The organism is Oribacterium sp. HCP3S3_B9 (genome assembly GCF_052064255.1).
Taxonomy (GTDB): Bacteria; Bacillota; Clostridia; order Lachnospirales; family Lachnospiraceae; genus Oribacterium.
In genome coordinates, this window is the sequence record NZ_JBQHVY010000017.1 from 1 (window position 1) to 57,671 (window position 57,671).

Consider the following 57,671-nt stretch of genomic DNA (forward strand, 5'->3'; position numbering starts at 1 on the left):
AATCGTGTATATTTAATCGGCGATTGACAGCGAAAATCAGCATCTGATTTCGATTTTCATGGACACGATTTCCGAAAAAGTCCTTCCATGTATAGTTTCTCTCCTGAATCCGGTTTCGGAGTGTAATTCTCATAGACACGATTTCTGAAAAAGTCCTTCCGTATATAGTTTCTCATTGTGTCCGTATAATGGTGTAAATTGAAAACTTAATAAAGAAAGCTCTATTCGATATGTAAATAGATATAGGAAGTAGAATCGAATAGTCAGGCAAACGAAAAGAGGCTCCGATCGGGCCTCTTTTCGCTGCGCTTTTAAATTTTCATTGAAGAAATCTCGATTTCACCAGATAGAGCATCACATCTCAATCAGGTTAAATTTCACGTCTTCGTTTTCGAGGATGCGCTGTTCGCGTGTGTGGCAGGTGAACAGCAGGATCTGGCCGTGGTGGATCTCCGTGATGTAGCGGAGTGCGGACGCGAGCCGCTGCTCGTCGTACATCGCGAAGGAGTCGTCGAAGATCAGTGGCAGCCGTGCTTCCGCTGCGCCGTCGCTTCCGTCCGCCGTCGAAGTCTGCGTGCCCGCGGCACCCGTCGAAGCCTCTGCGTCAGCACCGGCCTGTCCGGCACCACCTGTCGAAGTCGCTGCGCCGGTGTCGCTCTGGATCAGGCGCGCGGCGGCGAGGCGCAGGGCCAGGTAGATCTGATCCATCGTGCCGGAGGAGACGTCCTCGATCGGCACGATCTTCCCTGGTGTGTTCATGAAGATGTCGAGGTTCTGGTCGATCCACATCGAGTCGTACACCCCGCCCGTGATGCCCGTGATCAGCTCACCGGCCTCCTTGTTGAGGTAGTGTCCAAAGCTCGACTGAATCGAGCTCTGTAGCTCTTTCATCGTCTCCGCCGCGAGATTGATCGCATCGATCTCCGTCGAGATCGCGTCGTTCTCGTCCAGCGTCCGCTTCAGCATCTCCGCGCGGTTCTTCACATTTGCGAGGTGCTGCAGCTTCCCCTCGAGCTCCGTCTGCTTCTCGTTCTGCTTCTGCAGCTCGACATCGTAGCGCCGTTCGTCGTTGCTGAGATTCTGGAGCTCCGCGCTCACCTCCGCAAGCGTCGTCCGCTGCGTCTCGAGCTCCTCCTCGGCCCGCAGCAGCTCATCCATGTGTGTCCGGAAGCTTTCCATCGCGGCATCGCTGACGTCCGCCGTACCGATCTGCTTCGTCAGCATCGCGCTGAGCTCGGCCGCCGTCTCCCGAAGGAAGCCCGTCCTCGCAGCATTGGCGTACAGCCGCCAGACGAAGAGCAGCATGCACAGTACGAGCAGGCCAATGCTCGTGGCCACAAGGATCGTCGCGCTCAGGCCACTTCCCGACACCGCCGCGACGAGACCCGGGACCTTCTCCGGCGCGAGATGGAAGCGCTGTGCGAAGGCAGGGGATTCGATTGCTGTGATCAGTACAGCCGCGATGCCGCAGAGGATCGTCAGAAGGCCGAAGAGAAGCGGGAGAGCGATGCGAATCACCCGTTCCCGTGGCTCCGCGCCGATCTGATAGAGGCTGTACAGCATGTCGGCGTGCTCCTTTGCGTCCAGGATATCGTCGCCGCTGTCGAAGCCGGCCTGCGTGAGCACCGCCTCCTGGGCCGCCGTCTTCTGCAGCAGCTCCTCCCGGCGTGTCTGCCGGTCGACCTGCTCCGTTCGGACCTCCGAACGCAGAGCCTGGTACTTCCGAAGCTGATTCTCGTACTCCGGCTGCGCGATCTCGCGCTCGATGTTCCGGATCTCGCCGATCAGCTGCGCGTAGGACTTCGCCGCCTCCGGCACCCGTTTCGCCTCCAGCGCGCTGCGCTGCTGCCGGAGAAGCTTCAGCGCCCCGGCGGAGTCGAGCGACATATCGCCGGTCGTGCTGAGATTTGTGATGTAGGACTTCAGCTCATGCACCATGCTGCGGCTCGTCGCGCTTCGGAGCTGCCCGATCGACACCGTGTTCTCGAACGCCGTCTCGGAAATCCCGCCCAGCATCGCCTGCAGGAAGCCCCGCGGATCCGGCACCCGGACGCCCGCCGTCTCGTCCCAGATCTCCAGCGGACAGGCGTCCGCGCCGGCCGCCGGTGCTGCCGCTCCGCTCGCGCGCCCGACGCTCGCCAGCGTCGCCGCCCCGGTCATTCCGGTGCCTGTGGCCCCGGTCATCCCGGCTGTCCCGGCGCCAGCCATCGCAGCCGCGCCGTAGCCGGCGCCTGCTCCGCCTGTCAGCCCTGCGCCGCCCGCTGTCGTCGTGGCTGCGCCATCTGCGCTGAGGTCGTCTGCATTGAAATCACGGACGATACGGTAGATGCTCCCCTCATGCGCGAGGCGCAGCGTCCCGCCGAAGCGCTCCGGCGCATCCCACGGCCGGTACTTCTTGTGCAGCTTCGCGGCGCTCCCGATGCCGGGCCGCCGCTCGAGCCCGTAGAGCATCGCCTGCAGAAACGCATGCAGCGTCGACTTGCCGGCCTCGTTGTGGCCGTACAGGATGTTCATGCCCTCGGCGAAGCGGAGATTCAGGTTGTGGAACTTGCCGAAGCCTTCGATATGGAGGTCGATCAATCGCATCACAGACCTCCTTTCTGCGACTGCAGCAGCGCATGGATACCATAGTACAGCGCCTTCTTCTCGATTTCACTCATGTCATCCGGATTCTCCCGCAGGAGCTTTCGGATGTAAAAGCCGATCATGTCGGACGGGTGCTCCCGGTACAGCGCGACGAAATCGTACTGCGGCTCGGACATATCCTCGACCGTCACGATGCGGTAGCGCTCGCGGAGCGGTGCGAGATCGAAGCTCACCTCCGGATCATGCTTCCCCGTGATGCGCAGCCGGTAGATGTTCTGCGTGCCCCGCTTCTCGATCTCCGCTGAGATCAGGCGCTGAAGCTCCTCGTTCGACGTGCGTTCCGTCACTGAAATCTGCAGCGGCACATAGCTCGCCGCGGCGAGCGGTACGAACTCCAGCTTCTGGATCCGGTGCGTGATCGGGTGGATGTCCCCGACGTAGATGCCATGCGGCCCCGTTTCACCCTGCTCGAGTGGCTCCGGCGTGCCCGCATAGATCACGCGGCGCTCCACGAGCTCGGTCGGCTTGTGGATATGCCCGAGGGCAACATAGTCGAAGGGCAGTGCAGCCCATGTCGCTGTCTCCACCGGCATGTGGTCCCGGTCACCACCGTGCGCCAGCAGGATATGGATGTGTCCATCCTCCGCCGGGTGGATCCCGTCGATCACCGTCTCCCGCAGCTCGCGCGTATGATAGGAAAAGCCGTACACCTCGGTATTGATATCATCGAAGTACACTGACTGCGGCGTATCCTCGAGGATCCAGTGCACATTCGGACTCCAGTTGAAGCTCAGCAGTGCCGAGTTCGCCTCGACCCGATCATGCTCCCCCGAGATGATCACCACATGCGTCGACGGGATCGTCCCGAACAGATAGTTCAGCTCCTGCAGATCCTTATTCATCGGCTGACGGTGAAACAGATCCCCCGCGATGAACAGACAGTCCACATTCGACTCCCGACACCTCTCGATGATACGACGAAACGTCGCCCTGATATCATTGGCACGATCCCGGCCCCACGGCTGATCCGCATCCGGCACCATCCCCCAGTGCACATCCGCAACATGAATAAAACGCATGACAGCTCCCCTGTAAAATGTTTATAGTCTTCTATATTTTAACGTAATTACGCAGAAATATAAAGGTAAAGAAAACGTCGGAGACATTGAAAACAGGGAAGCCTTACGCTATAATCAGTTAAATCATCGCGGTTTTCCGCGGTTTTCTGAGAACATCCGAGATAGAAACAGAGGTTAGAGATGAAAGTTACTACATTAAGAGAGATTTTCAAGAATAAAGAAGCCTACTATGATCAGGAAGTGACGGTCGGCGGCTGGGTCCGCTCGAACCGTGATTCGAAGCAGTTCGGTTTCCTGACGATTTCCGACGGTACCTTCTTCACCCCGCTTCAGGTCGTTTACCATGACACCATGGCGAACTTCCAGGAGGTGGCGAAGTACGGTGTCGGCGCGGCGGTCATCGTAAAGGGTAAGCTCGTGGCGACGCCGGATGCGAAGCAGGCGTTCGAGGTGCAGGCCGACGAGGTCATGCTCGAGGGTGCGTCCTCTCCGGACTATCCGCTGCAGAAGAAGCGTCATACGCTCGAGTACCTTCGTACGATCGATCATCTGCGTCCGAGAACCAACACCTTCCAGGCCGTATTTAAGATCCGTTCCCTGGTGGCCTTTGCAATCCATCAGTTCTTCCAGGAGCGTGGCTTCGTATACGTACACACCCCGATCATCACCGCTTCCGACGCGGAGGGTGCGGGCGAGATGTTCCAGGTAACCACGCTTCCGCTCGACCAGGTTCCGATGACCGAGGACGGCAAGGTGGATTTCAGCCAGGATTTCTTTAACAAGAAGACGAGCCTCACGGTGTCCGGTCAGCTCTACGGCGAGACCTTCGCGCAGGCGTTCCGCAACATCTACACCTTCGGACCGACCTTCCGTGCTGAGAACTCGAACACACAGCGTCATGCGGCGGAGTTCTGGATGATCGAGCCGGAGCTTGCGTATGCAGACCTCGATGATGTCATCCAGTGTGAGGAGGATATGCTGAAGTACATGATTCAGTATGTGCTGGACAATGCTCCTGAAGAGATGGCCTTCCTCAACCAGTTCGTCGACAAGGGACTGCTCGATCGTCTCCACCACGTTCTGAACTCCGAGTTTGCACGTGTGACCTATACGGATGCGGTGAATGAGCTCATGAAGCATAACGATGAGTTCGAGTACAAGGTAAGCTGGGGCGTGGATCTTCAGACCGAGCACGAGCGTTACCTCACCGAGCAGTTGTACAAGCGTCCGGTATTCGTTACAGACTACCCGAAGGACATCAAGGCCTTCTATATGAAGCAGAATCCGGATGGAAAGACCGTCGCTGCGGTCGACTGTCTCGTTCCGGGGATCGGTGAGATCATGGGCGGCTCACAGCGTGAGGAGGACTACGACAAGCTTCTGAAGCGTATGAACGAGATGGGCATGGAGATGGATCAGTATGATTTCTATCTCGATCTTCGTAAGTATGGTACGACGCGTCATGGTGGTTTCGGTCTCGGCTTCGAGCGTGCCGTGATGTACATCACCGGTATGTCGAACATCCGCGATGTGGTTCCGTATCCGAGAACCGTTGGTAACTGCGATATCTAAACAGATGATGAGCGCAATGCGCCGGGGCGATGCCCCGGCGTTTTTTAGATTTCCCGACGTGACTGTCCAGACGTAGCTCGGCTTCCGACTACTGTCCGCCGAGTTACACTACATCTGGACAGTCACAGATAGATAGTATCGAGTGCTATGCCTGCGGTATGCAAAGTACCGGATATTTTTGCCGAAACAACTGCTCTAAAAGAAGAAAATTTATGTCTGGTGAACCAGTATGCCATATTTAATTGTAGTAAATTGTGTAATTATTACGAAACACCTATGTAAAATTCGTTATTCTACTGTCAAAATAACCATTTTCTTAGTTAACATGCGGGACGTAGAGTGCTATACTATGTACAGCTAGATATTTTTCTACTACTTATATTACTAATGAGGTGATGACGTGATTAAAAAAGAAATGATCGCCATGCTGCTCGCTGGCGGCCAGGGCTCTCGCCTTGGCGTACTCACAAAGAATGTCGCAAAACCTGCTGTATCCTTCGGTGGAAAGTATTCGATCATTGACTTCCCACTGTCGAACTGCATCAATTCAGGTGTAGATACAGTCGGCGTTTTGACGCAGTACAAGCCTTTACGTCTGAATGCCCACATCGGAATCGGTATTCCGTGGGATCTGGATCGTAACAGAGGAGGCGTAACGATTCTGCAGCCGTATGAGTCGCAGAACGGTGCGGACTGGTTCTCAGGCACAGCAAACGCGATCTACCAGAACATCGAGTATATCGATAATTATAGCCCGGATTATGTACTCATCCTTTCCGGTGACCACATCTATAAGATGGATTATGAGGTTATGCTCGAGTACCATAAGGCGATGAATGCCGACTGTACGATTGCGTCGATGCCTGTTCCGATGGAGGAGGCGAGCCGTTTCGGTATCACTGTAACCGATGAGAATAACCGTATCATCGACTTCCAGGAGAAGCCGAAGGTACCGAAGTCAAATCTTGCATCCATGGGTATCTATATCTTCTCATGGCCGGTGCTTCGTGAAGCGCTGATCACGAACAAGGATGTTCCAGGTGAGGATTTCGGTAAGCACATCATCCCTTATCTTTTCAATAAGGGCAGCCGCATCTTCGCATATGAGTTTAACGGCTACTGGAAGGATGTCGGAACACTCGAGTCCTACTGGCAGGCCAACATGGAGCTCGTATCGATCATTCCGGAGTTCAACCTCTACGAGGAGTACTGGAAGATCTATACCGACACGAAGAACCCGTCACCACAGTTTATTTCCCAGAACTCTCACGTAGAGCGCTGCATCATCGCAGAGGGCTGTGAGATCCATGGTGAGGTTCATAATTCTGTCATCGGAGAGGGTGTCACCATCGAGTCCGGTGCAGTGGTGAACGATTCTGTCGTCATGTCCGGTGCAACCATCGGCGCAGGTACCAGAATCGATAAGGGCGTCATCGCACAGAACGTAAAGATCGGTCAGAACTGTGAGATCGGTGTCGGTGAGTTCGAGCCGAGTGTATATGATCAGAGAGTTTACAACGCAGAGCTGGCCACCATCGGCGAGAATTCTGTGATTCCGGACAATGTAAAGGTCGGAAGAAACACCGCAATCTATGGCGTAACGACAGTAGAGGATTATCCTGACGGATTACTCGCAAGCGGCGGAGCAATCATCAAGGAGGACGGAACATTATGAGAGCGATAGGTATTATTTTAGCAGGTGGTAATAACAAGCGTATGCGGGAGCTTTCGAATAAGAGAGCGATCGCTGCGATGCCGGTAGCCGGATCCTTCCGTGCCATCGACTTCGCTCTTTCCAACATGTCGAACTCTCATGTTCAGAGAGTGGCTGTACTGACACAGTACAACTCCAGATCTCTGAACCAGCACCTTTCCTCCTCGAAGTGGTGGGATTTCGGTCGTAAGCAGGGTGGGCTGTATGTTTATACACCGACCATCACCGCAGAGCACAGCGACTGGTTCCGTGGCACCGCCGACGCACTGTATCAGAACCTCGATTTTCTGAAGCAGTCTCATGAGCCATATGTCATCATCGCTTCCGGCGACGGCATCTACAAGCTCGACTACGCAAAGGTGCTCGAGCATCACATCAACAAGAAGGCAGATATCACCGTAGTGGTGAAGACCATGGAGCCGAACACGGATGCTACCCGCTTCGGCTGCGTAAAGATGAACGAGGACGGCCGGATCGTCGACTTCGAGGAGAAACCGATCGCGACCGACGCGAACACCATCTCCTGCGGTATCTACGTCATCCGTCGTCGTCAGCTGATCGAGCTCCTCGAGAAGGCACACGATGAGGATCGTACCGATTTCGTCAGTGATATCCTGGTACGCTATAAGAACGTAAAGCGCATCTATGGTTATAAGATCGACACCTACTGGGCAAACATCGCGTCCGTCGAGTCGTACTATAAGACCAACATGGATTTCCTGAACCGTGATATCCGCGAGTTCTTCTTCAAGGAGCTGCCGGGTATCTACACGAAGCTCGAGGATAATCCTCCTGCGAAGTACAACCCGGACTGTAACGTGCGTCACTCGATTCTCGCAAGTGGCTGCATCATCAACGGTACCGTCGAGAATTCCGTTCTGTTCCGTAAGGTTTATGTCGGAAACAACTGCGTGATCAAGAACTCGATCATCCTGAATGATGTATACATTGGCGATAATACCGTTATCGAGAACTGTATCGTCGAGAGCCGCGACACGATTCGTGCCAACACGACCTACATCGGTACGCCGGACGACATCAAGATCGTCGTAGAAAAAAATACACGGTATCAGATGTAACAGGAGGATCGAAGCATGCAGATAACAGATGTACGGATCCGCAAGGTGGATAAGGAAGGCAAGATGAAGGCGATCGTCTCCATCACCTTCGATAATGAGTTCGTCATCCACGATATCAAGGTGATCGAGGGTGAGAAGGGTCTCTTCATCGCGATGCCGTCCAGAAAGACGGCGGATGGTGAGTACAGAGACATCGCACATCCGATCAAATCTTCGACCAGAGAAGCGATCCATGAGATCATCCTGGATAAGTATCAGGCGGAGATGATTTCCGAGACGGAAGGATATTGATTTCAATAGTATATGGCGCAGGGCGAGAGCCCTGCGCCATTTTTCGATAAGGGACTTCGGCAGGCGTCTCTTTTTGTTTGTTTGCCCACCCCATTCGATTGCCTTTATCTATTTACTTATCGGCCCCGCCCCATGCAGGCAAACGAGAAGAGGTGCCCGGTATGGACATCCCTTAAAAATTATCCGCCTTACAAAATCACCCCGGCTGAACTGTTACCGTCTCTTTAAATATATCCATTCATGGAATCGCTTATATGATGTGAAATATATTAATTTGTGTTATGATGGCATGTACGGTGGGACCGGACGGAGAGTAGGATATCCTTCGGTGCTGCTTTTGTTGTGCTTATAATCGTTAACAACCGTTACCATTCAGACAAGCGTCTGGAGAGTCGCTCTGAACGGTGACTGCTATATGGAGGAGTTTTATGTATCTGATTGCGGGTCTGGGAAATCCGGAGAAGAAATACATCGGTACACGTCATAATACGGGTTTCGCGGCGGTGGAGGCGCTCTGCGAGAAGCTGGGCGGGCTGAAGCTGAACGAGACGAAGTTTCAGGGGGTCTATACGAAGGCACGGGTGATGACGCCGGCGGGGCCGGAGCAGCTCATCATCGTGAAGCCGCTGACCTACATGAACCTGTCGGGTAACTGCATCGCGCCGCTCGCGAACTTCTATAAGATTCCGGCGGAGCAGGTCATCGTGGTGTCGGATGACATCAACCTCGCTGTCGGTCGCATGCGGATCCGGAAGGGTGGCTCGGCGGGTGGTCACAATGGCCTCAAGTCCATCATCCAGTGCCTCGGCACGGATCAGTTCCCGCGGGTGCGGGTCGGTGTCGGTCAGAAGCCAGAGTACATGGACCTCGCGGATCATGTGCTCGCGAAGTTCGATCGGAACGACGCAGCGGTGATGGCGACTACCTACGACGCGGTGGCGGATGCCATCCTCGACATCGTGAACCAGGGCGTGGAGCACGCGATGAATCACTATAATCCGATGAACTGCGCGCAGGCATAAGCCGGCGCGCCGATGATACCGACGACGCAGTGCTGCCCTGTGCGCGCTGCGTTTTCCGACGGGCAGGCTGTTCCGGATGCCTGCACTCCATGTGCTCAGTAGAGGAAGTATGATGATCAACCCATTTCTGAAAACCGAAAGCTATCAGGCGCTGCAGCAGGCCCTCACCGCGGGTGTGGGTCCGCTTGCAGTGACCGGAACCGTGGATCCGGTGAAGGCACAGCTCCTGGTGTCGCTCCAGAACACCCGGAAAACGAGCGCACGGGCGACCCGGGCCGCATCGACACCGGAAGTCCTCGACGCCGGAAAGACAGCCCAGGCGACGAAGGGCAGCAACGACCGGCGTCCGTGGAAGCTGCTGGTCGTGAAGGATGAGGCGACGGGCAAGCGCTTCATGCGCGACATCCATGCTTTTGCGGAGCAGGCCTGGTACTACCCGGCGAAGGATTTTCTCTTCTATCAGGCGGATACCCAGGGGACGCTCATCACCCGGCAGCGGGTCGAGGTGCTGAAGCACATCATGGAGGACGACGGCGGCGTCGTGGTCGCCAGCATTGACGCACTCATGGACCGGGTGCTCGGACGGGAGAACTTCTCGGAGTCCGTGCTGACGGTCGAGCCGGGGATGACGATGGAGATGGAGGCACTCTCCACGAAGCTGTCGCGCCTCGGCTATGAGCGCGTGGTTGAGGTCGACGCGATGGGTGAGTACTCGATCCGCGGCGGGATCGTCGACGTCTACCCGTTCACCTCGGAGAATCCGGTCCGCATCGAGTTCTGGGACACGGAGGTCGACGGCATTCGGACCTTCGACGCGGAGACGCAGCGCTCGATCGACACCCTGGACAGTGTGGAGATCTACCCGGCGTCCGATCGTGCGGACAGCGCGGCCGGTGAGAAGCAGGAGGTGAGTATCCTCGATTATTTCGATGAGCGTACCCTGCTCTTCCTTGATGAGCCGGATCGTCTCCGGGAGCGGGGCACGGCGGTCGAAACCGAGTTCCGCGAGAGCTTCGAGGCGCGGGTGGAGGAGATGCAGCACCACGCGAAGCTGGCGGCGACCCTCGAGGCGCAGGGTCTCGCAGAGAAGGACGAGCGCGATCCGGACAAGCTGATCTACGGCATCGACCAGATCATGGAGCGGCTCGACACGCCACGGACGATCGCCTTCAGTGCCCTCGGCACGAACCTGAGCGCGCTGAAGACAAAGCAGTGCTTCCACTTCGAGACGGCCGAGGTGACGCCGTACAGTAAGTCCGGCTTCGAGATGCTGCTGAAGGATCTTCAGCGCTGGCAGAGTGAGCAGTACCAGATCGTGCTGCTGAGCCCGTCCCGGACCCGTGCGTCGCGTCTCGCACAGAACCTCCGTGACTACGATCTGCGGGCCTACTGCCCGGATGTGCCGGAGGCCAATGCAGGCGGCGCGTCAGCAGATGGCGCAGCCGGCACCGGCAAGCTGGCGGGAGCGAATGCGTCGAGCGCAGGTACAAAGCAGAGCACGACAGCATTGGCCTCGGGTAAGGCGGCCAACATGAGAAGCGGTCAGGGCAGCAGCCTGTCGGCGCAGATCCTCGATGTAGCCGGACGGGAGATCCGTGCGGCACATGAGGCGGAGACGCGCGGAGCCATCATGGTCATGTTCGGTGTGCTGAACACGGGCTACCAGTTCCCGGCGGAGCGCTTCGTGCTGCTCACCGAGGGCGACATGTTCGGCAACACGAACGCAGTTCAGAAGAAGCGGAAGCAGAAGAAGCTCAACGGTCAGCACATCGTGAAGCTGAGCGAGCTGAGTGTCGGCGATTACGTGGTGCATGAGGACCACGGCATCGGCATCTACCGCGGCATCGAGCGCATCGAGAGCCAGGGCGTGACGAAGGACTACATCAAGGTCGAGTACGGCGACGGCGGTAATCTCTACCTGCCGGCGACCCGGCTCGAGGGTATCCAGAAGTACGCGGGAGCGGAGGCGACGAAGCCGAAGCTGAATAAGCTCGGTGGCACGGAGTGGACGAAAACCCGCTCACGTGTGCAGCATGCTGTAAAGGAGATCGCACGTGACCTCGTAAAGCTCTATGCGGCGCGGCAGTCGGAGTCCGGCTACCAGTTCGGGCCGGATACCGTCTGGCAGAAGGAGTTCGAGGAGATGTTCCCGTACGAGGAGACGGTCGACCAGGACCTCGCCATCGAAGCGGTGAAGCACGACATGGAGAGCCATAAGATCATGGACCGCCTGATCTGCGGTGACGTCGGCTACGGTAAGACCGAGGTCGCACTGCGCGCCGCCTTCAAGGCCGTGCAGGACAGTAAGCAGGTGGCCTACCTCGTGCCGACCACCATCCTCGCGCAGCAGATCTACAACACCTTCGTCGAGCGTATGAAGGGCTTCCCGGTGAACATCGCGCTGCTGTGCCGCTTCCGGACACCGCAGCAGATCCGAAAGTCCCTCGACGACCTGAAGGCCGGTCGTGTCGATGTCGTCATTGGCACCCACCGTCTGCTCAGTAAGGACGTCGAGTTCCGGAACCTCGGTCTCCTGATCGTCGACGAGGAGCAGCGCTTCGGCGTGACGCATAAGGAGCGCATCAAGAATTTGAAGAAAAACGTCGACGTGCTGACGCTGACGGCGACGCCGATCCCGCGGACGCTGCACATGTCGCTGGTCGGCATCCGTGACATGTCGGTGCTTGAGGAGCCGCCGATCGACCGTGTGCCGATCCAGACCTATGTCATGGAGTACAACGACGAGCTCGTGCGCGAGGCGATCAACCGCGAGCTTGCGCGAAACGGCCAGGTGTACTATGTCTACAACCGGGTCAATAACATCGCAGACGTCGCGGGGCATGTGCAGAAGCTCTGCCCGGAGGCGCGCATCGCGTATGCGCATGGCCAGATGTCGGAGACGCAGCTCGAGGATATCATGTTGCGCTTCATCAACGGCGAGGTCAATGTGCTGGTGTCGACGACGATCATCGAAACCGGCCTCGACATCCCGAATGCGAACACGATGATCATCCAGGACGCGGACCGGATGGGTCTGAGTCAGCTGTATCAGATTCGCGGACGTGTCGGACGCTCGAACCGGACGGCGTACGCGTTCCTCATGTACCGCCGCGGTAAGATGCTGACGGAGGAGTCTGAGAAGCGCCTGAAGGCGATCCGCGAGTTCACCCAGCTCGGCTCGGGCATCCGGATCGCGATGCGTGACCTCGAGATCCGCGGTGCGGGCAATGTCCTGGGCGCAGAGCAGCATGGCCACATGGAGGCCGTCGGCTACGATCTGTACTGTAAGCTGCTGAACACCGCCGTGAAGGAGGAGAAGGGCGAGCTGCAGGAGCAGCCGAGCTTCGATACCCAGATCGACTGCGATATCGACGCATTCATCCCGGATACCTATATCCCGAACGAGTCGCAGAAGCTCGACGTCTACAAGCGGATCTCCTCCATCGAGACAGAGGAGGACTACAGTGAGATGCAGGATGAGCTCATCGACCGCTTCGGCGAGATCCCGAAGCCATGTGCGAACCTGCTCCGCATCGCGCTCCTCCGTGCGGAGGCGCACCGAAGCTACGCCACCGAGGTGGACATCCGAAAGGGCAGCTGGAAGATCCAGCTCGATCCGAAGGCCCGGATCCGCGTCGAGGAGATCCCGGTCCTTGTCCGCGAGCAGCAGGGCCGCCTCCGCTTCCTGAGCGGCCGGCAGGCGACGCTCGTCTTCCGACAGAGCACCCGCGAAAAAGCCTGGACCCTGCTCGAAACCATGGACGACGCCGAAAAGATCCTCCGGCGCCTGCAGCTGTAAAGTTTATGGGGTCAGACCCCCTTTTAAGCTGAAGTTTATGGGGTCAGACCCCCTTGCGAAATTTTTAAGGTGGTCGAAAAATCCACGCGGGGGTCTGACCCCTCCTCCGCTTGCCCGCTTGCTTTACGAGGTGGTCGAAAAATCCACGCGGGAGTCTGACCCCTCGGTGGCCGTTTCTTTATTGACATGCAGAGGCGCAGAGATTATACTTTTTATGTCAATTTTTAAATATGGAGATTATGGGCTTTTTTAGAAATCTGCCTTTAATCACGTGGAGGAAAACAAAATGAATAGAGTTGAATTAGTAGCAGCCGTTGCAAAGAGCGCAGACCTTTCCAAGAAGGATGCAGATGCAGCTGTAAAGGCCGTATTTGATACCATCGCTGATGCACTCGCTGAGAACGATAAGGTTCAGCTGATCGGCTTCGGTACCTTCGATGTCGCTGAGAGAGCAGCGCGCGAGGGCAGAAACCCGAGAACTGGTGCTACCATGAACATCGAGGCTTCCAAGGCTCCGAGATTCAAGGCTGGTAAGGCCCTCAAGGATAAGATCAACGGTTAATCACGAATCGGATAAAATCCGGAGGCGGCCTTACATGGCCGTCTCTTTTTTCTTGATCGGAGCCATGCGGGGATATCTCCTCGTGAAACCGACCATTACCTTAAGAATTTCGTAAGGGGGTCTGACCCCATAAACTACTACTTTAGATTCTGTTTAGAAAAATTTAATGGGGTCAGACCCCATAAACTTAGGGATATCATGAGACTAGACAAATACCTGAAAGTATCGAGACTCATCAAGCGTCGTACGGTGGCCAACGAAGCCTGCGACGCAGGCCGAGTACTCGTGAACGACCGTCCGCAGCGCGCATCCTACGATGTGAAGGTGGGGGACGTCATCGAGATCCGCTTCGGTGAGAAATCCGTCCGGGCAGAGGTTCTGGCGGTACAGGAAACTGTACATAAGGAAGAGGCAGGAGACCTTTTTAAGTATCTATGAAACGAAGACAGCGTCCGCGTAAAAATCTATCCAGCAACCGTCTGGCGATCATCGGCATCACGATCGTGGTGCTGTTCCTTGCGATCGCCATCAACATCCGGGGCAAGACGCTTCGGCAGCAGGAGCGGGATTACCAGGCCCAGGAAGAAAGCCTGGATGCTGCTATCGCCGATGAAGAGCAGCACGGTAAGGAGCTGGAAGAGAAAAAGGTCTACGTAAAAACGAAGGAATTCACGATGGAAAAGGCCCGCGAGATCTTCGGACTGAAGCTGCCGGACGAAATCATCATCAAACCGGATGAAAAGTAAGAGAGAACTTAGTAAAATGAGGTGGAGAGACGCAGGTTTCTCCACCTTTGTTTTTGAGAGGAGCTTCGCATGGATGCGCTTATGCTGGAAATCAAACGATATATCGAGGCGAATCAGCTGATCCGTCCGGGCGACGGCGTCGTGGTCGGCCTTTCAGGTGGCCCTGATTCGGTCTTCCTGCTGTATGCGCTGCACACGTTGCAGGCCCGGATGGGCTTTACGCTGCGGGCGGTGCATGTCCATCACGGCATCCGTGGCGCGGAGGCGGACCGCGACGAGGCGTTTTCGGAGAAGCTCTGCGCGAAGCTCGACATCCCGTTCCAGGCCGTGCATGTCGCGGCTCCGGCGTACGCGGCGCAGCATGGGCTCAGCCTGGAGGAGGCCGCGCGCATCCTCCGTTACGAGGCCCTCGAGGCCGCACGGCAGCAGCTGGGGCAGACTCTGGCGGCCGACCGGATGTTAAACTCCCCTGTAGCTTCGTCCGCCGGAACGTCAAACGCCCCGGCAGCTGCAATCGACCGAACGTCGGACTCCCCGGTGCCGGATTCCGCCAGAACATCAGACTCCCCGGCATTTACCGCCGGCTCCCCGTCGCGTCTTCCGGATGCTCGGTCGATGAAAGGCCTCCCAGCCCCGTCTGCTCCTGCCGCCTGGATCGCGGTGGCGCATCATCTCGATGATCAGGCGGAGACCGTCCTCCATAATCTCGTGCGCGGCGCAGGGCTTCGCGGCCTCGCGGGCATGGAGAATCGGCGAAATCACGTGATCCGGCCATTGCTTTCCATAAAAAGAGAAGATATACTGAAGTGGCTTAAACAGTATGATATACCGTACGTGACGGATTCGACGAACGCGGATCCGCACTACACCCGGAATCGTATCCGCAGCACGGTGCTGCCGGAGCTTCGCGAGATCAACCCGGAGGCGAGCGCCCACATCGCACACAGCGCAGCGCTCCTTCGTGAAGCGGATGCGTTCTTTCATGCGCTCGCTCTTCAGTACGTGGACGCGCACGCGACGCTGACGGTCGCCCCGGATTCGGCCAATGCAATCGACCGAGATGCACATACCCGCCCACAGACGGCTGTGTTCCAGGATGCACCGGTAACGTTACCGGAGCCAGGTGCCTCGACCCGAGGTACGACCTCGAGGCCGCCTGCATTGGCAGAAAAAAGCGCGGAGGGCGCAGCAGAAGCCCCGGACGAGGCGACGATTTTACGGTCGATTGCATTGCCCGTGACCGCGCTGAGGGAGTACCCGGAGCTCGTGCGGCAGTACGTCTACAGCGAGCTGCTCCGCCGGATCGGAACGCCCCAGAAGGACTGGAGCGCCGTGCATTACCGGGACATCGACCGCCTGATTTTCGGGCCGGGCGGCGCGCATCTCGACCTTCCGTACCGGATGAGCGCAGAGTATCGTAAAAAAACCTTGATTCTACAGGAGAATCGAGAGGTTATCAGTGTGAAAAGGAGAAAAAATCATGGCTGAGCATGTCAGAGTCCTGATCCCGGAGGATCAGATCGAAGCACGTATCACAGAAATTGCGGATCAGATTTCAGAGGCGTATAAGGGCGAGTCCCTCCACCTCATCTGTATCCTGAAGGGCGGCGCGATGTTCATGTGCGAGCTCGCGAAGCGCATCCATGACGTGGATGTATCCTTCGACTTCATGTCCGTCTCCAGCTATGGCGGCGGCACGACCTCCAGCGGTATCGTGAAGATCGTGAAGGATCTCGATGAGCCGCTCGAGGGCAAGCATGTCATGATCGTCGAGGACATCATCGACACCGGACACACGCTGAACCATCTGAGCAAGATGCTCCTCGACCGGAAGCCACTGTCCATCGAGATCTGCACGCTGCTGAACAAGCCGTCCCGTCGCGAGAAGGAAGTACCGGTGAAGTACTCCTGCTTCGAGATTCCGGACGAATTCGTGGTCGGCTATGGTCTCGACTATGACCAGCGCTACCGCAATCTCCCGTTCATCGGGGTGGTCGAGTTCGATCAGTAAATTCAGTTTCGGAGAGCCTGGCGTCTGCCAGGCTGTTTTCGCTGTGCCGACGACCTGGCGAAGGGAATGTTCGCCGGGGATCGATCAGACACAGGAGAGAGATAGAGCGCCTGGCCGGATGCGCGGCCGGGTACAGAGAATATGTCAGTAGGGAAGTAAGAAAGTAAATGAACCAGAGTACGATTAACCAGGCGGCACTGTACACCTCGGGGACGGCCAGCTACCGCATCCCGGAGGAGCCGAATCCTGGAGATACCGTTACGCTCCGATTTCGGACAGCACGGCAGGACGTGGATGCCGTCTATATCTTTTTCCACGAAGCCAACAGCAGCACGAAGATGCAGCTCGTCGAGCGTGATGCACGCTTCGACTATTATGAGCATAAGGTCATGGTCGGTCAGGCCACCCAGAGCTACAGCTTTTTCATCCAGAAGGGCCCGGAGCGACTGCATTTCAACCGTCTCGGCGTCTGCGACGACATGAACCGTGAGCTCTCGTACCGTCTGATGCCGGGCTTCCATATCCCGGACTGGGCGAAGGGCGCCATCATGTACCAGATCTTCATCGATCGCTTCTGTGATGGCGACCCGACGAATAACGTCGTCGACAACGAGTACATCTACCTCGGCAGAGCAGCGCGTGGTGTAGCGGACTGGAACGCCCCGGTCGAGGCGTTTGACGTGCACCGGTTTTACGGTGGTGATCTCGCCGGCGTGCGCTCGAAGCTCGACTATATCCAGCGCCTCGGCGTCAGCGTCATCTACTTCAATCCGCTTTTCGTGTCCCCGTCGAACCACAAGTACGACGCGCAGGACTACGACCACATCGATCCGCATATCGGCAAGATCGTGAAGGACGGCGGCACCCTCGTCGAGGACTGGGAGGATGACAATGCCCGCGCGACCCGCTACTCGATCCGCACCACGAGCCGTGAAAACCTGGACGCCAGCGACCGGCTCTTCGTCGAGTTCGTCGAGGCCTGCCATGCCCGCGGCATGCGCGTCATCATCGACGGTGTGTTCAACCACTGCGGCTCCTTCCACAAGTGGATGAACCGTTCCGGCTTCTATAACTATAAGGATCGGGCCAATGCTTATGCCGCGGGTGCGTACCAGCGCAAGGACAGCCCGTACCACGATTATTTTGCGTTCAGTGACAACCGTGACGAGGCCTGGCCGAACAACAACAGCTACGAGAAGTGGTGGGGCAATGATACCCTCCCGAAGCTGAACTACGAGGGCTCCCGTGATCTCGCGGAAGCAATCCTCGAGATCGGACGCAAGTGGGTGAGCGCACCGTATAACGTCGATGGCTGGCGTCTCGATGTCGCCGCCGATCTCGGACACTCCGCGACCTACAACCATATGTTCTGGAAGAGGTTCCGCATGGTGGTGAAGGAAGCGAATCCGAACGCCATCATCCTCGCCGAGCACTACGGCGACCCGTTCAGCTGGCTCCAGGGTGATGAGTGGGACACCATCATGAACTACGATGCCTTCATGGAGCCGGTGACCTGGTTCCTGACCGGCATGGAGAAGCACTCCGACGCGAAAAACGAGGCGATGCGCGGTGACGGTGAGATGTTCTTCAACGCGATCCTCTACCATATGTCCCGCATGCCGGAGAACTCGATTCTCTGCTCGATGAACCAGCTCTCGAATCATGACCACAGCCGCTTCATGACGCGCACGAATCAGACGGTCGGCCGCATCGGTACGAGCGGCTCAGCCGCTGCAGATGCCGGCGTTTCGCAGGCACTCTACCGTCTGGGGGCGATGATGCAGATGACCTGGCCGGGCGCACCGACCCTCTATTACGGCGACGAAGCTGGCATGACCGGCTGGACCGAGCCGGACTGCCGCCGTCCGTATCCGTGGGGCCACGAGGACCTTGAGCTGATCGAGTTCCATAATTACCTCGGCGGTATGCATAAGCGTAATGCGGTGCTGAAGAGAGGCGCCCTCATGAAGCTGATGGCTGGCCATAACTATGTGGTCTATGCGAGACAGTATGAGGATGAGGTCGCCATCATGGCTGTGAACTGCGGCGAAGAGGAGATCACCCTGAACATCCCGGCCTGGGTGACCGGAATCGAGGATGACGTCGAGATCCGCCGTCTCCTCCGCACCGACGACATGGGCTACAACGTCGGTATCACGAAGCGTCACAGCGAGGACGGCATCCTCGTATCCCAGATGTGGGCACACACCGGAAAAATCTACTACGCGAAGAAGACGCCGAAGGCTGATCCGGATATGTAAAACAGACGGAAACCTCAGGGGGAAAGGCACCAGAAGCCAGGCATACTGTGCTTCTGGTGCTGAACCTACGGGCCCCGGTCTGAACTGCTACGCCCATAGCGGCACCCAAAAAACTTTTTTTGAAAAAGTGTTGACAAAGCTTTCGGAGTAGAGTATTATAACACTCGCGTCACCGATAAGGCGACACACGAAGTCACTTGCGGGTGTAGTTCAATGGTAGAATGTCAGCCTTCCAAGCTGAACATGTGAGTTCGATTCTCATCACCCGCTCGATGCCCAGATAGCTCAGTTGGTAGAGCAGAGGACTGAAAATCCTCGTGTCACTGGTTCGATTCCGGTTCTGGGCACTCAAGATGATTAAGACGGCGATAACATTCACACCGACACTGATGATCTTTTGTATAATGCACCCACCTTCACAGAAATGAAAGTCGGTTGGGACATTAAAAATGCGCGAGTAGTAGAGTGGTACTACGTCGCCTTGCCAAGGCGAAGATCGCGGGTTCGATCCCCGTCTCGCGCTCTATGGAGCGATTGAGAAACATCATCCAGACAAACCGATTTATCCGGTCAAACGGATAAACGCATATTGCGCGAGTAGTAGAGTGGTACTACGTCGCCTTGCCAAGGCGAAGATCGCGGGTTCGATCCCCGTCTCGCGCTCGACTGAAAGCCCTCCTGAGAAATCAGGAGGGCTTTTTTGGTGATCAGATCGATAATGTAAAGAGGCTGTCTCTGTTACGACAGCCTCTTTAACTATACGTTTTCCGGAAAGACATAGCAGTCATAGCGGATGGCCTTTCCATCGAGCGAGTAGGATGGCTTCAGGCCGGCGAGGTACGGGCCCTTCGCGGGGCGCTTCACGACGATTTTAAATGGGTGCGCGGCGATGGCGGCCTGCATCAGCGCCTCTTCGTTCTCCGCTGGTGCCTCGAGGTAGTGGATGAGCTGGAACTTCTTTTTCACGAGGCCGCTTTTCTGCCGTTCCGGGAACATCGGATCGAGGTAGATGACATCCGGGCGCTTCAGCGCTTCATCTGCGCTGTTCGTCGTGGCAGCTGCGTCGTTCGTTGTGACTTCTGCACCGCTTGTCGAGGCATCAGCGCCGTTCCCCGTGGCAGCCGACGCTGTTAGAGCCGGACAGGCGTGTCCAGCATCGTCCTCTGGTGCATACGAACCCGTGCCTGCTTCTCCAAGCCTTCGGAGATGGTCAATGCTGTCGCCCTCGACGAGCTGCATGCGCATGACGATTTCGTGAAGCGTCGCTTCCTCGAGTGCGCGTCGCATCGTGTCCTGCAGGAGTGCGGCGATGACCGGATCCTGCTCGTAAAGCGTGACCTCACAGCCGGCCGCTGCAAGCAGCAGCGAATCCTCACCCATGCCTGCGGTCGCATCGATCACACGCAGATTCTCACGACCCTTCACCTTCGTCGCCTTCACGAGGAGCTCATGCGTCAGATTATGGTACTGGAGGCGCTTCTGCAGCTTCGTGAAGTCGCCACGCATCGCCTGATCGCCATCTGTGAGCGAAAGGCCGGCTGCGTTCACAGAGAGCCAGACCGGTGCATCCGGCGTCGTATGCAGCAGTGCTGTCTTCAGATGCGCGGCCAGTGCCTCTGCATAGGCGCAGTCGCCATCTGCTTTCAGCACGATCGGTATTCGGTCATTCATAGTATCCTCCTGTCAAGCCCGGTTTTCGGGAAGTCTCTAGAAAGAATTATATCATCCATTTAAAAAAATTATCCACGGAAATATCAAGAAACCGTATGAATTCTTACGATCTGATGTATAATGATTGCTGAATAATTACTTTTGGGTAATTAACAGGTGCGTGAAGTATTGAAAAAATGTGTAAAAACTGATATCTGCGTCTGAACGTGATTTCGCAGATGTCAGAATCATGTAAGGAAAGCAGTGTAGTATGGGACGAACGTATGTGGATGGGAATACAGTTCGTGCCGATGTTTCGGAGAGACGTCCGCTGGTACGTGAGACTCTGGTCGTAGAGGAACGCGGAAGACGGAATCAGATTCATCTCTATCGGGACCGGTACGACGGACAGCTTCGGCTGGAGTACCAGGAAGATAAAAGCATCATCGCCCCGCTTTTCCGGCTGATTCCGGAGCGTGTGCTCGATGGTGCCTGTCGTCTGTTACTGACCTGTTCGATTATTTTCATTTTCCTGACCTGCTACCAATGTGTACACCTCGATACGTTGGTTTCCACGCGTCTCTCGACGATCGAGCAGAAGCGTACTCAGCTCGAGCAGCTGCGGGTGCAGAACGCAGATCTTCAGGCGAAGATCAACGACGCGGTGAACCCGGATCAGATTTACAGGGATGCGGTCCAGAAGTACGGCATGGTCCTTCCGGATCAGACAAACACGATCATCTTCGAGAAAACCGGAAAATCAGAGTATATCCGGCAGTATGATCCGATTCCGAGCGGACAGTGTGCCGCCGATGACAGCATGATCGTATCACTGAAAAGCAGTCTGGCACAGTTCTTCATGCTGGACTGAGCACCATTTATGTTCGCATGACTGCGTGACAGGCCGAAGCATCGGCCTCTGCGACAGTTTACGATAGCTCCGGCGCTGAGTCGGAGAGGGGAGAGTTTTCATATATGGCTGTGGCATCTTCGGACGTCACAGCCATTACTTTTACTGTACCGACCAGAAGTCTGAACGCCTTAAAAAGTACAGGGGATTCCACGCTGAAAACAGATGACGGGACGACTTGTTGCATCATGCACGATTCGGACGAAAAAAGGGGAGCTTACACCTGGCGGTGCGAAGCTCCCTTTCGGTATCGGTATTTGGTTTTATGATGCGGCGAGTTCCTTCCGTACCTTCCGGATCACCACGAGGTAGACACCGGCGTTGATGCGCCAGTCGTGATGCTCCGGCCAGAGCACCTTCTCTTTCTTATAGATATAGAAGAGACAGAGGGTGGCGGAGATGCCCTGGGAGAGATCTGTGGCGAGTGCGGCACCCGCGACACCGAGCTTCAGGACGATGATAAAGAAAAGATCCAGCACGACATTGAGGCAGGCACTGAACACCAGAAAGCAGAGCGGCACTTTACTGTTTCCGACGGCCTGCAGGAAGGCGGAGAAGAGATTGTAGTAGACGCTTGCGACGATGCCCATGCAGATGATGCTGATGTAGGTGTGGGCATCCTCGAAGATGTTAGCCGGTGTATTCATGAGTCGGAGCAGTGTCTGCATCGTGGATACGGAAAGCGTGGTCATCACGATGATGACGATCGCGGCGAGAAGGATGCCGTTCGCAACACTGCGCTTCACGCGTGCGTAGTCCTTTGCACCATAGACCTGAGAGGTCGGGACGGTAAAGCCGGTGCAGAGGCCCTGCGAGAAGCCGAGCACGAGAAACATGATGGTGCCGGTGGCACCGACCGCAGCGAGCGCATCAGCACCGACGAAGCGCCCGACGATGATGGTGTCTGCCATGTTGTAGAGCTGCTGGAAGACATTGCCGATAAACAGCGGAATCATAAATTTTAAGATGATCGGAAACGGGTTTCCCTTCGTCATATCAAGTGTCATACGAATCTCCTGAAATGTGTTTTTTCGGTAATCGTTTTAATTCTTTTAAAGCGATTTTTCGGTAATCTTTTTTAAACGTCTTTACGTTTGCTAATCGCGAATTATAATGTTAGTTTTAAAGATATACAAGATGGTATCGGCTTTTTAAACTGACGAGTTTTCATCTGGAAATGGACGTTTCTAAGTGATTTTGTCTTAACGGGAAGTTCGAGACGGTATAGCTTTGATTTTACAGGAGTATAAATTTCATCAGGGAGTGATTTTATGACATTAAAGGATCTTGACATCGGCCAGAGTGCCATCGTGACGACGGTCGGAGGCGAGGGCGCGCTTCGACAGCATTTCCTGGATATGGGCGTGATTCCGGGGGCAGAGGTGCAGCTCGTGAAGTTTGCACCGATGGGCGACCCGATGGAGCTGCGGATCCATGACTATCAGCTGACCCTTCGTCTCGCGGATGCGGCGCAGATTCAGGCGCGGCCGATCACGGCGGAGGAGCATAAAGAGCATCAGCTCTGGAAGAAGGAGCAGCACCCGGCGACGAAGGCAGAGCTCGATGCGGCAGAAGCAGCGAAGGACGGAAAGTTCTTCGATGATGACGAGCACCCGGGCTTCGGTGAGGGCGGTCGTTTCCATGATAAGGCGAGCGAACATCCGCTTCCGGAGGATACGAAGCTCAGCTTCGCACTGGCGGGCAACCAGAACTGCGGAAAGACGACGCTCTTTAACCAGCTGACGGGCTCGAACCAGCACGTCGGTAATTTCCCAGGCGTCACGGTGGACCGGAAGTCCGGCTCCATCAAGGGCCATCCGGAAACGGAGGTCACGGATCTGCCGGGCATCTACTCGATGTCGCCGTACACGAGCGAGGAGATCGTCTCCCGTCAGTTTATCCTGAACGACCGACCGAAAGGCATCATCAATATCGTGGATGCCACCAACATTGAACGAAACCTCTACCTCACGATGCAGCTGATCGAGCTGGACATCCCGATGGTGGTCGCCCTCAACATGATGGACGAGCTGCAGGGCAACGGCGGCTCCGTCGACATCAACCGCATGGAGCGTCACCTCGGCGTACCGGTCGTGCCGATTTCGGCGGCGAAAAATGAAGGCGTCGATGAGCTGGTGGCTCATGCGCTGCACGTCGCGCGCTACCAGGAGAAGCCGCAGCGGCTCGACTTCTGTGCGGAGAACGACCACGGCGGCGCGGTTCATCGCTGCGTCCATGGCATCATGCACCTGATCGAGGATCACGCGGTCGCAGCCGGCATCCCGGTACGATTTGCAGCGACGAAGCTGATCGAGGGGGATGCGCGGGTCGAGGAAGCGCTGGCACTTAGTCAGAACGAGAAGGAGATGGTGGAGCACATCATCGTCCAGATGGAGGAGGAGCGTGGGCTCGATCGTGCCGCCGCCATCGCGGATATGCGTTTCGACTTCATCGAGCGCATGAGCCGTCGCTGCGTGACGAAGCCGCATGAGAGCCGGGAGGCGGTCCGTTCGGCGAAGATCGACCAGATCCTGACTGGCCGGCATACGGCGATCCCGGCGTTTATCGTCATCATGGGCCTCGTGTTCTACCTGACCTTCAACGTCATCGGTGCCTTCCTGCAGGATGCGCTCGCGTCGCTGGTGGACCTCCTGACACAGCTCGTCGACCAGCTGCTGACGGCGGCCAATGTCAGCCACGCGCTGCATTCGCTCATCATCGACGGTATCTTCACCGGCGTGGGTTCGGTGCTCAGTTTCCTGCCGATCGTCGTGACGCTGTTCTTCTTCCTGTCCCTCCTCGAGGATACAGGGTATATGGCGCGTATCGCCTTCGTCATGGATAAGCTGCTCCGCCGCATCGGTCTCTCTGGTCGTTCGATCGTGCCGATGCTGGTGGGCTTCGGCTGTACCGTGCCCGCGGTTATGTCGTCGCGCACCATGCCGTCGGAGCGGGATCGTAAGATGACCATCATGCTGACCCCGTTTATGAGCTGCTCGGCGAAGCTGCCGATCTACGGCTTCTTCACGGCGGCCTTTTTCCCGGGGAAGGGCGGGCCGATCATGATCGCGCTCTACCTCACCGGCATCCTCGTCGGCATCCTCTTTGCGAAGATCAGCCAGCGCTTCACCTTCAAGGGTTCGGCGGTGCCGTTCGTCATGGAGCTTCCGAACTACCGCCTGCCGAGTGCGAAGAACGTACTGCAGCTGCTCTGGGAGAAGGCGAAGGACTTCCTTACGAAGGCCTTCACGATCATCACCCTCGGCACCATCATCGTATGGTTCCTGCAGAACTTTGACTTCGGACTTCATATGGTGAGTGACTCCTCGGCCAGCATCCTCGCGGCGATCGCGAGTGCGATCGCGCCGATCTTCCGACCGCTTGGCTTCGGTGACTGGCGCATCACGGTATCGCTGATTTCCGGTTTCCTCGCGAAGGAGAGCGTCGTATCGACTCTGAACATCCTCTTCGGCGGCATGGATGCGCTCCGTGCGGTTCTGACCCCGCTCGCAGCCGCTGCCCTCCTCGTGTTCTGCCTGCTCTACACCCCGTGCATCGCCGCCATCACCTCCGTGAAGCGTGAGCTCGGCACCCGCTGGGCCGTCGGCATGGTGCTCCTTCAGTGCGCCATCGCGTATGTTTGCGCCGGCATCGTCGTACTGATCGGACAGATCATCCTGTAAGTGAAGCCGAGATGCCGAGGGGTCTGACCCCATTAAATTTTTATAAACAGAATCTAAAGTTGAAGTTTATGGGGTCAGACCCCATAAACTCCCGGCGGTTAAAAAAGTCTATATTTCACGATAATTTAATGTCTGCATCTGTCAGTTGATGTATAATAAAGTAGCAATCGTTTTCAAGTAATGGACCGGAGGGCATCATAGCGCCATGAAACATCGCTTGGAGGATCTGGGCGCGCTGGCGCTGATCGCACTGTTTTATATCGTGCTGGAGATGCTGCTCGGTATCGGCTGCCCGTTCAAATTTCTGACGGGTATCTCGGATGCGGGCTGTGGCATGAGCCGTGCCTTCGCGGCGGTGCTGCGGGGCGACTTCCCGCGCGCCTTCTATTTCCATCCGCTGTGGCCACTCCCGCCGCTGGCGCTCGCCCTGTGGATGCTGCGGGAGCGCATCCCGAGGGTGCTTTACCAGGGACTCCTCGGACTGATGATCGCGGCCTTCCTCCTCGTGTGGATCGCGCGCTTCTTCATCCCGGGCCAGGACATCGTGGTGTTTGCGCCATGGAACGGCCTCGTCGGACGCCTGCTGCGACTTTTATTTACGACATAGAAAGACATTCTTACGGAGGTGATAGTATGTTTTGCACGAATTGTGGACAGAAACTCGAGGATGGCATGAAGTTCTGCCCGAACTGTGGTCAGCCGGTGGCACCGGAAACTGCAGACGCGGCCAATGCTTCTGACCTCGGCGCAGATGATGCAGCCGTGGAGACTGTGGAGAGCACCACAGCTGCGAGTGCAGCCCTGGAAGATACGTCGGCAGCAGCCGATGCAGAAGCTTCAGCGGAGAGCGCGCCGGCAGATACACCGCTTGGCAACACGACGGAGCAGTACAAGCACCGCCTCGAGGAGGGGCGCGCCGCGTCCGGTACCGAGGGGAACACCTCGGGTGCTGCGCATAGTACACACGCCGCAGCCACTGACACACAGTCAAACGGCAGCACTGCACAGTCGCATAGCGGTAGCTCGGATCAGACTCAGCCGAACAGCGGAACCGCGCAGCAGCAGACGCCACCTCCGGTGAACCATGGTCCGGCCATGAACGGTATCCCGTCCGAGCCGGACGGCGATGGCACGATCCGAACGGTCGGTTTCATCCTGCTGATCCTCACGGTGCTGTTTGCCGTGCCGCAGATCTGGACTACCATCGCTTCCTTTTTCCGCATCCTCCAGAATCTGGTCAGCTTTAGCTTCCACGGCTTCGTAAACCTCATGTACAGCTTCCTGAACTTCATCCTGAACGTCGTGAAGCTCGCCGGCTACGGCTTCATCGGTGGCGGCCTGTACCTCGTCTGGAAGAAGTGGTCCGATCGTGACGCCGAGCCGCTCCTCATGACCGTCATCGCCGGTGGCGTCATGCTCGTGCTTGAGGCCCTGCTCCGTGGCATCCTTTCCGCTCTTTTCCAGCGCTACTATGCGATCGGCAGCGCCAGCTGGGGCATCGGCTTCGCCATCCTCGCCATCGTGCTGCTCGTCGTGCTGATCACCCAGAAGCAGCTGAATCCATTCGCCGGTCTCGCTGGAAACTTTGCGGACGGACTTCGCCGCGACCTGGACCGCGTGACTGATCTCGCGCAGGGAAAGAACAGCGGCGCCACCGATGGCAGCGGTTATGACACGAATACCTTCGGCGGCGGTAACCCTCAGGCAGCGGGAGCCAATGCAGCGGACGCGAAGGCATATGGCGCTGCGGACGGCAGCATTGGCGCACAGACCGGTACCGCAGGCCACAGCACGGCGGGTGGAGCGACCAGTGCCGACGCCGACGGAAACTTCAACCGCTACTACCAGTCGCAGAGCCAGACGGGCAGCGTGTACACCGGCCCGCTGAAGACGGATCGAAGCCTCGTGCTCTATATCCTGCTCGGCTTCCTGACCTGCGGCATCTACCAGCTGTATGTGTTCTACACCATCATGCGTGATGTCAATGTCGCCTGCGATGGTGACGGCAGACATACCCCGGGACTCCTCGAGTTCATCCTCTTCGGCATCCTGACCTGTGGCATCTACGACCTCTACTGGTTCTACAGTGTCGGCAACCGCCTCGCGGACAACGCACCGCGCTACGGCCTCCACTTCCAGGAAAACGGCACGACGCTCCTCCTCTGGATGCTCATCGGCTCGCTGCTCTGCTTCATCGGAAGCTATGTCGGCATCTACTTCCTGCTGAATAACGTGAACGCCATCTGCAGTGCGTACAACCAGCAGCGGTAATCAACGCTCGATTTCATCACCCTCCGCCATGTGCGGAGGGATTTTTATGTCATACGCCATTCTGATTTCTTAATTATACGCGTTCACAGAGTTTTCATGGATGCCATGGTATAATAGAAAACAGGTTTTTTATGGAAGGGAGTACATCGTGTTTAGAATAAAGAAATCTGTGCTGCAGCTCGCGCTGCTCGTTGTCGGCGTCGCGATGCTGAGCTTCGGCGCGCTGCGTGGTGAGGCGGATACCGTTCTCGCGAAGGCGATTCGATTATGTCTGGAGTGTGTCGGCATTGGATAAGAAAAGTACAAAATCAAAAATGATCAGCCGTTTCCGCGGCGGTATTCAGGCGGAGGCGACGCTGCTCACAAACCTCCACCTGCCGAATTTCCGGACGGGCCGCATCTACCAGGGGCAGGGCAAGATCGCCTGCGTTCCGGGGCTCAACTGCTATTCCTGCCCGGCGGCGTCCGGTGCCTGCCCGATCGGTGCCTTTCAGGCTGTGGTCGGCTCGTCGAGCTTCCGCTTCTCCTACTACATCACCGGCTTCCTGATCCTCCTCGGCGTGCTGCTCGGCCGCTTCATCTGCGGCTTCCTGTGCCCGTTCGGCTGGTTTCAGGAGCTGCTGCACAAGCTTCCTGGGAAGAAGCTCTCCACGAAGAAGCTGAAGCCGCTCACGTACCTGAAGTACCTCGTCCTGTTCCTCATGGTGGTGCTGCTTCCGGCCTTCGCGGTCGACGAGCTCGGCATGGGCGATCCGTTTTTCTGCAAGTACCTCTGCCCGCAGGGTGTACTCGAGGGCGCGATCCCGCTCTCGCTGGCAAACGCCGGCATCCGCTCGGCGCTCGGTCCGCTTTTCCGCTGGAAGCTGCTCATCCTGATCGTGGTCGTCGTCTTGAGCATCCTCATCTACCGCCCGTTCTGCAAGTGGCTCTGCCCGCTCGGTGCCTTCTACGCACTCATGAACCGCGTGTCGCTGCTCACGATCGAGGCCAATGCTGAGACCTGCATTTCCTGCGGGAAGTGTGCGAAAGCCTGCGCCATGGACGTCGACATCCTGAAGTCCCCGAACCACGCGGAGTGCATCCGCTGCGGCAAGTGCATCAGCGCCTGCCCGACCGACGCGCTCCACTTCCGCTACGGCTTCGGAGAACAGAAGCAGGCAGATACATAATTACACAAACGAGAATGTTTCGGAAAATCAGCATTGTCCCAACCCCACAATGCTGAATTCTGGAAAGAAACAGAGTCTGCGAACACTGATAATGTAGAATTTCCGGAAAGGATTTGTTTGCGAAAAGCCCGACCATCAAATATAGAAAGAAATGGAAAGAAAAATGAGAAAAACAAGAATGACGAAAATCGAAACCTTTGCCCTCACTTTTGCACTGAGCCTGAGTCTCGCAGCGTGTGGCGGCGCTGCAAATACGAACAGCGCAGCAGCTACTGCGGCGGCAGGTGCAGAAAGTGTCGACGGAAGCATGGGCGCAGAAAGCAGCGATACCGGTAACGAAACGGCAGGCACCGCGGGTGACAGTGCGGACGCCTTCCCGAGCTTCGAGGGCCAGGATCTCGATGGTAACCCGGTCGACAGCGCGACGCTTTTCTCGAACAACGCCGTTACCGTCGTCAACTTCTGGTTCACCACATGTAAGCCTTGCGTCGGCGAGCTGCCGGATCTCGAGGCGCTTCATCAGGAGCTCGCGAAAAAGGGCGGCACCGTGATCGGCATCAATGCCTTCACCCTCGACGGCAGCACGAAGGACACGAACGAAGCGAAGTCCGTGCTCGAGCAGCAGGGCGTGACCTATCCGAACATCTGGTTCGCCTCGAACAGCGACGCCGGCCTCTTTACCGCCGGACTCTACGCCTTCCCGACCACCTACGTCGTCGACCGGAACGGCCGCATCGTCGGCGACCCGATCGTCGGTGGGATCTCATCCGACGCGCAGATGAAGAAGCTGAACGCCCTCATCGACCAGGCCCTGTCTTAAGAATTTCGTAAGGGGGTCTGACCCCATTAAATTTTTCTAAACAGAATCTAAACAGAAGTTTATGGGGTCAGACCCCATAAACTGAAGGGACGCAACATGATTCACATTTTCACCGCACTTTATCCGGAGGCGAAGCCGCTGATTCAGGCGCTCAGCCTGAAAAAACGCGCCACCCAGACGCACTACCAGCAGTTCCTCTCCGAGGAGGGGGACCTCAGTCTGACCATCACCGGTGTGGGGCCGCTGCAGGCGGCCGCTGTGACTGCCTCGGTCCTCACGGATTACGACGCCGGTGCACAGGACCAGCTCCTCTCGCTCGGCACCGCGGCTCGACTGACCACGTGCCCGGCATCCATGTATCATGTAAATAAAATCACGGAAGCAGCTACCATGCGGGATTTCTATCCGGATATGCTTCTGAACACAGGCCTTCCGGAGGCCTCGCTGATCACCGGCGCGAAGCTGTATACGAAGCAGGAATCTGGATATGCGGCAGATCTCTACGACATGGAGGCCGCCGCGATCTACCAGGCGGCGTCGATGTTTCTCGGACCGCATCAGATGAACTTCCTGCGCATCGTGACCGACGATGGGCTGACGCAGGAAGAGATGGAAACCGGAATGACCATGCGTACGGTAACAAATGCAGCATCTGGAACCGAGTCGAAGCCGGCAGTAGGTACGGAAGCGTCCGCCCCTCGCTCCCTCGCTGCGCATGTGACCGACTGCGTCGAGCAGCAGGTGGATACCATCGTCACAGTGGTGGATAATCTCCGCGCGCTGATGGCGGCGGAGGCCGCCGGGCACCAGGTGCTCACGGAAAACGAGCAGCAGCTGGTGGATAAACTCATCGCCGATGCGCACTTTTCGAAGGTGATGGCGGATGAATGTGTACAGCTCATCCGTTATGCGGCGCTCAGCGAGCTCGACTGGCAGCAGCCGATCGCGGCACTCTACGCGGAGGGTCTCGTGCCGACCCGCGATAAGCGCGCCGGGAAGATTATCCTGGAGCGGCACCTCAGGGCGCGCATCCTCGATGATCGCTGTAAAAGAGATCAATCCGCAGGCATGAAAGCGTGAAGGGCAAGTGATTTCAGGATGCATGGATATGCAGCTGCCGAAATCAAATCGGGCGTGCAGAGCTTAGTGCCAGCGGCGCAGTGTCGATGCGCACCACCCAAGTGGTGGTCGCCTGCATTGGCCAGATAAAGAGAAGGGAAACAGTATGCAAGGGGATTTTCTGAACCCGTCATTTTCACATATCTACATCGAGCGGGCGGTCGACCAGGATCCGCGCTGGCGGGCGCGGGCGGAGCAGATCCTGCGGCACTTTCCGCGGGCGACCTGCATCCCGATCGAGCACTACAAGGATGTCTTCAACCGGCGGCACCAGAGCTACCCGACGCAGCATCGCACGCAGGCGCTGATCCTCGCGGTGAAGCATGGCCGCTCCGTCTATCCGGGCGCGCCGGTGTGCCAGAGCATGGGTGAAGAGCACTTCTACTACGCGAGCTCGATGATGAACTGCCTGTTCGACTGCGAGTACTGCTACCTGAAGGGCATGTACCCGTCCGGGAATCTCGTGATTTTCCTGAATCTGGAGGATATCTTCGCGGAGGTCGAGGCCCTGCTTCGCCAGCATCCGGTCTACCTCTGCATCTCCTACGACACGGACCTCCTCGCGATCGAGCCGCTCTGTGGCTACGTGAAGGCCTGGACCGACTTCACCGCCGCGCACCCCGATCTCAGCATTGAGATCCGCACGAAGTCCGGCAGCGAGCACCTGTGGGAGGGTCTCAATCCCTGCCCGCGGAACATTTTCGCCTTCACGCTGTCGCCGGACTACGTCGTCTCGCACTATGAGCACCGGACCGGCACCCTCACCCAGCGGCTCGCGAGTATCCGCCGCGGCATGGCGCTCGGCTTCACGATCCGTCTCTGCTTCGACCCGATGATCGCCTGCCCGGACTGGCGCACGGTCTACGGTGGGATGCTGGACGAGGTGCTCCGCACGATTCCGATGGCGGCGGTGCGCGACGTCAGCCTCGGCAGCTTCCGCCTGAGCGACAGCTACCTGAAGCAGATGCGCCGGAACATGCCGGATAGCGCCGTCGTCCAGTACCCTTACGTCAATGAAAACGGCGTCTATCATTATGACGCAGCGCTGACGGAGGAGATGGAGCGCTTCATGCTGGAGCGCCTCACGACCGTCCTGCCGCGCGAGCGGATCTTCCGCTGGGAGAGCTGATTTCCCTCGGTGATTCGGCCAATGCAGTCGGCCTCCGCGCCGGGACCCGCTCCGGGCGTCACGGCTCCGTTGCGCTCCGCACGACATCCCGGTGTCGCGACATCGATGCATCCTCGAAAACATGTCACGGAAAGAAAGAGATATTACTATGGAAGAAAGTCAGAAAAAAGTGGCGCTGGTGACCGGCGCTTCCTCCGGCATTGGCCGCGCGATCAGTGCGCGCCTCCTCGCGCTCGGCTACGAGGTTTATGGCATTGGCCGGCAGTTCCCGGCGGAGCTTCCGAAGGCTTTGGTCAATGCAACCGATCGGTCTGCAGGCACCCGTCCGCAGGCCCCGCTCGCGCCGGAAGCAGAGGCAGCGGCCAGGACGCCGACGAATCCGTCTGCTTCTGAAATCGCTGCAGCCGCCGGGCCGCCCGTCACCTTTCACCCGATCGTCTGCGATCTCCTGGATACGAAGAAGCTGCTGAGCGTGGTGGCGTCACTTCAGAAGGAGTGGAAGCAGGAGAAGAGAACCCTCACACTCCTCGTCAATAACGCCGGCACCGCGTACTATGGGCTTCACGAGGAGCTGCGTCCGGAGGGCATCTCCGAGATGGTGCGCGTGAACCTCGAGGTGCCGATGCTCCTCACGCAGCAGCTGCTTCGGACACTGAAGCAGAACCACGGCACGGTCATCAACATTTCCTCGGTGACCGCGATCGGCTCGAACCCGCACGGCGTCGCCTACGGCGCAACGAAGGCAGGGCTTCTCAGCTTCAGCCGGAGCCTCTTCGACGAAGCGCGGAAGTATGGTGTGTGTGTGACAGCGATCCTCCCGGACATGACCGACACCGAGCTTTACCGCCATGCCGACTTCACGGCGGATCCCGCGATGGACGCGCACCTCGAAGCAGAAGATGTCGCTGACGCTGTCGAGTATGCATTGACTACCCGCGCCGGCACCTGCATCCCGGAGATCATCCTGCGGCCGCAGCTTCACCGAATCAAGAAGAAGTGAAGCGAGTGCCGGCATGGCTGCTCGGGAAGAAAATGTCCCCGGGCGGTCATCTGCTGACCGGCGGAAACATTGGCCGAGGCGAGTTCTAAAAAAACCATGAACTCCCGGCGACTAATTGACAGCACATAGGGCGAGTGGTATTCTTTTATAGAATTGGCACTCGTATAAGTAGACTGCTAACAGGCTGCGACCTGCAGTGGGAGAGTGTCGTTCAAAAAGCCTTGTGTTCACACAAACTCTTTTCAGGAGCATAAAATATGAAAGTTTTACCACTTTACAACGTGCTGGTGTTACCGCACTCCAATATATTTTTCCAGACCCAGGCCTTCCGTGCGATGGCCGGGAATAACATCTACCAGGGTGATGAAGTGACCATCCTCGTCCTCCGGGATCAGCAGACGCGCGAGGAGATGACGGCGGAGAGCTTTTATCCGATCGGCGTCGAGGGCGTCGTCGAGGAGATCAGTACGGACGGTTACGTCGTCGTGCAGACCGCGGCGCGTGTCGACGTGCATCAGGTGCTGGTCAACGAGAATCACGAAATCTTCGTTGAGACGACGAAGCGCGCGGACATCATGGATATGGATCCGGCCGAGGCGCACATGAAGCTCGCGAAAATCAAGGAAGGGCTCCGCGAGATGGTGTCCCGTTTCCGTTTCGGCGACATGATGCGCACCTACATCGATCAGTACAGCTCGATCGAGGAGGCGGCGTCGGTGCTCAGCTCATGGTTCACCCTCACGAACGAGGAGCGCTACAGCCTGCTGCAGGAGGACTCGACGAAGAAGCGTTTCGAACGCCTCGAGCGCATCATCTATGAGTATTCCGAGGTCGCGAAGGTGACCTCCGACGCGCAGTCGGCGCAGCAGGAGGACTACCAGAAGGCATATAAGGAGCAGGCACTCCGTAAGCAGATCGACTATCTCCAGAACGAGCTCGACGAGATGCATCCGGAGCAGGTATCCGATGCCCGGAAGTATGAGCGGAAGATCGAGGAATCCGGCATGAACGAGGAGGCGAAGCGCGAAGCGACGAAGGTCCTCAACCGTGTGAAGAACGACGGCGCGAATTCTGCCGAGTCCGGCATGCTCTACGATTACCTCGATTTCGTGACCGGTCTTTCCTGGAAGAAGGAAGCTCCGGAGACCATCAACCTCGGCGAGGCCCAGCAGATCCTCGATGAGGATCATTTCGGCATGAAGAAGGTGAAGGAGCGTATCATCCAGCAGATCGCGGTGATGAACCTCCGGAAGTCCCAGGCCGGCTCCATCCTCGTCTTCGTCGGTGCCCCGGGTACCGGCAAGACCTCGATCGGAAAGTCCATCGCGAAGGCGCTGCACCGGAAGTACGTGCGCGTTTCCCTCGGCGGCGTACGGGATGAAGCGGATATCCGCGGCCACCGCCGTACCTATATCGGAGCGATGCCGGGCCGTATCATGGATGGCATCGCGAAGGCCGGCGTGTCGAACCCGGTCATGGTGCTTGACGAGATCGACAAGCTCTCGAGCTCCTTCAACGGTGATCCGGCGAGCGCCCTCCTCGAGGTCCTCGATCCGGAGCAGAACAACAGCTTCACCGATCACTACATGAACGTACCGTATGATCTCAGTGACGTGTTCTTCGTCTGCACGGCAAACACCCTCGACACGATCCCGTCTCCGCTGCTGAACCGTATGGAGGTCATCGAGTTCCAGGGCTACACTCCGAGCGAGAAGCTCGAGATCGCGAAGCGTCATCTCTTCCCGAAGGCCTTGAAGAACGTCGGCCTCGCGGAGGGCGATGTGGCGCTCACGGATGACGTCCTCGACACGATCATCTCGGACTATACACGCGAAGGCGGCGTCCGTGGCCTGAAGAAGCGCCTCGACACCCTCTGCCGTATCGCCGCGGTGAAGTACATCCAGGAAGAGGAGACCGCCGCTTCTGTTCCGGCCAATGCTGAGACGACCGCAGCTGCTGAGAAGCATCCGGTGATCCAGGTGACCCGCGAGAACCTGCGCGACTTCCTCGACATGCACGCCCTTCCGCATAACAAGGTGAAGGCCTCTGCACAGCCGGGCGTCGTCACCGGCCTCGCCTGGACCCAGGTCGGCGGCGAGATCCTCTACATCGAAAGCCTCTTCACGAAGGGCAGCGGCAAGACGATCATCACCGGCCAGCTCGGCGACGTCATGAAGGAATCCAGCGCCATCGCGCAGGCTCTCGTGCAGTCCCGTTTCCCGGAGCAGGCGGAGCTCTTCGAGAAAAACGACCTGCATATCCACGTGCCGGACGGCTCGACCCCGAAGGACGGCCCATCGGCCGGCATCACCATGACGACCGCTATCGCCTCCCTCGTAACCGGCATCCCGGTACCGCCGAACATCGCTATGACCGGTGAAGTTTCCCTCGAAGGCGTCGTCAGCGCCATCGGCGGCCTCCCGGAGAAGCTCATGGCCGCAGAGCGCGCCGGCGTCCAGAAGGTTTTCATCCCGAAGGAGAACATTGACGACCTCCGCGACGTCGCCGCCGAAGTCCGCGACAGGCTCGAGATCATCCCGGTGGAAAGCATCGAAGAAGTGCTGACCGCACTCGGCATCCTGAAACACAAGTGACTCCACCAGAAGAGGATATTATGAAGCGAAACTATCCACCTCATCGTATTATAAAGAGATTGTCAATGCAGTCGATCACTACGTCTGTGCTGGCCCGTATACTGCTCAGCGCACTGCTTGCTCTCAGCTTCACGATGAGCGTCTGTGCGCAGACGAACACGAAGACGAAGGTGGCCTGCATCGGGGATTCGCTGACGCGCGGCTATCTCCTCGAGGACGCGCAGTCCTACCCAGCGCAGCTCCAGCAGCTCCTGGGCGCGCAGTATGAGGTGCGGAACTTCGGTCATACCTCGAGCTACGTTATCGACGACGGCCCGGTCGAGTACCGGAACACCGAGGATTACAGCGCGGCCATCCAGTACGACGCCGACATCCTGATCTTTATGTTCGGGGCCAATGATGTTGGCGCGTACAACTTCACGCCGCTCTACTTCCAGAATCAGTACAGGGAGCTGATCGACAGCTTCCGGCAGACGAAGAAGCACCCGAAGATCTATCTCATCATCGCACCGGATTCCCGTGATCTTCATTTCGGGCTGATCCAGCAGACGATTCAGCCGGTGATGACCCTCGGGCAGCAGCTCCCGGCGACCGTGATCAACCCGTACTACCTCTTCCTCGGTCACCCGGAGGACTACCTCAGCGACGGCCTGCACCTCACCGGCACTGCGTATGGAAAGCTCGCACAGCTCGTGTATCAGGCGATGCAAGGGAGCGTAGCCTATGTGGAGGCACCGGTCGAGCCGATCTCCCCGGAAGTGCAGGCAGAGAACAACCGCCTCTTCCAGCAGGCCACCGAGTATCAGGCAGCTGAGCGTGCCGCAAAGGCAGCCGCCCTCGCGGAGCTCCGTCAGAAGTACCCGAATTATGAAACGACAGGACTTTGGATCGCACATGGCATTCACATTTGAAATCAAAACCGAACGAAATCGTACCTTTGCGTCCGTGACGGGCTATGACGGCCCGGTGCGGACGCTTTTTGTGCCGGCAGAAACTGCGGATCATATCCCGGTCGAGGAAATCGCCGGCCGTGCCTTCGCCTCCCGCGCAGACCTCGAGGAGCTGATCCTCCCGGAGAGCATCCGCTGTATCCGCTCCTTTGCCTTCCATAACTGTGCCCACCTCCATTACGTGAAGCTGAGCGACAGCGTCGTCGACTACTATGACGGCGCGCTCCGTCAGTGCCCGGAGCTCCAGGACATCGAACTCACGCTCCACACCCCGGGCCACTTCCGCCTCCTGAAGGAGCTCGTCGGCGACAGCGACGCGATGCTCCCGCTGACGATCCATTTCCCTATGGGCGCGACTGCGGCGCTGACCTTCCCGTCCTATGCGGACAACTACCAGGAGGACACGATGGCGCGCGCGATCCACGAGCACATCGAGGGGGCCGGCTACGCGACACGTCAGCTCGTCACCCGGACCGGTATCGACTTCCAGGGCTACGACCGCCAGTTTCCGCGCTTCACCTACGACGAGCCCGCGAGTGCGGTCAATGCTGCCTTCGGTCGTCTGATGCATCCCTATCGTCTGGAGCCCTCGTTCCGTGCACAGTACGAGGACTACCTCCGCGTGCAGAGCCCGACGATCCTGCCGCGCATGCTGCGCGGCGAGCGCGAGGAGCGCTTCGGCCAGGAAGGTGAGCTTCGATGGATCCCGCAGGATCCGGCACGGACTGCAGAGCGCCTCAGCTTCCTGGTTACGCACGAACTCATCCTGGAGGAAGCCATCCAGCCGGCCCTCGACGTCTGCACCGAAGTGCAGGACATCACCAGCGCTGCCCTCCTCATGGACTATAACCGGAAGCACTTCGCCGCTGCCTCGAGCAGCGGCCCGGAAATCTTCGAACTGTAATCAGTATAGAAAGGAGCCGTCGTGGCGAAACTGGAACGCATGCGGGCCCATCAGGACCTGATCGATTTCGGAAACCGAATACTGAACGAAGCGCGGACCGAGCTCTACATCCACCTCCGCTTCATGGCGCGAGCGCTCGACAGCCTCGGCTACACGATGGACCTCGCGACGCAGTCCATGGGCACCGACGCGCGAACGATCCACTATAATCCGAACTTCGTCTTCGCGCTCTTCCTCGAGAGCCCGCAGAAGCTGGACCGCCTCTACCTCCACATCCTTCTGCACTGCATCTTCCGGCACATGTTCAGCTCGGACCAGTACGAGGATCAGGCGCTCTGGGACCTCGCCGCGGACATCCAGGTCGAGTCTGTCCTCGACTCGATGGACTACGACATCATCAACCGCCCGGCCTATCCCTTCCGCGAGGAGTGGTACGAGCGCCTGCGGGCGGAGTGCCGCGTGCTGAGCGCCGAGCGTATCTACCACTATTTTCACCTGAACAAGCCGGACCTCGACACGCTGCAGCAGCTGACCCTCGAGTTCCACAAATGTGACCATCAGTTCTGGAAGCGGATGGAGGATCCGGCGGGCGGTAGCCAGCCGGAGATCCCGGAGGATCTTTTGGACGACGCCTCGACCCCGCCGGATGCCAATGCAGGCGACCCGGACGTAGATGGCTCCGACGCCACAGATCCTGAAAATCCAGATCATCCGGCGGCCGCGTCGAACGCTTCGGATGCCGGAACTCCCGACAGCCCGCCGGCCGCCGAGCCAGACCCCGCCACACCACCGAAGAACGGGACAGGAGCATTGGCCCAGGTGGACGAAACGGTGCTCGATGAGCAGTGGAAGGACACGGCGGAGCGCCTGCAGACGGAGCTCACGACCTTCGGTGCCGAGGCGTCGGACGAGACCGGCAGCCTCGCCTGGGTGCTCGCCGCGCAGTACCGCCAGGAGACCGACTTCCGCGACTTTCTCGAGAAGCTGACCGTGCTCCGCGAGGTCACGCACGTCGACCCGGACAGCTTCGACTACGGCTATTACAATTACGGCATGGAGGTTTACGGCAACATGCCGCTCATCGAGGAGAACGAATTCCGCGAGGAGCGCCGCATCTCGGACCTCGTCATCGCCATCGACACCTCGGCCTCGACCGAGCAGGGACAGGTCCAGCGCTTCCTCGACGAAACCGCCGCGATCCTCCGCCGGCGGACGAACTTCTTCCAGCGGATCCGCGTGCACCTCGTCCTCTGCGACGACCGCGTGCAGGAGGACATCGTGTTGACGAAACCGGAGGAGATCGAAGACTACGCTGCCCATTTCGAGATGAAGGGTGGCTACGGCACCGACTTCCGCCCCGTCTTCCAGTACGTGGAGAAGCTGCGGACCCAGGGCGCACTGCCGGAGCTCCGCGGACTCATGTACTTCACTGACGGCCACGGCCCGTACCCGACGAAGCCGACCGACTACCAGACCGCCTTCGTCTACGACACCTGGGCCGACATCGACGACCAGTCCGCCCCCGACTGGGCCCTGAAGCTCTACCTGAAAGACACAGCCCAAATATAGACACATAGACAGGAGGCCAGGAGGACTGTGCTTCTGTTGCCGGTCCTCCGGCCCCCACCTAAGCCGCACTCAAACCCACGAAAGGCATAGAAATGAACATCATCGAAGCAAAACAGGAAATCATCCACACGATCCGCGCCTATCTCATGAAGGACGAGACCGGCGCTTACCGGATCCCGGTCGAGAAGCAGCGCCCGATGCTCCTCATGGGCCCGCCGGGCATCGGCAAGACCGCCATCATGGAGCAGATCGCGTCGGAGCTCGGCATCAACCTCGTGTCGTATACCATCACACACCACACGCGCCAGTCCGCCATCGGCCTCCCGTTCATCTCGAAGCGCGATTTCGGCGGCGAAGAGTATTCTGTCACCGAGTACACCATGTCCGAGATCATCGCCGCGGTCTATGAGCAGATCGAGCGCTCTGGCATCCACGAGGGCATCCTCTTCCTCGACGAGATCAACTGCGTGTCCGAGACCCTCGCCCCGATGATGCTGCAGTTCCTGCAGTACAAGACCTTCGGCACCCATAAGGTCCCGGATGGCTTCGTGATCGTCACCGCCGGCAATCCGCCGGAGTACAACCGCTCGGTGCGCGACTTTGATATCGTGACCCTCGACCGTGTGAAGCGTCTCGACATCACCGCGGATGTCGAGGCCTGGAAGCGCTACGCCTACCAGATGGGCGTCCACGGCGCGATCCTCGCCTACCTCGACATCAAGAAGGAGAACTTCTACATCGTGAAGGCTGACCTCGCGGGCGCACAGTTCGTCACCGCCCGTGGCTGGGAGGACCTGAGCCGTATCATGACGGTCTACGAGGAGATGGGCCTCCCGATCACGCGCGAGCTCGTCCTCCAGTACCTCGAGGACCCGGAGGTGGCGCGCGACTTCGCGACCTACTACGCCCTCTATCAGAAGTACCGCACGAGCTATCATGTGCAGGAGATCCTCGCCGGCCAGCGCCCGACCGACCTCCACGCGCTCGTCAGCGCCCCGTTCGACGAGAAGCTCTCCCTCATCGGCCTCCTCACCGACGCCCTCGGCCAGGACTTCCGCGCCTATGGTGAGCAGGTGGATATCCAGCGCGCCGTCTTCACCGAGATGAAGAAGCTCCGCGACGCCCTTTCGTCGGCCAATGCCATCGACCGGAACGCACATACCGCGCCGGCCGCGCCGACGGCCCCGGCAGGGAACGCTGCCGACCGACAGCCAGAAGCCTCTGGTTCGAGCGACGCCCTCACATCAGGCAACCTCCAGGCGCAGCTCGCGGCGGATCACGACGCGATGGTCGCCGAGCTCCAGCGCCGGCAGAAGGCGCACCTGCTCAGCCACCGCGCAGAGCGCATCGAACGGAAGGTCATTCTCGCACTCGAGGAGCTCATGCATGAGCTCAGCCTCGCCCGCGGCGACGGAACGGCCACCACGGACGAAGCGCTGTACGCCCTCGCGAAGCAGTGGTTCACGAAGCGGGAGAGCGCACGCAAGGCCGCGATCGAGAAGACCGGCGCCGAGCTCACGAACGCCTTCGGCTTCCTCCACGACGCCTTCTCCGACGGCCAGGAAATCGTCCTCTTCCTCTCGAACCTGAACGCCAGCAGCGCCTGCCTCCGCTTCATCCGGGAGTGCGGAAACGACGCGTACTATCAGTACAACCAGTTCCTGCTCCTTCACGACCAGCGCAGCACCCTCCGCGCAGAAGCCGCCCGCATGCTCGAGCTGTAAAGCGGAAATCTTCGATTGTATACACTGGGAGATATAACAAAAGAATGAAGATATAACAAGATATAACAAGGTATGACGTGGCCCATGAAGCAGGGAGGGATTCTAAGAATAAGAAAAGCCGTCAGCAATCGCTGACGGCTTTCTGGTATCTGGATTTTATTCTGTTTTTGTCGGTCTGGCATGGTGGCAACATGTGTGGATGCGTTACGCGTGACAGAATCGTCTGACCGCTTCATGAGATCCGCGGCAACATGTGCGATCGAAATACGGTATCATGAAAACATGATCGTGATGTCGCACTTTTCCTGGATGCCCATGCGCTCGATATAGATGTCCGTCTTCGGGATCCACTTATCGATGTAATCGTCGAGCTCGGCAGTTCCCTCGCGGTCAATGACGTTCTCGATCTGCTGCGGGTACTTGATGTCCATGAAGATGCGAAGATCATATGGATCGCCGAAGTACGGGTTCATGCAGTAGGTGCCCTCGATGATATTCAGACGCTTCACCGGAACCTCCCGGGCGAACTCGGCGTCGAAGTCCATCGTGTGGTAGTTGAACGGACGATAGTACACGACCTCCTTCCGGAGCACAGGCTCCAGCACCTCGGCCTTAAAACGCTCGTAGTCAACATTGCCCCCGACCTCCCGGAGACGCTCCGGTGTGCGCTGGTGCGCCTGGAGATAGTAGTCGTCGAGATGGAACAGATTCCCACCGAACTTCTCGTGCAGATACTTCGAGATGGTGGTCTTTCCGGCACCCGTACGGCCCTCGATCGCGATCAGCAGCGTATCATCTTCGGTACGTATCAGCTCTTCTATTGCGAGGACCACCGGCATGAAACGCGCGCGATCCCGCTGTTGCTGCTCATATGAACTTGCCATAATTTTCCTTCTGGAACTCCCACCCGTGCCGGACAACACCCTCGCGGGCCCTGCGCTTTCCAATCCCTGCGCAGGCGAATGTCTACATGAGTGAGCTCCCCGTCGCCACAAGTGCACCGACCGTGGTCTCGATACAGACCGCGCCTGTGCGTTTTACGCAGATTTTACTCTGCAGAATCTTTTAGATTGTAGGCGCTTCCTAAATTTATGTCAAGTTTTCGTAGACGGTTCAGACAGGGGATCCGGGAGGGGCGGCAATGCTTCTTTGATCATCACATCTCTTCCAGTTCTTCCAGCAGCTCGTAGAGCGGCGGGGCGGCGAGGGCGGCCTTTTCGAGGACCGGGTGGTTCCGGAAGACCTCAGCCGGTGCGCCGTCAGCGAGGATCTCGCCGTGCGCCATCGCGATGACGCGGGCGAAGGAGTTCGCGACGAAGTCCATGTCGTGGAGGATTGCGATGACGAGCTTCCCCTCTGCGGCCTTCGCCTGCATGATCTCGCGGATTTTCTCACGTCCGTTCCAGCTCTGGCCGATGGTCGGCTCATCGAGGATGATGACGTCGGTGTTCATCGCGAGCACCGAAGCGATGGCGACCATCTTCCGGTCCGAAAGCTCGAGATCATACGGGTTCTCGCCGGCCTTCTCGTCGAGGCCGACCATGCGCAGTGCTTCGTGGGCGCTGGCCTCCGCCTCCTGTGGGGACATGCCGATGTTCAGCGGCCCGAACATGACCTCCTCGAGCACCTTATACTTGAAGATCTGGTCGTCCGGATTCTGGAAGACGTAGCCCACGCGGGACGCGAGCTCCGCGACGGTCTTCGTCTCGAGGTTCTCGCCCTGGTAGCGGATCTCGCCGCTGTCCGGCTTCAGCAGGCCCTTCAGCACACGCACGAGGGTCGTCTTGCCGGCACCGTTCTGTCCGATGATTGCCGTCGGCCGGTGGTCGAGTGCGAGGTTCAGCCCATGCAGCACCTCCCGCCCCTTCACATAGGAGAAGCGCAGGTCCTTTACCTGGAAGGTGGCGTCCGCTGCGCCGGCAGCTTCCGAAGCGTGGTCGCTGCTTCTGGAAGCAGAAGCAGCGGCGGCAGCGGCATCCACACCAGCGCGAGCAGGCTGAGCTGCGACCGGCTGCGGCGTCGCACTCTCCATCTGAACCCCGGCGGTCATCGTCCGGAGCGACGCGATGAGCGTCGCACGGTCCACACCGGACGCTTTCACGCGTTCCAGCGTTTCCGCATGCGTCACCGGGAGGGTGCCATCCTCGAAGACGAGTGCATTGGCACGGGCGAAGCAGGTATAGGCCGGTGGATTCACGCCGAGATCATAGAGATCCTCGCGGGAGAAGATCTTCCGCGGCGTGTCGTAGTCGACGACATGACCCTGGTGCATGAGGAGCACGCGGTCACAGTAGCCGGCGAGCTTCTCGATCTTCTGCTCGATCATGATGATCGTGATGCCCATCTTCGTGAGCTCGTCCACGGTATGAAAGACCTCCTCGGAGCCCTCCGGATCGAGCTGGGAGGTCGGCTCATCGAGGATGAGGACGTCCGGCTTCATCGCAAGCACAGAGCAGATGGCCACGCGCTGAAGCTGACCGCCGGACAGGTCGAACGGATTCCGGTCGCGGTACTCCCAGATGCCGAAGCAGCGGAGCACGGACTCGACGCGGGTGCGGATCTCCTCCGGCGGGAAGCCGAGGTTCTGAAGACCGTAGCCGACCTCGTCGTAGACCGTGTCCTTCGCGCCGCTCAGCTGATTGAACGGATTCTGGAAGACGAGGCCGACGTGGCGGCAGAGCTCGGACACCGGCGTGCTGCGCGCATCCATGCCACAGACCGTGACGGAGCCGCCGTACGCGCCCTTGTAAAACTGAGGGATGAGACCGAGCAGCGCCTGGCTGAGCGAGCTCTTGCCCGCGCCATTCTCACCGGCGATGCCGATGAACTCGCCCTTTTCGACCGTGAAGCTGACGCCGTCGAGCGCGAGCTGCGTCGTTCCCGGGTAACGATATTTAAGATCCTTCACTTCGATGAGAGACATGATTTCCTCCGATTTCGAAATTACGCGATGCTCACCATACGCGGCGGGCCCGCTTTATAACCCTATGATGGTCTGCTCCCCGCGGCAGCTGCCTGGGCCAATGCCGTCGGCCGTCACAGTACGTGGGTGACGCGCAGCACGAGGGTCACCACCACGGCGAGGATGCTGAGCGTCTTCAACACGTGGTCTGCCTTCGAGTACGGGTGGCTGTAGAGATAGGTCTTCTTCGCGGAGCCGCCGAAGCCACGCACCTCGAGGGCGATGGCACGCTCACGGGTCGAGGTCAGTGCGGACATGACGACCGGGGAGATGAGCGGCAGAAACGCCTTTGCACGGGTAAGGAGGCTGCCCTCGGTCTCCATGCCACGGCTTCGCTGGGCGTCGGAGATCGTATTCATCGTGCCGGTCATCTGCGGGATGATCTGGAACACGGAATTGATGATGTAGCCGAACTTCGGACTGAAGCCCTTCTTCTCGAGCTCCTCGACCAGCTCCGACGGACTCGTGGTCAGCACGAGGATCGCAAAGCTGAGCAGCATGTTCAGGATATTGAGGCCGATGTGCGCAGCGTAGAGAAGTCCTTCCTTATAAAAGTGAATCGGTCCCAGGGAGAAGAGGACGGTCATGTTCTTCTGGTTGAAGATGCCCTGGATGATCACGACGGTCAGGATGATCGTGAAGGAGAAGGCCAGCAGCGGGAAGGCCCTGTGCACGAGCCCCGCACTCTTCAGAAGCAGGATGCTTAAAAGGATCACGCCGAGAAAGACCGTGAGATGCCCGGAAATCAGCGGCACCGCGATCGCCGCGACGAGATAGAAGATCTTCGAGAACGGATGAAGCTTCGTCAGCCAGGAGCCGTTGTTCGTATAAAGAGAGATGGATTTCATGATGTTCACCCTGTCGATTCCGCTGCAGCGGCTTTCGGTCCCGGACGGGCGGGCATCCCGATGGATGCATGAGCCAGAGCAGACAGAATCTTTAAAAGAAAGGCGGCCACCCAAATCCGATGACCGCCCATGTTTCAATGTTCAATTTTTATTGTAGCAAATGTTTATCCATCCGTCGAGACACAAGCCGCTTAGGAACCCCGGCTTAGAGTTTACCGGTCTCGGAGTACTGAGCTTCTGTTGCCGCCCCTCCGGGATTCAACGAATATCAGTCGAGCGACTGAATATCGCTGCCGGCATCATAGAGCGCAGTGAGCTTCTTCGGCAGACCCTTGATGATGAAGTAGACAATCGCGAGGGTGATGATCTTATCCGGTACATCGACCACGATCTCGTCGAGGAGGGAACCGAGGAACACCGGCATCTTCGCTGCCTGTGTCGCTGCGAATACAGCGTCGCCCCAGACATTGCCCGTAGTACCGCCCCAGAAGATGATGTTCAGCGGTGTGGAAACCAGAACCGCTGCGAAGCCGCCGGCACATGCGGTGAGCATTGCCTTCGGAAGGGTCTTCATGTAGCCGAGACGTGCCATCACGCCGACCGCGATACCGATGAAGAAGGACGTCAGTGCATACACGAGTGTGATGTTGTCGCCGGTGGTGAAGCCATAGATCAGGTTGTTGGCTGCACCGCAGATACCGCCGATGACCGGACCGCCCAGGATCGCGCCGATGCAGGTACCGATACAGTCGAGCCAGAGTGGCAGCTTCAGTACCGCTGCGAACAGCTTACCGAGGTAGTTGATACCGATACAGGCCGGAATCAGAACGATGACAGGTGTGGTGAAGTTTGTTTTAAAAAGCTTTCCCATGATTCTCCCCTTTTCATACAGGTCTATAGCTCAACGCATAAAATATGCTATAGTTACAAAAGATTATAACATGGAGTATCAAAATTTACATGTATTTTACCGAAAAGAGCGGATGTTTCGAAATCTTTGTTAAGAATCACACAAGTATGTGATGTATTCGAGAAGGAATTCGGCGCTATTACCGCGTGACTTTTTTCAAATATATGGTACGCTTCGTGACACTATGCGTCAGAAAGGATGGAAGCTATGAGAAAAGAAGATACGATCCTGGTGATCGATATGCAGAAGGTCTACCAGCCGGGGAATCCCTGGGCCTGCGCGCACGTGAACGAGGCCGCACAGCAGATCGAGATGCTCCTCGATCATGTGCTGGAGCTTCGCGACGCGCCGAGCGTCCTGCTGACCCGCTACATCGCGCCGGCAGACGAGGATGCGCAGGGCGTCTGGGCCGACTACAATCGGGAAAACCGCGCCATCAACGAGAATCCGGTCATGAGCGAGTTCATCCCGGCGATCGCCCGCTACGTGGAGGAGTTCCCGTATATCGACAAGTGTACCTACAGCTGCTTCTCGAACGAGTACGTGCGCGTCGCCGCCGACCGCAGCATGGTGCATGGCGGACGCATCGTCCTCACGGGTGTTGTGGCGGAGTGCTGCGTCCTCTCGACCTTCTTCGAGGGCACGGATGCCGGCTACCGTTTCGTGTATCTCACCGACGCCTGCGCCGGGGTGGATGCGGACAGTGAGCGCGCGGTGCAGACGATCCTGCAAGGGCTGAGTCCACTGCATGTCGAGCTCATGACGACCGCGGAGTACATCGCCGAGAGATGATACATTAGATTGGGGGCTTAGAGTTCACCGGTCTCGGAGTACTGTGCTTCGATTGCCGGTGCTCCGGGGCCCCTTAACAACATTGCATTGAATAGTGAGGTTTTTATGAATCAGAACAACGCGCGGCCGACGAGTGTCGCGGCGCTCTTTACAGAATACGTAGCGACGAATATCATCGGGCAGATCGGTATGTCCGCCTACATCCTGGTGGATACCTTCTTCATCTCCATCGCGGGTGGGGCGACCGGTATGGCGGCGCTGAACCTGGTGCTCCCGTTCTATGATCTGATCTTCGCCTTCGGCGATATGTTTTCTGTAGGCTCGGCGACACGCTTCACGATCTGCCGGGCACGCAGCGAGGATGAGGCGGACCGCTACTTCACGAATTCCATCGTATGGTCGCTGATCTGCAGCATCCCGTTCATGCTGCTCGGACTTTTCTGCGTCCCACAGATCCTGCAGCTCCTCGGTGCGGATGCGGAGGTCTCTGCGATGGGCATTCCGTATACCCGGATCTTCATGATGTTTTCACCGCTGTTTATGCTGAACCGCTGTGTCAGCGCCTTCACCCGGAACGACGGTGCGCCGCGCACCGCGATGGTCGCCGTGTTCCTGAGCGGTGTCTTCAACATCATCTTCGACTACATCTTCATGTTCCCGATGAAGCTCGGCATCGCCGGTGCCGCGCTCGCGACCGGTATCGCACCGATCGTGAGCTGCGCGGTCTGCGGAACGCATATGTTTACGAAGAAGTGTTCGATCCGGATGAAGAACTGGAAACCGTCATGGCGCATGATTCTGCAGGCCTCGCAGCTCGGGACCTCTGCATTCGTCGGCGACATCGCATCGGGTGTGACGATGCTGGTCTTCAATTTCCTGATCCTCTCGCTGACAGGCACGGTCGGCGTCGCCGCCTTCGGTGTGGTCTGCAACATTGCCCTCGTGGAAACGGCGGTCTTCGGCGGTATCGCGCAGGGGGCGCAGCCGCTTTTCAGTGACTTCTACGGCCGGCGGATGACGAAGCAGGTCGGTGAAACGCTGCGGCTCGCGATGATCTCGTCGCTGGTGTTTGCGCTCCTGTTCCTGCTCGTGTTTAATCTTTTCCCGGTGCAGATCGTGGAGATCTTCAACAGCGAGCAGAACCCGGACATGGCGCGACTCGGCGTGCAGGGCATGCGGCTCTACTTCCTCGGTTACCTCTTCGCCGGCGCGAACATCGTCGGTGCGGGCTACCTCTCCGCGACGGAATCCGCGATGTGGTCCTTCCTCGTCTCGATCGTCCGCGGCATCGTGGCGATCATCCTCTGTGCCCTCCTCATGGCGTGGCTCTTCGGCATGACCGGCATCTGGCTTGCCTTCACCGCCGCCGAAGCCCTCACCGCCGCGCTGCTCCTCGTTGCGCTGCGGAGGAGCAGAAGATAGGTAAACTTTCAGCCGGAGAATCTGTAAACTGAATAATTGTAACAGTCCGGGTCTCCCTGCCCGAACTGTTACGAAATGATTTTCAAGAGATGTCCAGACCGGGCGTCTCTTTCCTTGCCTTTACTGCTTTAAAGTGCTATAACGATAGCTATCTACTATCTTTAGGTCATAAGTGGAAAGGGGAAAATTATGAGTACTGAAAAGCAGAGTAAGTGGGAAGCCTATAAGCAGCCGGTGATTCTGATCGCCTGTGTGCTGGTGGGTGCGGTTCTCGGCATCGTGCTGGGCGACAAGGCAGCGTTTCTATATCCGATCGGTCAGATCTGGCTGAACATGCTCTTCGTGCTTCTGGTGCCGCTGATTTTCTTTTCGATTTCGAGCTCCATCTCCGCCATCGGGGATACGCGCCGTGTCGGAAAGCTTCTGATCATGACGATCGCGATCTTCATCATCACCGCTGCGATTGCGGGTACCATCATGTTCATCGTGACGGCGATCTTCAAGCCGGACACCAGCATCACGATCGAGACGACCAGTGCCGCCGTCGAGAGCGCAGAGCAGTCTATCGGTGATCAGATCGTCAACACCTTCACCGTCAGTGACTTCCCGGATGTCATCACCCGTGCACACATCCTGCCGCTGATCGTATTTACCGTGTTCTTCGGCATGACCGTGTCGACCCTCGGTGAGAAGGGCCGTGCCGTTTCCGAGTGGCTCGCGAACATGTCCACGGTCTTCTACCAGATGGTCAACATCCTCATGAAGTTCGCACCGATCGGCCTCGCCTGCTATTTCGCAAACCTGACCGGTACCTACGGCCCGGAGCTGCTCGCCTCCTATGGTCGCGGACTCCTCATCTACTATCCGACGATGTTTGCGTACTTCTTCATCTTCCTCGGCCTCTATGCTTTCGTAGCTGCCGGACGGTGGGGCGTACAGCATTTCTTTAAGGAAATCTTCGTACCGGCCCTGACCTCGCTCGGTACCCGTTCTTCCGCCGCCGCGCTGCCGCTCCAGCTCCGTGCCTGCGATAACATGAACGTGCCGCGAGAGGTCTCCTCGGTCGTATGTCCGATGGGCGCGACGATGCACATGGATGGTGCCTGCCTCGCGACGGTCTATGAGATCGTGCTCTGCTGCGCGCTCTTCAATCATCCGCTGAACGGCATCGGTGACTATGCGTATGCACTGGTGATCGCCGTCGCCGCATCCATCGCCGTGTCTTCCGTGCCGGGCGGTGGTGCCGCTATGGAAACCATGCTGATCTCGAGCTTCGGCTTCCCGAGCGCGGCCCTGCCGATCCTCATCATGATGACCCAGCTCTTCGACCCGGGCTGCACCCTCGTCAACTCCTGCGGTGACACCGTCGCGTCCATGATGGTCAGCCGCTTCCTCTATGGTAAGGACTGGTATAAGCGCGCCCCGGAAAAGGCGGATTAAGCTACCTCATCTCAGGCCAATGACTACATCCGTGCACGGACCTGTACAGTTCGGCAGTAGCCAGAGGTAGGCCGCCGAAGCTGGACGGGCCCATGCGTAAAGTATAGAAAGGGATTTTCTCATGTATCAGAATCGAGACTATCTGTTTCGGGATCCGGACTACCGTGCCGATCCCGCGAAGCGAATTTCCTATGTCGACACACTGGACATCTTCGTAGAGGGTGCCGAGCTGTATGGTGAGATCTATGTGCCCGGTGAGATCTATGAACGTCCGCTGCCGACCGTGCTGCTCGTGCACGGTTTTCCGGGCATCGTCTCGAGCGACGACCTCGCCCAGGCGCTCTGCCGTGCTGGCTTCCTCGTGATGCGCATGAATCACCGCGGAGCCTGGAACTCCGAGGGCAGCTATGCGATCTCCGGCTGCGTCACGGATGCCATCACGCTCGCGAAGTATGCGGCGAGCGAGGGCGCAGAGCGCTATGGTGCAGATCCAGAGCGGATCTTCTTCTGCGGACACAGCATGGGCGGCAACACCGTTCTCCAGGCGACGCGGGCACTTTCGTGGATCCGGGGTACCATCATGATGGCACCCTATGACATCGCTTATGCCTTCACGAAGCATGAGGAGCAGAGCCTCCGGGACATGATCGCATCCTCCGATGGCCGACTTCTCCGTCTCAACACAGAGGAAGAACAGAATCGTGTTTTCCAGGATGCGGAGGCGCACTGGGAGGCGTTTCACTTCACCCAGGCTGTACAGGACATGAAGGATCGAAACCTTCTGATGATCGGCGGCATCCTCGATCAGGTCGCACCGGTACAGGAGATGATCGAGCCACTCTGGACCGAGCTCGAGAAGCTCGGCACCGCCGCAAACCACCGGAAGGTCTACCTCCCGGGTGACCATGGCTTCCAGAGCTGCCGCATCGCCCTCATCGAAACCATCGCCGACTGGCTGCTGGAGCTGATCTGAATTATATTTTTGACTGTTTTTTCTTATCCGGAAGGTTGTTTGTGGACAGCCTGTCCGGATTTTCTTTTGTGGTTTTTCAGACCGGAACGATATCTCATCAGCATATAATGTGATTGTAGAATAGAAAAATGCAACAAGTTACAAAAATCTATTCTGATTTCTTACTGCCATATTGATTTTTGAAGTCTATCTGGACATAATAAAATAGAAAAGTGCAACATGTTGCAAAAATCTTTCGTAAGGAGATTTTGATATGGAGATTCGCAGAGATTTTTATTTGGATAAGTTGATAAAAAGAAAAAACAATGGACTGATTAAGGTAATTACTGGTATTCGTCGATGTGGCAAATCCTACTTATTGAATAATCTGTTTTATCATCACCTGCTGGAAAACGGAGTCGATGATGACCACATCATTCGTTTTGCCTTTGACTCAGCAGATGATCTTTATCTGATTGGCGAAAGCCTGATTCAGATTGAAAAGGAAAAGCGTGGAGTTGAACCCGAAAAATTCATGGCATATATCCATTCCAAAGTCGTAGACGAAGGAATGTATTATCTGCTTCTTGATGAAATTCAGATGTTGGATTGCTTTGAGGCTGTTCTGAATGGTTATCTGCGCAAAGATAATATGGATGTATTTGTGACTGGAAGTAATGCAAAGCTCCTGTCCAAAGACATTGCCACCGAGTTCGCCGGTCGTGGCGACGAGGTTCATATGTATCCTCTGAGCTTTGCCGAGTTTATGACCATTTATAACGGTGATAAATACATGGGATTATCTGAATATATGTTATATGGCGGTATCCCTCTGGTTGTTCTTCGTGAGGGAGCAAACGAGAAGGCAGTTGTATTACAGAATCTGTTCAATGAAATTTATCTTCGAGATATTATCAAGCGTAACCGAGTGAAGAACATTGGAGAACTGGAAGATCTTTTGAACATTCTTTCCTCTGCTATTGGTTCGCTGACCAATCCGGAAAAATTGAAGAATACGGTCAAGACGGTTAAGAAATCCAGAATTACTTCCGCTACCATTAAGAAATATCTGGATTGTTTTGAGGATTCTTTCCTGATTGAATCAGCACAAAGATATGACATTAAAGGAAAGGATTATATCGAAACTCCAAAGAAATACTATTTTTCCGATCTTGGACTTCGCAATGCAAGAATCAATTTTCGCCAGTTTGAGCAAACCCATTCTATGGAGAACGTAATTTATAATGAACTTCGTATGCGTGGCTACAGTGTGGATGTAGGTGTAATCCCCATTGCAGATCGTGATCGGGACGGTAAAGTTATTCGCAAACAACTTGAGGTTGATTTTGTATGCAATCTTGGTTCGCTCAGATACTATATCCAGTCTGCATACTCGCTGCCAGATGAAGCAAAGCGCACGCAGGAAATCAGACCGTTCAGAAAGATTGATGATTCTTTCAAGAAAATCGTTGTTACCAAAGACATCGTTCAGCCATATTACGATGAGTATGGTATCCTGACTGTGAATATTTATGACTTCCTTCTGGATCCGCAGATACTGGAAAAATAAGTATGATCGCAGACGAATTCTTCATAAGATTCCGTATAGCACACTATGATTTACGAATAGTTATAGCCTGAAGAATGTGCATAAAAATATCGATCATCGTGGTTGCTGTTCACTCGTGACCAGGCACAGGTAAGGCCGGACCGCTTAACTAATCTTAGTTGATACGGGCCGGCCTTTCTGGCAATGATGATTCAAATCTTTGTATAGGGCTCTGAAAGCAGAAAACACGCTGGCTTAGGTCAATGTCTCCGACCTTCCATCAGTCACATACCACGATGACCGTGCCTGGCGTGATGAGCTCGAAGAGCGTCTTCGCGTTCTTCGGTGGCAGGTTGATGCAGCCGTGGCTGCCGCTCTTCAGGTAGATGTTTCCGCCGAAGCTGGAGCGCCAGTTTGCGTCATGGAGACCGATGTTGCCGTTAAACGGCATCCAGTAGGCGACCGGAGATTCATAGCTCGGCTTTCCGGTCTGCGGATTGATGCGTCCGCGGAGAACACGGTCCCGCTGCTTGTACTTGAGCGCGAAGACACCGGTCGGAGTGGCGCGGTCCGGATCTGTCGCGGTACCGGTGACGCACTTGCTGTCCCAGACGCAGTTGCCATTCTGATAGAAGTAGACATGCTGGGAGGAGATGTCGATTTCCACGAAGGTCTTTCCCCACTGCGGCATCTCGGTCTGCACGGCGCGGGAGGCGTACACCGGCTCGCGGGTCACGGACTGAAGGCTCTGAATGTTTGCAATCAGGGCTTCGGTTTCCTTCGCCTGATCGATGTGCCAGCCATAGTCGGTCTTGATGGACTTCGTCGTGCCGTCCGCACTCTGCCAGGTCTGTGTACCGGCCGGGGTATCATATTTATTCCGGAGCCCCTGTACATAGGCGGCCACCTTCGCCGCATCGACGGATACGGTCAGGCCCTGACTGCCATTTACCCAGGTTGCGATCGTCAGACCGTCGAGGACCTCCGTCTGATTGTTTGGCAGCTGGTAGGTGACACTCATGCCGTTCACGGTGGCGAGCTTCTGACCGATGGCCATGGCCTCCGCCGGTGATACGGTGCCCTGGTTGATCGAATTCATGTTGATGGAAGCGCCCGTACCCGTGCTATTCTGCGCCTTCTGCTGAGCTGCTTTCTGAGCTGCCGCCTGAGCCGCTGCCTCATACTGCGCGTTTGCAGCCGCCGCAGCCGCCCGCGAACTGCTCGCCGAAAAACCAGGCCCCGCATACGCGGTCAGCTGCAGCAGCGCGCTCATCGCCACAACCGCCGCCAGATACTTCTTCATGCTCTTTCTCATACATTCACCCTCCAAAAACTTCCGGGAACGTCATATACTCGTGAAAACGGATTTCACCAGCCCCTGCGATGGACAGCAAAAGCCGTCTACGATTCGGGATACGTATCACGCGAAGCTCACTATCTCTATGTTAGCGAATCCGAACGGAAAATGCTATAGAGAGAAGCTTACCGATTCTTACGATATTATTAGGTATTCGGTAATAGTTCAGGTTCTCTTGCAAAAACGATAAAAAGTATTAATGTATTCACATATTCAAAATCGGACGGTTATTCGATAGTGCTCTCGAAAATGAGGTGACATTTATGATGGGAAACGAAGCTGGGTTAAAAATAGAAGAGATGCTGTGCCAGCTGGCCGATGCGACACGTATCGACGGAGAAATCTGGCGTGCAGCGTACACTCCGGAAGACAGAATCGCGAAGAACATCCTGCGTGAGTGGATCGAAGAGCAGGGGCTGGAATACAGAGAGGATGCGATCGGGAACGTGTATGGGCGGCTTCCGGGGACAAAGCCAGGTACCGTACTGACGGGATCCCACCTGGATACTGTAAAGAATGGTGGAAAATATGATGGCGCACTGGGCGTTGTGACCGGTGTAGCCGCGCTGGGATACCTCAAACAGTCGGGCTACGTTCCGAAGCACAGCCTGGAAGTGGTCGGTCTGATGGAGGAAGAGGGCAGTTGTTTCGCTTCCGGCTGTCAGGGGAGCCGTGCGATCTGTGGCACGCTGAAAGAGGAGGATCTTGAGGAAGTCGGCCGTGATGGTGTCACACTTCGTGAAGCACTGTTATCTGCCGGGTATCAGCCGGAAGCGCTGAAAAGCGCGAAACGTGACGATATTCGAGCGATCGTAGAGCTGCATATCGAACAGGGACCGGTGCTTGAAAGTGAGCAGAAGCAGATCGGTATTGTGGACAGCATCGTCGGTATCTTTAACTATGAGCTGACCATTCAGGGAAGCCAGAACCATGCAGGTACCACCTCGATGCCGTTACGGCACGATCCGGTGGTGGCTGCTGCGAAATTTATCACAGAGTCTACCCGTCAGATGATGGAGCAGGCCCCTTCCGCCACCCTGACCTATGGCATGCTGCAGGTATTTCCTGGGATGCAGAACGTCATCGCAGATCACGTAGATCTGCGCATCGATATGCGCGATGGCAGCGAAGAGGCACTGCTTCAGGATGAAGTGATTCTGAAGCGTGCGCTGGAATCCATCGAACGCAAGGGCTTTAAGACCCGGCTTAGCAAGAATCATTGCCTGGCGTCCGCACAGATGGATCCGAACGTGATTCAGGTGATCGAACGGCACTGTAAAGAAAAACAACTGGCATATAAGCATATGAACAGCGGTGCCGGTCACGACTCGATGGTATTCGGAAAGCATTTCCCGACCGCAATGATTTTCGTGCCGAGTATCAGAGGTATCAGCCATAATCCGGCAGAAGCCACCGCTGCAGCGGATATACAGACCGGCTTTGAACTGCTTTGTGATGTGTTAAAAGAGTTATCAGAATAAAAAGGATGGTCTGCAACATCACTCTGTAAGCGCTTTCCATACTGCGTCATCGGTGATATAATCGTAGAGAATGAACATAAGCGTGCTGGTCGACAGCATGAGCATGAAAAAGGAGGATTTTGATATGGCAGATATGGCGAAGGAACATCCAGACTGTGCATACTGCGCAAAGGGCGAGCTGGTAAAGAAGTTCGGTTATGAGATCTGTGAGCTGCCGGCTTCCACCGTTTATCTTTTCAAGGAGCAGAGCCATCCGGGCAGATGCATCGTGGCATCGAAGCACCACGTATCCGAGATGCTGGAGCTCAGCGAGGCAGATCGCGCAGCATTTATCGCGGATGTCGTAACGGTTGCCAATGCGATTCATGCGGTATGCCACCCGAACAAGCTGAACTACGGTATGTACGGCGACACTGGCTGCCATCTTCACATGCACCTCGTTCCGAAGTATAAGGATCAGTTCGAGTGGGGCGGCACCTTCGCGATGGATCCGAACATGAATAAGATCACCGACGAGGCCGAGCTCGAGAAGATCGCTGCACCGCTTCGCGACGCGATTCTCGGAAAGTAAAATTTAAAACCGGAAGACACCCGTGCAGTGCCTTCCGGTTTTTTTATTTCTTCACTTCGTCGAGAATCTCCGCGAGGGCAGCGACCTGTGCGCTCGTGGTCGCCCAGGAGCTGCAGAAGCGGACGACCATCTGGTCCTCGCCGTACGGCTCCCATGGGGTGCAGATGACGTCCCGTGCCTTCAGCGCCTCGAGCGTCGTCTTCGGCAGGATCACAAACTGCTGGTTCGTCGGAGAGTTCAGGAAAAACGCGTATCCGCGGTCACGGAAAACCGCCTTGAGCTCCTCTGCGCGGTCGATGGCATTGACCGAAATCTCCGTGTAGAGCTGGTCGGTGAACAGCGCGTCGAACTGCACGGCGTTGAGGCGGCCCTTCGCGAGCAGCGCGCCATGCTCCTTGATCATCGTTACCATCTGCTTCGGTGCCCCGCCGTGCGGATACACGACAGCCTCGCCGCAGAGCGCGCCGACCTTCGTGCCACCGATGTAGAACACATCCGTGAGGCGGGCAATGTCTTCGATCGTTACGTCGGTGTCACGGCTCATGAGTCCGTAGCCGAGACGTGCGCCGTCGAGGAAGAGCGGAAGTTTCCACTTCCGGCAGACCTCAGCGATCGCCTCTAGCTCCGCCTTCCGGTAGAGCGTTCCGTACTCCGTCGGATGGCTGATGTAGACCATGCCCGGGAATACCATATGATCATGGTCGCCGTCCACATAGAACGCCGCCACCATGTGGTCGAGCTCCGCGGCATCCATCTTACCGTCGTGGCTCGGAAGCGCCAGGACCTTGTGCCCTGTGAACTCGATGGCACCCGCCTCATGACAGTTGACATGACCGGACTGCACAGCGACCACACCCTCGTACATCCGAAGCGTCGTGTCGATTACCGTCTGGTTCGTCTGCGTGCCACCGGTCAGGAAAAAGATTTCCGCCTCCGGATGTCCGATAAATGCGCGGATCTTCTCCTTCGCACGGTCACTGTAGATATCGGTACCGTAGCCCGTCAGCTGCTCCATATTCGTCCGTGTCAGTGCCTCCAGCACCTTCGGATGACAGCCCTCTGTATAATCACTTGCAAAATTCAGCATGATCGTCCTCCTGGATTTTTCTCCGCCCTGTGCGGAAACATACATAAGTAGCATTTTAACACTGCGCGGCGTTAAAGCCAACTGATTTGAAGATTTTGTAACAGTTCAGGCAGGCAGGGGACCCGGAGGGGCGGCAACGGAGGCCATACGTAGAGACCGTGTGAAATCAAGCCGGGTCCCCTTAGCGGCACTTGGTACTTTTTTCCTTAGCACCCTCTAGCAACGCTGAGTTTTCATGAAGAAAACTCAGCGATTGCAGAGGGCCTAGTGCCGCTTAGGGTCCCCGGCTTAGATTGAACCGGTCTCGGAGTACTGTGCCTCCGTTGCCGCCCCTCCGGGTCCCCTGCCTGAACTGCTACAAGATTTTGATGCCATCCCTACTGTCCGCCGCCCTCTTATTGAAAACCCCTGCATAACTTGGTACAATAAGATGATGCATTATCGACACTTTACGAACCCTTCGAAAAGGTTCATGATATAGAAAAGAAAGGAGCAGCGAGGATGAAACTCCGTACGTTTTTCCTGACGGCGGCAGCCTGCGTGATGCTGTCCGCGATGAGCGCGATGACGGCGCTGGCAGCCGGGATCAGCACGGTCCGCATCGATCTGGCCCCGGAAGAGGAGAGCAGCATGACCGCCGGCGACATGTCGAGCGGTGAGGAGCCGGCGACCTACGATCATCTCTACTTCGTGTATGATTACAGCACCTCCGGCGACCGTACGAAGCCGGGCAAGTCCTACACCTACACGATCGAGGTTCACCCGATGGCGGGAAACAGCTTCACCGAAACCTGTGCCGTCGAGGTCCTCGGTGCGACGAAGGTCGAGATGCTGAGCCGGAACGAAAACGCGATCCGCCTCCGCTGCACCACCTACCCGTTCTACGTACTGAAGAATCCGACCGGCTTCGAGCATAACGGCGACGAGATCAGCTGGGATAAGGTGATGTACGCGACGAAGTATAACGTCTACATCTACTGGACGGACGCAGACGGTGATTATCACGAGAATAAAACCTCGGTGACCGGTCCGAAGCACGCGGTCAATGTCTCCAGCTACAGCTCGGGTGGCCGCTCGGTCGACCACATCTCCGTGCAGGCAGCGGCCTCCGGCGATGGCGGCGGTTTCATCGCGAAGTCCATGTTCATCTGTGATGACGCGACGGTCGATGGTGATAAGACCGAATCCGATTACAGCTTCTCGATCCCGACCGCGCGTTCCAACGCGATCGTGACGAGTAACTCGACCGTTAAGGTGAAGAACAACGCAGAAAAGGTCTTCGGTCCGGGCTTCAACCTCCAGCAGGGCAGTCCGGCGAGCACCCTGAATCCGACCGGTGTGACCGGCACGGGCAGCGGACAGTGGATGCAGTACATGAATAAGTGGTACTACATCGCCGGCAATCAGTTCCTGACCGGCTGGATCTGTCCAGACGGCCTCAACTGGTACCTCATGGGTTCAGACGGCGCGATGCTGACCGGCCTCCAGCGCGTGGATGGCCGCTGGTATCTGCTCAATACGACCGAGGGCGCGACCTACGGCGCGATGCTCCATGGCTGGTGGAAGATCAACGACAAGTTCTACTACTTCAACCAGCTGCACGACGGCACCTTCGGGGCGATGCTGACGAACACGACTACCCCGGATGGTCTTCACGTCGGCGCAGACGGCGCGTGGCTCGGCTACTGATATATGAATATGCACTTCTCTTACCTGCCGATGTCGGGATGATGGGGAGATGTGGTTCAGTAGAAACATACATAAGCATAGGATATGAGATTGCCCGCGTTCTGCGGACGAGAGAGGAAGTAAAGTAAAATGAAAAAAACGGCACTGGTAATTATGGCGGCAGGTCTGGGATCCCGTTTCGGCGGTGGTATCAAGCAGCTGGCGAAGCTGGGACCGAGTGGTGAGATCATCATGGATTATTCCATCCACGATGCACTGGAAGCCGGATTTGACGAGATCGTGTTTATCATCCGTAAGGATATCGAGAAGGATTTCCGTGAGATCATCGGCGACCGTGTCGAGAAGATCGCGAAGTGCAAGTATGCCTTCCAGGAGATCGACAAGCTGCCGGAGGGCT

The 57,671-nt window shown here is 57.2% G+C and carries 46 protein-coding genes and 4 tRNA genes (1 of these 50 running past the window's edge); 40 read left to right on the forward strand and 10 right to left on the reverse strand.

Translation table 11 applies throughout. From position 1 onward, the window contains the following. Positions 1 to 354 precede the first annotated feature (354 nt). Positions 355 to 2,586: an ATP-binding protein gene (locus ACTNC3_RS08705; protein ID WP_441227168.1), complete on the reverse strand. Its 2,232-nt coding sequence runs from the start codon at positions 2,584 to 2,586 to the stop codon at positions 355 to 357. Next, positions 2,586 to 3,665 carry a metallophosphoesterase family protein gene (locus ACTNC3_RS08710; RefSeq protein WP_441227169.1) on the reverse strand — a complete coding sequence of 360 codons (1,080 nt, stop codon included), beginning with the start codon at positions 3,663 to 3,665 and terminating at the stop codon, positions 2,586 to 2,588. The genes ACTNC3_RS08705 and ACTNC3_RS08710 overlap by 1 nt, the downstream gene beginning before the upstream one ends. A gap of 180 nt (positions 3,666 to 3,845) precedes the next feature. Here ACTNC3_RS08710 and asnS point away from each other — a divergent pair, with 180 nt between their 5' ends. The 16 genes from asnS to ACTNC3_RS08790 all read left to right on the forward strand — a co-directional run bounded on the left by asnS (position 3,846) and on the right by ACTNC3_RS08790 (position 19,385). Beyond that, positions 3,846 to 5,237, forward strand: a complete 1,392-nt coding sequence (gene asnS / locus ACTNC3_RS08715; protein WP_410043329.1) for an asparagine--tRNA ligase — start codon at positions 3,846 to 3,848, stop codon at positions 5,235 to 5,237. A 400-nt stretch (positions 5,238 to 5,637) separates the two neighbouring features. After that, positions 5,638 to 6,912 carry a glucose-1-phosphate adenylyltransferase gene (locus ACTNC3_RS08720; RefSeq protein WP_441227170.1) on the forward strand — a complete coding sequence of 425 codons (1,275 nt, stop codon included), beginning with the start codon at positions 5,638 to 5,640 and terminating at the stop codon, positions 6,910 to 6,912. Beyond that, positions 6,909 to 8,030 carry a glucose-1-phosphate adenylyltransferase subunit GlgD gene (gene glgD / locus ACTNC3_RS08725; RefSeq protein WP_410043327.1) on the forward strand — a complete coding sequence of 374 codons (1,122 nt, stop codon included), beginning with the start codon at positions 6,909 to 6,911 and terminating at the stop codon, positions 8,028 to 8,030. The genes ACTNC3_RS08720 and glgD overlap by 4 nt, the downstream gene beginning before the upstream one ends. Positions 8,031 to 8,045: 15 nt before the next feature. Continuing rightward, entirely contained in the window at positions 8,046 to 8,321 is a 276-nt protein-coding gene (gene spoVG, locus ACTNC3_RS08730) for a septation regulator SpoVG (protein ID WP_410043326.1), read from the forward strand. A gap of 428 nt (positions 8,322 to 8,749) precedes the next feature. After that, complete coding sequence (pth, locus tag ACTNC3_RS08735; protein ID WP_441227171.1) at positions 8,750 to 9,343, forward strand: aminoacyl-tRNA hydrolase; 594 nt, start codon at positions 8,750 to 8,752, stop codon at positions 9,341 to 9,343. Positions 9,344 to 9,455: 112 nt separating this feature from the next. After that, on the forward strand, positions 9,456 to 13,142 hold the full coding sequence (gene mfd / locus ACTNC3_RS08740; RefSeq protein WP_441227201.1) for a transcription-repair coupling factor: 3,687 nt from the start codon (positions 9,456 to 9,458) through the stop codon (positions 13,140 to 13,142). A 271-nt stretch (positions 13,143 to 13,413) separates the two neighbouring features. Next, positions 13,414 to 13,704, forward strand: a complete 291-nt coding sequence (locus ACTNC3_RS08745; RefSeq protein WP_410043323.1) for an HU family DNA-binding protein — start codon at positions 13,414 to 13,416, stop codon at positions 13,702 to 13,704. 198 nt (positions 13,705 to 13,902) lie between these two features. After that, positions 13,903 to 14,142 (forward strand): RNA-binding S4 domain-containing protein, encoded by a 240-nt coding sequence (locus tag ACTNC3_RS08750; protein ID WP_410043322.1) that lies wholly within the window; start codon positions 13,903 to 13,905, stop codon positions 14,140 to 14,142. After that, on the forward strand, positions 14,139 to 14,450 hold the full coding sequence (locus tag ACTNC3_RS08755) for a septum formation initiator (RefSeq protein ID WP_410043321.1): 312 nt from the start codon (positions 14,139 to 14,141) through the stop codon (positions 14,448 to 14,450). The genes ACTNC3_RS08750 and ACTNC3_RS08755 overlap by 4 nt, the downstream gene beginning before the upstream one ends. A 69-nt stretch (positions 14,451 to 14,519) precedes the next feature. After that, on the forward strand, positions 14,520 to 15,938 hold the full coding sequence (tilS, locus tag ACTNC3_RS08760; protein ID WP_441227172.1) for a tRNA lysidine(34) synthetase TilS: 1,419 nt from the start codon (positions 14,520 to 14,522) through the stop codon (positions 15,936 to 15,938). Further along, positions 15,931 to 16,461, forward strand: coding sequence for a hypoxanthine phosphoribosyltransferase (hpt, locus tag ACTNC3_RS08765; RefSeq protein WP_410043319.1), 531 nt, complete (start codon positions 15,931 to 15,933; stop codon positions 16,459 to 16,461). Before tilS ends, hpt begins: the two co-directional genes overlap by 8 nt. Before the next feature lie 167 nt (positions 16,462 to 16,628). After that, positions 16,629 to 18,722, forward strand: a complete 2,094-nt coding sequence (locus ACTNC3_RS08770; RefSeq protein ID WP_410043318.1) for a glycoside hydrolase family 13 protein — start codon at positions 16,629 to 16,631, stop codon at positions 18,720 to 18,722. 199 nt (positions 18,723 to 18,921) lie between these two features. Then, positions 18,922 to 18,992: transfer RNA gene (locus ACTNC3_RS08775), tRNA-Gly, on the forward strand. A 4-nt stretch (positions 18,993 to 18,996) separates the two neighbouring features. Further along, a tRNA-Phe gene (locus ACTNC3_RS08780) sits at positions 18,997 to 19,069 on the forward strand. Between the two features lie 104 nt (positions 19,070 to 19,173). Next, positions 19,174 to 19,245 (forward strand) — tRNA-Gly (locus ACTNC3_RS08785). Between the two features lie 68 nt (positions 19,246 to 19,313). After that, positions 19,314 to 19,385: transfer RNA gene (locus tag ACTNC3_RS08790), tRNA-Gly, on the forward strand. Between the two features lie 93 nt (positions 19,386 to 19,478). On the opposite strand, the gene ACTNC3_RS08795 is transcribed toward ACTNC3_RS08790, so the two are convergent. Further along, a complete protein-coding gene (locus ACTNC3_RS08795; protein ID WP_441227173.1) occupies positions 19,479 to 20,393 on the reverse strand; it encodes a class I SAM-dependent methyltransferase in 915 nt (304 codons plus the stop codon). A 250-nt stretch (positions 20,394 to 20,643) separates the two neighbouring features. On the opposite strand from ACTNC3_RS08795, the gene ACTNC3_RS08800 reads away from it, so the two are divergent. Next, entirely contained in the window at positions 20,644 to 21,243 is a 600-nt protein-coding gene (locus ACTNC3_RS08800) for a hypothetical protein (protein ID WP_441227174.1), read from the forward strand. Positions 21,244 to 21,545: 302 nt separating this feature from the next. On the opposite strand, the gene ACTNC3_RS08805 is transcribed toward ACTNC3_RS08800, so the two are convergent. Continuing rightward, entirely contained in the window at positions 21,546 to 22,289 is a 744-nt protein-coding gene (locus tag ACTNC3_RS08805) for an MATE family efflux transporter (protein WP_441227175.1), read from the reverse strand. Positions 22,290 to 22,553: 264 nt separating this feature from the next. Between ACTNC3_RS08805 and feoB the strand changes: the two genes are divergently transcribed. The 14 genes from feoB to ACTNC3_RS08875 all read left to right on the forward strand — a co-directional run bounded on the left by feoB (position 22,554) and on the right by ACTNC3_RS08875 (position 40,214). Next, a complete protein-coding gene (gene feoB, locus ACTNC3_RS08810) occupies positions 22,554 to 24,965 on the forward strand; it encodes a ferrous iron transport protein B (protein ID WP_410043314.1) in 2,412 nt (803 codons plus the stop codon). Positions 24,966 to 25,170: 205 nt separating this feature from the next. Next, positions 25,171 to 25,572, forward strand: coding sequence for a DUF2752 domain-containing protein (locus tag ACTNC3_RS08815; RefSeq protein ID WP_410043313.1), 402 nt, complete (start codon positions 25,171 to 25,173; stop codon positions 25,570 to 25,572). Between the two features lie 26 nt (positions 25,573 to 25,598). Beyond that, entirely contained in the window at positions 25,599 to 27,236 is a 1,638-nt protein-coding gene (locus tag ACTNC3_RS08820) for a DUF4234 domain-containing protein (protein WP_441227176.1), read from the forward strand. Positions 27,237 to 27,393: 157 nt separating this feature from the next. Beyond that, positions 27,394 to 27,531 carry a CD1871A family CXXC motif-containing protein gene (locus ACTNC3_RS08825; RefSeq protein ID WP_410043374.1) on the forward strand — a complete coding sequence of 46 codons (138 nt, stop codon included), beginning with the start codon at positions 27,394 to 27,396 and terminating at the stop codon, positions 27,529 to 27,531. Continuing rightward, positions 27,524 to 28,405: a 4Fe-4S binding protein gene (locus ACTNC3_RS08830; RefSeq protein WP_441227177.1), complete on the forward strand. Its 882-nt coding sequence runs from the start codon at positions 27,524 to 27,526 to the stop codon at positions 28,403 to 28,405. The genes ACTNC3_RS08825 and ACTNC3_RS08830 overlap by 8 nt, the downstream gene beginning before the upstream one ends. 178 nt (positions 28,406 to 28,583) lie before the next feature. Beyond that, positions 28,584 to 29,225 carry a TlpA disulfide reductase family protein gene (locus tag ACTNC3_RS08835; RefSeq protein ID WP_441227178.1) on the forward strand — a complete coding sequence of 214 codons (642 nt, stop codon included), beginning with the start codon at positions 28,584 to 28,586 and terminating at the stop codon, positions 29,223 to 29,225. Between the two features lie 96 nt (positions 29,226 to 29,321). Continuing rightward, positions 29,322 to 30,305, forward strand: a complete 984-nt coding sequence (locus ACTNC3_RS08840) for a hypothetical protein (protein WP_441227179.1) — start codon at positions 29,322 to 29,324, stop codon at positions 30,303 to 30,305. Positions 30,306 to 30,450: 145 nt separating this feature from the next. Next, entirely contained in the window at positions 30,451 to 31,473 is a 1,023-nt protein-coding gene (locus ACTNC3_RS08845) for an SPL family radical SAM protein (RefSeq protein ID WP_410043308.1), read from the forward strand. A gap of 148 nt (positions 31,474 to 31,621) precedes the next feature. After that, on the forward strand, positions 31,622 to 32,473 hold the full coding sequence (locus ACTNC3_RS08850; RefSeq protein WP_441227180.1) for an SDR family oxidoreductase: 852 nt from the start codon (positions 31,622 to 31,624) through the stop codon (positions 32,471 to 32,473). 257 nt (positions 32,474 to 32,730) lie between these two features. Beyond that, positions 32,731 to 35,067: an endopeptidase La gene (gene lon / locus ACTNC3_RS08855; protein ID WP_441227181.1), complete on the forward strand. Its 2,337-nt coding sequence runs from the start codon at positions 32,731 to 32,733 to the stop codon at positions 35,065 to 35,067. A gap of 65 nt (positions 35,068 to 35,132) precedes the next feature. Further along, positions 35,133 to 35,978 carry a GDSL-type esterase/lipase family protein gene (locus tag ACTNC3_RS08860; protein WP_441227182.1) on the forward strand — a complete coding sequence of 282 codons (846 nt, stop codon included), beginning with the start codon at positions 35,133 to 35,135 and terminating at the stop codon, positions 35,976 to 35,978. Beyond that, positions 35,962 to 36,921: a leucine-rich repeat protein gene (locus ACTNC3_RS08865; RefSeq protein WP_441227183.1), complete on the forward strand. Its 960-nt coding sequence runs from the start codon at positions 35,962 to 35,964 to the stop codon at positions 36,919 to 36,921. Before ACTNC3_RS08860 ends, ACTNC3_RS08865 begins: the two co-directional genes overlap by 17 nt. A 21-nt stretch (positions 36,922 to 36,942) precedes the next feature. Continuing rightward, positions 36,943 to 38,490, forward strand: a complete 1,548-nt coding sequence (locus ACTNC3_RS08870; protein ID WP_441227184.1) for a vWA domain-containing protein — start codon at positions 36,943 to 36,945, stop codon at positions 38,488 to 38,490. Positions 38,491 to 38,582: 92 nt separating this feature from the next. After that, a complete protein-coding gene (locus tag ACTNC3_RS08875; protein WP_441227185.1) occupies positions 38,583 to 40,214 on the forward strand; it encodes an ATP-binding protein in 1,632 nt (543 codons plus the stop codon). Positions 40,215 to 40,486: 272 nt separating this feature from the next. Here ACTNC3_RS08875 and ACTNC3_RS08880 read toward each other — a convergent pair whose 3' ends face one another. The 4 genes from ACTNC3_RS08880 to ACTNC3_RS08895 all read right to left on the reverse strand — a co-directional run bounded on the left by ACTNC3_RS08880 (position 40,487) and on the right by ACTNC3_RS08895 (position 44,895). Further along, the gene (locus tag ACTNC3_RS08880; protein ID WP_441227186.1) at positions 40,487 to 41,098 is read right to left on the reverse strand and encodes a uridine kinase family protein; all 612 of its coding nucleotides are present in this window, start codon (positions 41,096 to 41,098) and stop codon (positions 40,487 to 40,489) included. Between the two features lie 272 nt (positions 41,099 to 41,370). Then, a complete protein-coding gene (locus tag ACTNC3_RS08885) occupies positions 41,371 to 43,137 on the reverse strand; it encodes an ABC transporter ATP-binding protein (protein WP_441227187.1) in 1,767 nt (588 codons plus the stop codon). Positions 43,138 to 43,250: 113 nt separating this feature from the next. Further along, on the reverse strand, positions 43,251 to 44,024 hold the full coding sequence (locus tag ACTNC3_RS08890; RefSeq protein WP_410043373.1) for an energy-coupling factor transporter transmembrane component T family protein: 774 nt from the start codon (positions 44,022 to 44,024) through the stop codon (positions 43,251 to 43,253). Positions 44,025 to 44,292: 268 nt separating this feature from the next. Beyond that, positions 44,293 to 44,895, reverse strand: coding sequence for an ECF transporter S component (locus ACTNC3_RS08895; protein ID WP_441227188.1), 603 nt, complete (start codon positions 44,893 to 44,895; stop codon positions 44,293 to 44,295). Between the two features lie 246 nt (positions 44,896 to 45,141). On the opposite strand from ACTNC3_RS08895, the gene ACTNC3_RS08900 reads away from it, so the two are divergent. From ACTNC3_RS08900 to ACTNC3_RS08920, 5 genes are all read left to right on the forward strand, one after another. Then, a complete protein-coding gene (locus ACTNC3_RS08900; protein ID WP_410043298.1) occupies positions 45,142 to 45,726 on the forward strand; it encodes a cysteine hydrolase family protein in 585 nt (194 codons plus the stop codon). 105 nt (positions 45,727 to 45,831) lie between these two features. Next, positions 45,832 to 47,148 (forward strand): MATE family efflux transporter, encoded by a 1,317-nt coding sequence (locus ACTNC3_RS08905; protein WP_441227189.1) that lies wholly within the window; start codon positions 45,832 to 45,834, stop codon positions 47,146 to 47,148. 189 nt (positions 47,149 to 47,337) lie between these two features. Continuing rightward, positions 47,338 to 48,588, forward strand: coding sequence for a dicarboxylate/amino acid:cation symporter (locus tag ACTNC3_RS08910; RefSeq protein ID WP_441227190.1), 1,251 nt, complete (start codon positions 47,338 to 47,340; stop codon positions 48,586 to 48,588). A 121-nt stretch (positions 48,589 to 48,709) separates the two neighbouring features. Next, positions 48,710 to 49,561: an alpha/beta hydrolase family protein gene (locus ACTNC3_RS08915; RefSeq protein ID WP_441227191.1), complete on the forward strand. Its 852-nt coding sequence runs from the start codon at positions 48,710 to 48,712 to the stop codon at positions 49,559 to 49,561. A 253-nt stretch (positions 49,562 to 49,814) separates the two neighbouring features. Continuing rightward, a complete protein-coding gene (locus tag ACTNC3_RS08920; protein WP_441227192.1) occupies positions 49,815 to 51,110 on the forward strand; it encodes an ATP-binding protein in 1,296 nt (431 codons plus the stop codon). A gap of 259 nt (positions 51,111 to 51,369) precedes the next feature. On the opposite strand, the gene ACTNC3_RS08925 is transcribed toward ACTNC3_RS08920, so the two are convergent. Further along, positions 51,370 to 52,404, reverse strand: a complete 1,035-nt coding sequence (locus tag ACTNC3_RS08925) for a L,D-transpeptidase family protein (protein WP_441227193.1) — start codon at positions 52,402 to 52,404, stop codon at positions 51,370 to 51,372. Between the two features lie 305 nt (positions 52,405 to 52,709). Here ACTNC3_RS08925 and ACTNC3_RS08930 point away from each other — a divergent pair, with 305 nt between their 5' ends. Next, positions 52,710 to 53,927: a M20 family metallo-hydrolase gene (locus ACTNC3_RS08930; protein ID WP_441227194.1), complete on the forward strand. Its 1,218-nt coding sequence runs from the start codon at positions 52,710 to 52,712 to the stop codon at positions 53,925 to 53,927. A gap of 124 nt (positions 53,928 to 54,051) precedes the next feature. After that, complete coding sequence (locus ACTNC3_RS08935) at positions 54,052 to 54,498, forward strand: HIT family protein (RefSeq protein WP_410043282.1); 447 nt, start codon at positions 54,052 to 54,054, stop codon at positions 54,496 to 54,498. Between the two features lie 43 nt (positions 54,499 to 54,541). Here the strand turns inward: ACTNC3_RS08935 and ACTNC3_RS08940 are convergent, their stop codons facing one another. After that, positions 54,542 to 55,585 (reverse strand): threonine aldolase family protein, encoded by a 1,044-nt coding sequence (locus tag ACTNC3_RS08940; protein ID WP_441227195.1) that lies wholly within the window; start codon positions 55,583 to 55,585, stop codon positions 54,542 to 54,544. A gap of 501 nt (positions 55,586 to 56,086) precedes the next feature. Here ACTNC3_RS08940 and ACTNC3_RS08945 point away from each other — a divergent pair. Then, entirely contained in the window at positions 56,087 to 57,274 is a 1,188-nt protein-coding gene (locus ACTNC3_RS08945; protein WP_441227196.1) for a hypothetical protein, read from the forward strand. A gap of 129 nt (positions 57,275 to 57,403) precedes the next feature. Further along, positions 57,404 to 57,671: the 5' end (the start) of a sugar phosphate nucleotidyltransferase gene (locus ACTNC3_RS08950; RefSeq protein ID WP_441227197.1), read on the forward strand. 653 nt of this gene lie beyond the right edge of the window; 268 of the gene's 921 nt are visible here — the first part of the coding sequence; the start codon lies at positions 57,404 to 57,406; its stop codon lies off the right edge, out of view.

What these genes read in the sequence shown, in the direction of transcription:
- ACTNC3_RS08705 (WP_441227168.1), bottom strand. Translation starts at nt 2,586, where the DNA reads ATGCGATTGATCGACCTCCATATCGAAGGCTTCGGCAAGTTCCACAAC.
- ACTNC3_RS08710 (WP_441227169.1), bottom strand. Translation starts at nt 3,665, where the DNA reads ATGCGTTTTATTCATGTTGCGGATGTGCACTGGGGGATGGTGCCGGAT.
- asnS (WP_410043329.1), top strand. Translation starts at nt 3,846, where the DNA reads ATGAAAGTTACTACATTAAGAGAGATTTTCAAGAATAAAGAAGCCTAC.
- glgD (WP_410043327.1), top strand. Translation starts at nt 6,909, where the DNA reads ATGAGAGCGATAGGTATTATTTTAGCAGGTGGTAATAACAAGCGTATG.
- spoVG (WP_410043326.1), top strand. Translation starts at nt 8,046, where the DNA reads ATGCAGATAACAGATGTACGGATCCGCAAGGTGGATAAGGAAGGCAAG.
- pth (WP_441227171.1), top strand. Translation starts at nt 8,750, where the DNA reads ATGTATCTGATTGCGGGTCTGGGAAATCCGGAGAAGAAATACATCGGT.
- mfd (WP_441227201.1), top strand. Translation starts at nt 9,456, where the DNA reads ATGATCAACCCATTTCTGAAAACCGAAAGCTATCAGGCGCTGCAGCAG.
- ACTNC3_RS08750 (WP_410043322.1), top strand. Translation starts at nt 13,903, where the DNA reads ATGAGACTAGACAAATACCTGAAAGTATCGAGACTCATCAAGCGTCGT.
- ACTNC3_RS08755 (WP_410043321.1), top strand. Translation starts at nt 14,139, where the DNA reads ATGAAACGAAGACAGCGTCCGCGTAAAAATCTATCCAGCAACCGTCTG.
- tilS (WP_441227172.1), top strand. Translation starts at nt 14,520, where the DNA reads ATGGATGCGCTTATGCTGGAAATCAAACGATATATCGAGGCGAATCAG.
- hpt (WP_410043319.1), top strand. Translation starts at nt 15,931, where the DNA reads ATGGCTGAGCATGTCAGAGTCCTGATCCCGGAGGATCAGATCGAAGCA.
- ACTNC3_RS08770 (WP_410043318.1), top strand. Translation starts at nt 16,629, where the DNA reads ATGAACCAGAGTACGATTAACCAGGCGGCACTGTACACCTCGGGGACG.
- ACTNC3_RS08795 (WP_441227173.1), bottom strand. Translation starts at nt 20,393, where the DNA reads ATGAATGACCGAATACCGATCGTGCTGAAAGCAGATGGCGACTGCGCC.
- ACTNC3_RS08800 (WP_441227174.1), top strand. Translation starts at nt 20,644, where the DNA reads ATGGGACGAACGTATGTGGATGGGAATACAGTTCGTGCCGATGTTTCG.
- ACTNC3_RS08805 (WP_441227175.1), bottom strand. Translation starts at nt 22,289, where the DNA reads ATGACACTTGATATGACGAAGGGAAACCCGTTTCCGATCATCTTAAAA.
- feoB (WP_410043314.1), top strand. Translation starts at nt 22,554, where the DNA reads ATGACATTAAAGGATCTTGACATCGGCCAGAGTGCCATCGTGACGACG.
- ACTNC3_RS08815 (WP_410043313.1), top strand. Translation starts at nt 25,171, where the DNA reads ATGAAACATCGCTTGGAGGATCTGGGCGCGCTGGCGCTGATCGCACTG.
- ACTNC3_RS08820 (WP_441227176.1), top strand. Translation starts at nt 25,599, where the DNA reads ATGTTTTGCACGAATTGTGGACAGAAACTCGAGGATGGCATGAAGTTC.
- ACTNC3_RS08835 (WP_441227178.1), top strand. Translation starts at nt 28,584, where the DNA reads ATGACGAAAATCGAAACCTTTGCCCTCACTTTTGCACTGAGCCTGAGT.
- ACTNC3_RS08840 (WP_441227179.1), top strand. Translation starts at nt 29,322, where the DNA reads ATGATTCACATTTTCACCGCACTTTATCCGGAGGCGAAGCCGCTGATT.
- ACTNC3_RS08845 (WP_410043308.1), top strand. Translation starts at nt 30,451, where the DNA reads ATGCAAGGGGATTTTCTGAACCCGTCATTTTCACATATCTACATCGAG.
- ACTNC3_RS08850 (WP_441227180.1), top strand. Translation starts at nt 31,622, where the DNA reads ATGGAAGAAAGTCAGAAAAAAGTGGCGCTGGTGACCGGCGCTTCCTCC.
- lon (WP_441227181.1), top strand. Translation starts at nt 32,731, where the DNA reads ATGAAAGTTTTACCACTTTACAACGTGCTGGTGTTACCGCACTCCAAT.
- ACTNC3_RS08860 (WP_441227182.1), top strand. Translation starts at nt 35,133, where the DNA reads ATGCAGTCGATCACTACGTCTGTGCTGGCCCGTATACTGCTCAGCGCA.
- ACTNC3_RS08865 (WP_441227183.1), top strand. Translation starts at nt 35,962, where the DNA reads ATGGCATTCACATTTGAAATCAAAACCGAACGAAATCGTACCTTTGCG.
- ACTNC3_RS08875 (WP_441227185.1), top strand. Translation starts at nt 38,583, where the DNA reads ATGAACATCATCGAAGCAAAACAGGAAATCATCCACACGATCCGCGCC.
- ACTNC3_RS08880 (WP_441227186.1), bottom strand. Translation starts at nt 41,098, where the DNA reads ATGGCAAGTTCATATGAGCAGCAACAGCGGGATCGCGCGCGTTTCATG.
- ACTNC3_RS08885 (WP_441227187.1), bottom strand. Translation starts at nt 43,137, where the DNA reads ATGTCTCTCATCGAAGTGAAGGATCTTAAATATCGTTACCCGGGAACG.
- ACTNC3_RS08890 (WP_410043373.1), bottom strand. Translation starts at nt 44,024, where the DNA reads ATGAAATCCATCTCTCTTTATACGAACAACGGCTCCTGGCTGACGAAG.
- ACTNC3_RS08895 (WP_441227188.1), bottom strand. Translation starts at nt 44,895, where the DNA reads ATGGGAAAGCTTTTTAAAACAAACTTCACCACACCTGTCATCGTTCTG.
- ACTNC3_RS08900 (WP_410043298.1), top strand. Translation starts at nt 45,142, where the DNA reads ATGAGAAAAGAAGATACGATCCTGGTGATCGATATGCAGAAGGTCTAC.
- ACTNC3_RS08905 (WP_441227189.1), top strand. Translation starts at nt 45,832, where the DNA reads ATGAATCAGAACAACGCGCGGCCGACGAGTGTCGCGGCGCTCTTTACA.
- ACTNC3_RS08910 (WP_441227190.1), top strand. Translation starts at nt 47,338, where the DNA reads ATGAGTACTGAAAAGCAGAGTAAGTGGGAAGCCTATAAGCAGCCGGTG.
- ACTNC3_RS08915 (WP_441227191.1), top strand. Translation starts at nt 48,710, where the DNA reads ATGTATCAGAATCGAGACTATCTGTTTCGGGATCCGGACTACCGTGCC.
- ACTNC3_RS08920 (WP_441227192.1), top strand. Translation starts at nt 49,815, where the DNA reads ATGGAGATTCGCAGAGATTTTTATTTGGATAAGTTGATAAAAAGAAAA.
- ACTNC3_RS08925 (WP_441227193.1), bottom strand. Translation starts at nt 52,404, where the DNA reads ATGAGAAAGAGCATGAAGAAGTATCTGGCGGCGGTTGTGGCGATGAGC.
- ACTNC3_RS08930 (WP_441227194.1), top strand. Translation starts at nt 52,710, where the DNA reads ATGATGGGAAACGAAGCTGGGTTAAAAATAGAAGAGATGCTGTGCCAG.
- ACTNC3_RS08935 (WP_410043282.1), top strand. Translation starts at nt 54,052, where the DNA reads ATGGCAGATATGGCGAAGGAACATCCAGACTGTGCATACTGCGCAAAG.
- ACTNC3_RS08940 (WP_441227195.1), bottom strand. Translation starts at nt 55,585, where the DNA reads ATGCTGAATTTTGCAAGTGATTATACAGAGGGCTGTCATCCGAAGGTG.
- ACTNC3_RS08945 (WP_441227196.1), top strand. Translation starts at nt 56,087, where the DNA reads ATGAAACTCCGTACGTTTTTCCTGACGGCGGCAGCCTGCGTGATGCTG.